This window comes from Rhodococcus sp. FH8, assembly GCF_019266085.1.
Taxonomy (GTDB): domain Bacteria; phylum Actinomycetota; class Actinomycetes; order Mycobacteriales; family Mycobacteriaceae; genus Rhodococcus_F; species Rhodococcus_F qingshengii.
On sequence record NZ_LPNQ01000065.1, the window covers coordinates 111,865 to 169,535 of the forward strand.

Genomic DNA, 57,671 nt, shown 5'->3' on the forward strand with positions numbered 1-57,671 from the left:
TCCGCCCTCGGCGTCGTATCGAGTGACGAGTACCGAGATTTCGCCTATTCAATGGGTTTGCAGGCGTCCCGAACCATGACGACCAGGAGTGAGATCGTTGCCCGAATACAATCGTGACCACCCGCGCATCCTGGTCATTCACGCATACAGTGCTCAAAACTCCGGCGACCGGTTGCTGGTGGAGGAAACACTCGAATTGCTGAGATCGGTGTGGCCGGATTCTGTCGTCGACGTGATTGCCACTGATGCCGAATCGTTCCGCCACCATCCGATCGCGAATCATGTCAAGTTTCATCAGTGGACGTCGGCATGGATTCCGAACCCGAAAAAGAAGGCATCCGTACGTGTTTCCATGCTGGCCAGTACCGTCACCGGCGGGCCGGCACCTGTCAGGATACTGTTCGAGCAAGCGGATTTGATAGTCGCTGTCGGGGGCGGATACCTTCGGGGTTCGTCCGTTTCCGAGGCCCTGAAAACTGCGGGGGCGCATTTCGGTCAACTCGATCTTGCCGCACGAAGTCGTGCGCGCAAGATCTATCTGCCGCAGAGTATCGGTCCGTTCCCGAACATTCTCCGTCGGCGTATCGCGAGTTCACTGAAGGCGATGGATCAGGTGCTCGTTCGTGACGATCGATCACGGGAATTGTTCGCCGACCTGACCAATGTCGAACGAATCTCGGATCTGGCGGTTCTCAAGATGGCGGAGGTCCGTACACCTCGTACTATCGAGATCACGCATGGCCCGGTAGTCGTGGCACGTGAGCTGTCCCGCCCTGGATCCTACGAGAACACTCTGTCCGACTTGGCTCGGTCAGATCATGTTGTATGGGCGATTCAGTCCACCGGTGGCGGAAACAATGACACTCCACTCACCGTCAAATACTCCTCGGGAACCCCAAAGCCATTGCAGCACTATCTGGAGAGCGCGGAGAATCGCGTCGTTGTCAGTACACGCCTGCATGGATCGTTGTCTGCATTGCTCGCCGGAAAGCCGAGTGTGCACCTGGGCTACGAACGAAAATCATGGGGAGCATTTCATGATCTGGGGTTGGAACAGTACGTTCTCGATGCCCGACGGACTTCGGCAACTCGCGTTCTCGACGCGGTGGAATCGATACGAGACGATCCAGCCACTTACTGGCGCCTGATCGATTCACGCATCGAGGCCGTCGCGTCCCAGAGGGAACGCCTACTCGGCTCCCTGGCTGTGCCATGCCACCTGCCGACGGCTGGCCAATGACATGAACCTCTCGTTCCTGTTGTTTGCCAGTGTTTTTCTCTTGCTGATCGCACGTGTACGTGGGGTGACGGTGTTGCCAACCCGCCGTCAAACCTCAACAGGTACCAGAAGCGGGCTGATCGGGATCTGGTTTTGGGTATCGGTGGTATGGCCGGTCCTTTTCAAGGCGGTGTTAGGTAGCGTCCTTGCCCTATACCTTCCAGTTTCTGGCTCCGCGGTCTTCGTGATCTCCTACGTGCCTTCGATTGTCATCGGAATCGCGATTTTCATCGCCTCTCTCGGGTCCCGAGATTCATTCCCCTATATCCCCGCGATACTGGTCATGGCGGTGGCGATCATGCCGATCCTCATCTTCGGGGTCGTGGACATCGGTGTCGTCGGAGCGATATTCATGATTGTGCCTACGCTCCTGTGGTGCCGCGCGCTCTCGGTTGACGTACTGAACTGGCCCCGTCTTTGTTACCAGGGTCTGCTTGCGCTTTGTCTGAGCATGGCTGTGGTTTTCGTCGTCTGGCCTGAGGCTGTGGTCGAGACCTGTCGGTTGGACAAGTGCACTGTGGCGGGCCAAGTGCTCACGTCATCGATCACAGGCAATGGCAACTTCCTGGGGCTGTGTGTCGCACTGCTGAGCGTCGTTGCCGTGCATCGGCAACACTGGATCACAGTTGCGGCGGTTGGACTGGCGAGCCTCATCGTGATCGAAATTTCTGGCAGTCGAACAGCGATGATCGGTCTGGTTCTCGGCTACCTCGTAGTCCTCGGTATCGGAAACCGCATGTCGCGGGTTGTGGCTCTGGCAGCTGCGATGGTTGCGTTGGTGATTTCTTTTGTGCCAGTGTTCCGAGTTTACGGGCTCCGCGATTACACCTATCGCGGTGCTTTGTGGATGAGGGCGAAGGAGCTGATTTCGGAGAGTCCGAATGTTGGTCACGGCGCGAACTATTGGACGGAGCATAACGCGTATCGCTTCTCCTCCAACTATGCCGCGCACAACATTTGGTTAGAACTCGGCGTTGCCGTCGGGTTTCTCGGAATTGCCGTGCTTGTCGTCGCTGCGGCCTGGGCGTTGCTGACCACTGACGTGGAAAATCGATACTTGGCATGGGCGCTGATCGTAACTACGGTCGCTGTGGGATTTCTGGAGGCGCCCATCCAACCGTATCGAACCGGTCTGCTTCCCTTCCTGTGCCCTCTCATTCTTCTCTTGTGCTCCTCGGGTATGCGGAAAAGACCAGTTGATACTTCGGAGACGGAAGACCTTGCGATGGAAGATATTCGAAGCTCACATGTTGATGCCGGCCTGACGAGGGATGGTGCGCGATGAAAGTTCTGCATGTCACGGAAGCGCTCGGAGGAGGTGTAAGCACCGCGATCTTGAACTATCAGGCGTTGACGCCAGAAATGCATCACTGCGTGATTGCTCGCGAACGGGCCGGGCAGAGCACATACAATTTCCCCTCCGAACTCAGCGTGACATTGGTACCTGGAAGTTTGGCCGCACTTTTGCTGTCCGCGATTCGTATGGTGCGCCGGGGAGATTTCGATGTTCTCCACCTGCATTCCAGTCTTGCCGGTCTCGCCCGGATCATCCCGGGGCACCGAGCTGGAATCGTATACACCCCACACTGTTACGCATTCGAGCGCACCGACGTCAGTCCCCTGGCGCGGGTACTCTACAAGTCCGTTGAGCGTGGGCTACTCTCGATTCGGCGTCAGTGCGTTGTTGCCGTGAGTGGACGAGAAGCCGAGTTGACTACGGAGTTGTCGAACTCCTCCACCTCCATCGTGGTCGGCAATGTATCCCCGACCGATCACGGCGCATATTTGCGCGCAAGCAGCCCTCGGACAGCGGAAGCATCGGCTGAAAGAAGCCGAGTAGTGATGGTGGGAAGGATATTTCCCCAAAAGGATCCCCAACTGTTCGCCGATATTGCAGCAAGGCTGTCGAGCAGGTTCGAGTTCGTGTGGGTAGGAGACGGCGAAGCCGGGTTGAAAGAAATTCTCGTGGAATCCGGGGTTCGGGTGACGGGCTGGATTCCAGCTGAACAGGTGCTGGATGAAGTGCGCGCCAGTTCGCTGTATCTCCATACTGCGGCCTGGGAGGGCGCTCCGATTTCCGCTGCGGAAGCCGCCGCGGTCGGTGTCTCGGTGATCAGTCGTGACATCAAAAGTATGGTCTCGCTCGGCTATCCAGTCGCTGGCAATACTGCGGAGTCTCTGTCAATGGCCGTCACACATTACTTCGACTGCCTGGACTACCGAACGACTGTTCAAGCCAAGACACAATATTTCAACCGAACAGTGGACGTCATGAGTTCGCGTACAGCACTCATCGACGCCTATGCATTCGCGATAGGGGATTCTCGATGACTTCATCGGTCACCGTCATTACCATCACCAGGAACGATCTTTCGGGGCTGGTCCGCACGATCGAGAGCGTCCGGGCTCAGAGTGCACAGGGAGTCGAACACATCGTGATCGATGGTGGTTCGACGGATGGAACTGTCGAATACCTTGATTCGTTGGGTGATTCGTTAGTGTGGAACACAGGCCTCGACAGCGGTCGCTATGACGCAATGAACATCGGTGCGGAACTGGCGAGTGGCGAGTTGCTGTGGTTCATGCACTCGTCCGACGTGTTCCATTCATGTGACGTTCTGGAGAGAGTCTCTCGAGATCATCAAGGAGGGGGCGTCTCTTGGCGGTGGGGTTACGGGCTGAGCAACATCCACGACTCCGGAAGTTCCATCGGAATCGGTGGCCGCGTCCCGTTCAGTCTGTCCCGATTCGCGCTAGGTGGAAACATCATTCCCCATCAAGCATGTGTGATCGAGAAGTCGCTGCATGTTGAGATCGGCGGTTACGATACCGAATTCGGACTCAGTGCCGACCAACTGTATCTGTTGAAGATGGCGGTCCGATCGCAACCGCGGGTGTGGACCGAGTTCTTCTGTGACTTTGATTCGGCCGGCGCTGGTTCGGTGCGGGGCATGATGGATCATTACCGGGACATGCGGCGATCACGCGCCCTGACCGGAATCACAGTCTTCAGGGCGCAGTGGCTCGATTATGCGGTGTCCTTGGGGGTTGCGCTTCTCGCAAAAACCGACCGTGTTCAAAGACGAGTTCTAGCAGGGGTGACTCCTCGTGTCCGATGACTATTTGGAACCCACAACGCAATCAAGTGCGGAATTCGCAGTTGTCATACCAGCTTTCAACGCGGAAGCCACACTTTTGGCGTCAATCGAGAGCGCGCACAATGCGGGCGCTTCGGAAGTCATCGTGGTGGACGACGGATCCACAGACAGTACCGCCGCGTTATGTCGCGCCCACGATATACGTGTCCTGACGCAGCCAAATGCGGGTGCATACCTCGCGAGACGACGGGGGGCCACGCTCGTCACGGCACCGTACATCGTGTTCCTGGACGCGGATGATCTTCTGGTCGCACCCGGCATTCACGAGTCCTTGGGTATTCTCTCTGCGCAGGCGGACTGCGCAGTCGTCGCTGGACGTGTGATGGCGAGTCTCCCACGTGGGCGTAGTCGGTTGAACAATCAGTCGTACTCCGAGATCAATACTCGAACCCTGTTGACACAAGGGTATGGTCCGTTTCCACCGGGAGCGGCGCTGGTTCGGCGTGCCGATTACGAAGCAGCGATTGCGCTGGACGTACCGGAGATCGTCGAGCGTTACGCCGACGACTACGAAATGTTCATTCGTCTATCCGTCGTCGGCCGAGTCGTTCAACACAACACCGTTTCCCTCGTGTATTCGATGTACGCAGGCAAATCCATTGGTTCTCCTGAGAAATCGCTGTTGTGCAAGGAATCGATCAGGGGGCACTACGCGCGACATCTGGGGATCCCAGTTCGGCTGATGAGCGCATCGGCGGTTGCCGCAGCTGCGAACGCACGCATGGGACGAGCGTCGTTCGCGCAAGGTTTGTACTGGCGGGGTTGCGTGAAGGTAGCAGTTGCCGCGTGCTACAAGGTACTCGCTCGGATCGGCGACAGCGGTCTGAAGCAGTCCACAATCGTGTCTGGCGCTGGAACCTCGGAGACACGAGGGTGAACACAGTGGTCAGCTCATACGTGAGGTCGGCGAAGTCGATCGACCTGGGCGGGACCGGGTTCTTTCGACTGGTAGGTCTGCTGGCCGGCGCTTGCGCGAACTTCGCCGTAATAGCAATTCTGTCTCGGGACTACGGCGTCGAGTACTACGCCTTCTATGCGCTGATGGCGTCCATGTTGAATCTACTTCCCTTCGCGGACTTCGGTATCGGCGCGACCATGGTGAACGCGACAGCAGATTACCGAAGTGGTGCACTCGATCGGATGTCGTTCCAATCCCATTTTCGGCGGGCGAGTCTGGTCACCGTTCTGGTATCCCTCGCTGTCGCAAGCCTCGCGTTCCTGTTCTATCAGATGGGGCTGTGGGTGCCAGTTCTAGGCGCAGTCGGTGAGATGGATCATGCGTCGGCGCTGGCCACAGTAGTGATTGTATCTGCGGCAGTTGGTATTCCATTGGGTTTGGGGTCACGCATCCTGCAGGGTTGCGGAAAGATGCGCGTTGTCGTTACCGCAGCGTTGATCGGTCCGATCATTCAACTGATCGTGATAGGGGTTTGTTGGACTACTCAGGCGCCGGCCTACCTGTTTGTTCTGGCACCGTGCGCAGGCTACCTCGCCGTCGGATTTCTTACCCTTGCTCTCGCGCTTCGATCGATTTCCGGCGATGAGGGTTCGTTGATCGGCTGGCGTCTTACAAGCCCGGTGCGAGTTCGCATAGCTGAAACGGCGGTTCCGTTTTTTCTCATATCGATCGGCATGGTTGTCGGGTTCCAGAGCCATAGGTTGCTGATCTCCACTTTTGGAACGGTCGAAGACGTCGCACAATATTCGGTGGTGGCGCAATTCGCTGGACCCCTGCTGGCTATCTTGGGAGTGATGGGCCAGAACTTGTGGTCAAGATATCGCGAGCGATACCGAATCGGGACACTTCGGGTGCGTGAATTCGCCCAGCATATAGTACTTCTCGGCACTGTGGGCGCCGTATTTGCGCTTGCTCTGGTCGTCATCAGCTATCCGGGAATTCGGTTTGTCTCGGGTGGAAGTCTTGTCGTCCCGCTGGCAACCGTTTTGGCCGGAAGTGTTTACATCCTTGTTGTTTCGGTGCATCAGCCGGCGGCGATGTTCCTCATGGACCCGCGAGGACTATGGTTGCAAGTCCTCTGTGTCTGGCTGAGCGGCCTCGTCGGAATGGTATTGGCAATATCCCTGATTCCTGAACTCGGAGCCGCCGCACTCTACTTGGGACTATCCGCAGGAATGGTTGTACTCCAGGTTATTCCGTGTATCTATATTTCGGTTCGGCGAATTTCAAGCATGGAGAAGGCGGTGGAGGCAGGCGTGACCGTGTGAATAGCTGCCCGAAAATCGTGAAGTCGCACATACATGAAGGAGAGAAATGAAGAAGGCACTGATCACAGGCATCACCGGTCAAGACGGCTCCTATCTCGCGGAGTTGTTGCTGGGCAAGGGATACGAGGTCCACGGACTTATTCGTAGATCGTCCACGTTCAATACAGCTCGAATCGATCACATGTATGTGGATCCCCACACGCCGGATGCAAAACTGTTCCTTCATTACGGAGATCTCAGCGACGGGGCGCGTTTGGTCACTCTTCTCGCACAGATACGCCCGGACGAGGTCTACAACCTCGCAGCGCAGTCCCATGTACGGGTAAGTTTCGACGAGCCCGAACATACCGGTGACACGACGGGAATCGGGTCGATCAGGCTGCTCGAAGCAGTCCGGATGGCTGGTCTCGAATGCAGGTTCTACCAGGCGTCCAGCTCCGAGATGTTCGGTGCGACACCGCCTCCGCAGGACGAGCAGACTCCCTTCTATCCGCGATCGCCGTACGGTGCGGCGAAGGTGTACTCGTACTGGATCACCAAGAACTACCGCGAGGCGTACGGGATCTTTGCCGTGAACGGAATTCTGTTCAACCACGAATCTCCGCGGCGAGGCGAAACATTCGTAACTCGCAAGATCACGCGAGCGGTGGCGCGGATCAAGGCCGGCCTGGAAAACGATTTGTACATGGGTAATCTCGATGCAATCCGCGACTGGGGCTACGCGCCGGAGTACGTGGAGGGAATGTGGAGGATGCTTCAGGCCGACGAGCCGGACGATTACGTGCTCGCGACAGGCGGTAACTACTCGGTCAAGGATTTCCTGACGGTGGCCTTCGAGCACGCGGGTCTGAACTGGGAAGATCATGTGCGCTTCGACGAGCGCTATCTGCGGCCGACGGAAGTAGACGCGTTGATCGGAGATGCAGGTAAGGCGGAGCAGAAGCTCGGCTGGAAGGCGACTGTACATACCCCCGAGCTGGCTCGAATCATGGTCGATGCGGACATCGAGGCTCTGAAGTGTGAGGGCAAGCCCTGGATCGACCGCCCGAACCTGGTGGATTGGGAGCATGCCCGATGACGGGGGAGTACGCGCAGAAGTCCCTCGATCGGAACGATGCGGTGTACGTCGCGGGCCATCGTGGACTCGTGGGTTCAGCGATCTGGCGTCGTTTGGAGGCCGACGGTTTCAATCGCCTTGTCGGTCGCACGTCCGCCGAACTCGATCTTCGCGACCGCGGTGCCGTGTTCGAGTTCTTCGCCGCCGAGAGGCCGAAGAACGTGGTCCTCGCGGCAGCCAAGGTGGGCGGGATACTGGCGAACAGCACACTGCCGGTGGACTTCATCTCCGACAACCTTCGCATCCAGGTGAACGTGATGGACGCGGCGGCCGAGTTCGACGTAGATCGCCTGCTGTTCCTCGGATCATCCTGCATCTACCCGAAATTCGCTCCTCAACCGATTCGCGAAGAATATTTGCTGACCGGTCATTTGGAACCGACGAACGATGCATATGCCATCGCCAAGATCGCGGGAATCCTGCAGGTACAGGCTGTTCGAAAGCAGTTCGGGCGTCCGTGGATCTCCGCGATGCCGACCAATCTCTACGGCCCGGGTGACAACTTCTCTGCCAAGGGCTCTCATGTGCTGCCAGCCCTCATCAGACGCTTCGACGACGCGCGCCGTGATGGAGCTGCTTCAGTCGTGAACTGGGGCAGCGGGACGCCGAGGCGCGAGTTTCTCCACGTCGACGACATGGCGGATGCCTGCCTTCATTTGCTCGACCACTATGACGGAGCAGAACACGTCAATGTTGGTACAGGCGAGGACCAGAGCATCGCGGAGATCTCTGCGATCGTGGCGGACGAGATCGGGTTCGACGGCGAGATCGAATGGGATCATTCGAAACCTGACGGGACGCCGCGGAAGTTGCTTGACATCGGGAAGCTTCGAGATTTGGGGTGGCAGCCCAGGATTGATCTTCGTGCGGGGATCGCATCGACCGTGGAGTGGTATCGACAGAACGTCGATTCGATCAGGACATGAAGTACTACAGCATTATTCGACGTAAACTCGACTTCGACAGGCAGACATCGTTATGACTTCTCGTATTGCGGTATTCGGCACAGGCTACCTCGGGGCGACACACGCAGCTTGCATGGCCGAGTTGGGTCACGAGGTTCTCGGGGTGGATGTTGATCCGAACAAGCTCGCTATGCTCGAAGCTGGGGAGGTTCCTTTCTACGAACCGGGACTCGAGGAAGTACTGCGCCGCAACATAGCCGCGGGACGTCTTCGATTCACGGCTTCCTACGAGGAGGCCGCAGAGTTCGCCGACATCCACTTCCTCGGCGTCGGTACGCCGCAGAAGAAGGGGGAGTTCGCGGCCGACATGCGTTTTGTCGATTCGGTGATCGAGACACTCGCACCCCTCTTGACCAGGCCGACCGTAATCTTCGGGAAATCAACTGTGCCAGTCGGTACAGCAGAGCGATTGGGTGCGCGGGCACGGGAACTGGCGCCTGCCGGACAAGACGTGGAGGTGGCGTGGAACCCGGAATTTCTCCGGGAAGGCTACGCGGTGAAAGACACGCTTCACCCGGACCGGCTTGTGCTCGGGGTCGACCGCAATCGACCCGGACGTGCGGAATCGATTGCGCGTGAAGTGTACGAGCAACTCTTGAACGAAGGTATTCCCTTTGTTGTGACCGACCTTGCGACTTCGGAGTTGGTCAAAGCATCAGCCAATGCATTTCTGGCAACGAAGATCTCGTTCATCAATGCGATCTCGGAGGTGTGCGAGGCTTCAGGTGCGGATGTGACCGTTCTTGCCGATGCCATCGGCCATGACGAGAGAATTGGTAGGCGATTCCTCAACGCCGGAATCGGTTTCGGTGGGGGCTGCTTACCGAAGGACATCCGTGCTTTCATGGCACGTGCTGGTGAGCTGGGAGCAGATCAAGCACTCACATTCCTACGCGAAGTCGACAATATCAACATGCGTCGTCGTACTCGGATGGTCGAACTGGCTCGAGAAGCGTGTGGTTCTCTACTCGGAGCCAATGTGGCGGTTCTCGGTGCAGCCTTCAAGCCTGACTCCGACGACGTGCGCGACTCACCTGCGCTGAACGTTGCCGGGCAGATTCAGCTGCAAGGCGCTGCCGTCAATGTCTATGACCCGAAGGCGATGGGAAACTCGAAGGCGTTGTTCCCCACCCTCACTTACACTTCGAGCGCACTTGAAGCGTGTGCAGGCGCTGATGTCGTCTTGGTTCTGACCGAGTGGGCCGAGTTTCGAAAGTTGTTGCCGTCTGACCTCGAACCTGTCGTCCGCAAGAAGGTCATCATCGACGGACGTAACTGTCTGGAACCGACCACCTGGCGCGACGCAGGGTGGACCTACCGAGGTCTCGGAAGGCCGTAAACCGGTGAAACCTTCACGGAGGGTGGGTGTTGTAGGCATCGAGGGGAAGTGGCCGTGTGCCCGGGACCAAAGTCCGTCAGCGAGCGAGCTGTGGCCGGGGGAGATGCTGGGATAGCCGCTCGTGCATCACAGGGTGAGGGGCATGTTGCCTTGTTCGGTTGGTATGCATCAACTTCCGGCGGCAAGTTGCGTAGTTGGTCGTCGACGGACGTTGGTCCTACGGCCCGCTGTGGTATGTGACCCTTTCATGGTCGGCACAGTCGACTGACGATGTCTAGGAAGTTTCGAGGCTCCGTTGCGGTGGTGAAAAGACCAATGACGCAGTAGAGTTCAGCCTGGCTGCACGTTGTGTCTGCTCTGCGCGATGTGTGAGTGGGCCCGATGTCAGTGTCGCGGGTTTGTCAGTGTCGCGTGTTCGCCACTTCCCGATCATGCATCGGCCAGGAAGTGAGATGTGTGAGATGCCGTGAAGGCCTCTCCCCCTTGGCTGTTTCGGCAAATACCTCGCGCTGTGACGCAGGGACACGCGATAGAAGATTGGCTGCCTCGTTCAGCCTGCATTGAGTGCAGCGGCTCGACAGCGGCTGTCGATTACTACTCGAAGACGTGATACGTGTTCGAGCCGAAGGAGATTCGACGATGGATGTACGGGACTACCTGAAGATTTTGCAGGCACGGTGGAAGATAGTCGCTGTCGTCACTGTGGTCGTGATCTTGGGCGCATTGGGCGCCTCGTTGATTGCCACGCCGATCTACCAGGCTTCCACGCGCCTGTTCGTGTCGACTTCTACCGGAACAACCGTGAACGAGGCTTACCAAGGTAACCAGCTCTCACAGCAGTTGGTCACTTCCTACGCCAAGCTCCTTACCGGCGAGACACTGGCACAGAGAACGATCGATTCAGTCGGGCCCGATCGACTCGGCGGGCTTTCCGCTGCGGAGATTTCGTCCAAGGTGACCGCCACATCGGCGCCGGATACAGTACTGCTCGATTTGAGCGTGCAAGATGCGTCGCCTGAACTGGCACGTGAAATCGCAAATGCGCTCTCGGACGAGTTTGTCGTGATGGTCAAAGATCTGGGTACGCCCGCAAATGGTGGCACAGCACCTGCGCGCGTCGTTGTCGAACAGCGAGCACAAACTCCCGCGGAACCGGTGTCGCCGAAGACTTCGCGGAACGTGGCGCTCGGTGCCGCGATCGGGCTTCTGCTGGGGATCGGGTTGGCTGTGGTGCGTGATCGCCTGGACAACACCGTCAAAGAGCGCAAGGTGGTCGAAGACATCGCCGGCGCGGCGATGGTGGGAACAATTCCGTTCGACAAGGAACGCGAAGTTCATCAAGCGATCAACTTCCACGAGGGCAACTCCGCAAGTGCCGAGGCGTACCGCGAGCTGCGAACCAATCTGCAGTTCCTGGCCGTGGATCGCCCACCGAGTGTCATCGTCGTTACGAGTTCTCTTCCCTCCGAGGGAAAGACCACGACTGCGGTGAACATCGCACTCGTGTTGGCCGAGGCAGGCAAGAAGGTGTGTCTCGTCGAAGGTGACCTCCGTAAGCCTCGCGTTTCGAAGTATCTGGGACTTATCGGAAGCGTTGGTCTGAGCTCGGTCCTGGCCGGGCAAGCAGATCTCGACGACGTACTTCAAGTCACGAGCAATGCTGACCTGACGGTTCTTGCCTCAGGTCCGATTCCCCCGAACCCGAGCGAACTTCTGGGCACTGACACTGCCCATGCGGTCTTTACCGATCTCCGCAGAAGGTTCGACTACGTCATCATCGACGCCTCGCCGTTGCTTCCGGTTACGGATGCTGCAGTTCTTTCAGCGCTGGCGGACGGTGCGCTAGTGATTGCTCGTCACGGCACGACGAAGAGGGAACAGCTGAGCAGGGCGGTCGGCAATCTCCACAGTGTGGGCGCGACGATTCTCGGTACTGTCATCACGATGACCCCGCTGAACGGTCGTGGTGTCTACGAGTACAAGTACTACTACGATTCCGATCCGGTTGTCGCTGACGTGGCCGTGGAAGGTTCCGTGGACAGCAATCCAGTCGGCGAACGAAAGGTCACGTCGACAGTCATCTGACCTGGTCGTACTTTAAAATCCCGACGCCTCATAGGGCCCTCGAGCAATGCTCGGGGGCCCTTCTCTGTGTGGTGAATCGGACGCAATCTCCAGTCGGGTCCTCTGAGTCTGCGACGCGCACTGCCGGAATGCAGGTTCATCGGCCGTCGCAGTAATCGGGTAGGCACGGGCATGCGGGATGTGACGCTGCGGTCTCAGCTGTCCCTGCTTGACCGGTGCCTCTATGACTGTCGATCTGGTTGCGACCGACGAGGCCTTGTGGGCGTCTTGGTTGGAATCGCGTAGCGAGTGTGGCGGACTGCAGGCGGACCAGCCCGATTCGGCCTCGAGAGTTTCGCAACGCCTAGATGTCGATCTGGCATCCCTCGATGGATTTGGACAGCGGGTGCGGGGGTTGTCGGCCAGCTGCGACTCAGCATGAACGAGTTCTTGGCCGATGTCGGTGGCCATATCGGCCACGGGGTCCGTCGGTCGGAGGGCCGGAAAGGGATAGCGTCGACTGCTCTGGGTGAGGTGCTCGCGTATGTCGGCGACCCGGTGGGGCTCAGTCGCGTCCTGGTTACCTGCGACGAAAGGAACCCGGTTTCGCGTAAGGCAATCGAAGCGTGCGGGGGTTTACTCGAGAGCGTGCGCCCAGCTGATCAGTTGTCCCGCAATGTCGGTTGTTCGAGAGACACGCTCCGCTACTGGGTGCGAACGAGCGTGTCGAGCGTCCGTTGACCCTACACGGCCACACACGTTTGCCATGGCCATAGCCATAGCCATCGGTAGCGGTCGCCCCGCTTTGCAGCCGAGCGGCTGCGCAACTCGCATGTCCCTAATTGGGCTGTGCTGCAACTATTTCAGGACATCACCGGCGATCGCTGGCGGTCCACACTCCTCCTTTTGCATGTCTGAATTCTCGGTGTCGCCTGATCGTAGGTTCGCGCAATGCCGGCCAGGAGTAGGTAAGACGCCCAGAGGCGAAGTGTCGAACAATCGTCCAGGGCTGAGTCGACGCTGAGCGCATCAAAGTATGGATTGCAGAGTGTTTACCAACCGCGTGCTGGTTTTCGTCCAAACGCGGAGCCCAAATGGGCTAGGCGATGAAAACTATAGGTACGCAATGGTAATGGTGAGCAATGTTCACTCCTTCTTGTCGGAGGGTGAATAACTGACGTCAATGCTGGCGTCGGGAAGAACTTCGGAAAGCGCTATTGCCACGCTGTCCGGAATGTGGCAAACTCCTCACTGGTACTGACCAGCTAGCCGAAGAGTTGCCAAGATGTGAGTCCTGGCAATATCGAGGCCGGCGACGTCAGCGGGCGAGGAGAAATCGCCGATCGTCCTGTGTTTGGGTTGTTAGTGGACTCTGCATCAATCACGGGGTGTGAGCTGCGGCAATGCCGCAATAATCGACAGTTGGGCCGAGGCCTGACAATAGTCGCCGGGTTAACTGCAAGGCGCACGTAATGCGACCATTCGCACTGAACGCAGCAATGCGGAGCAGTTGCTTCGCTGTCGAAGTTTCGGGAATCGGCAAGGCGGTCCGATGGACCTCGGCCGGTGAACATCTTCAGGCCGAATTCTGTGCATGGGGAAAGGTTTCTGAACACATGACGGTTCTCGAGATGGCCGCGCCCACGAAAGAGCGGCCACAACAACACCGACGAGTAACGCCGGAGAGGGCCGGTGGAGTTTCCGCACGCAGGAAATGGCAATCTGCGTATCTTCGTCGTCTGGCGATCACCGACACGATCATCGTTGCGGCAGTTGTGTTTCTGGCTCAATGGTGGCGATTCGGTAGCGACGCGGATATCGTCGACGGTGAAGCATTCGGCCATTTCAGCTACACCGCACTGTCTTTCGCCCTGATTATCGGCTGGTTTGCCGTACTGAGGGTATTTCGGACCAGATCTCCTCGCGTGATCGGAAGCGGCCCTGAAGAGTACCGATTGATCGCTGTCGGAACGCTCCGCCTGTTCGGACTGATTGCGATCGCCAGCCTTCTCCTTCACCTGGAGATCGCGCGCCTGTACCTTGCCGTGGCGTTTCCGATGGGATTGACCGCCTTGATCGCGAGTCGTTGGATCTGGCGACGGGTGATTGCTCGTGAGCGAGCCCGAGGTGAATTTCGAACTGCCGTACTTGTGGTCGGTGTGCGAGGGGCGGTTGTCGATCTTGCACGCAACCTCGAGCGCGACGATGCCCATGGATACCGAGTTGTCGGAGTCTGCGTACCCGGCTACGGAGGAGACGTGGGCGAAGTTGTCACAGTGAACGGTCGGGACATTCCGGTGCTCGGAGACGAGCACAGTGTCACGAACGCAATCGAACAGGTCGGTGCCGACACGGTGGCAGTGACGGCGTCGGAGCGGTTCGGACCGGAAAGGCTGCGCACGTTGGCCTGGGATCTCGAGCGCGATCATGTGGACCTTGTTGTTGCACCAGGGATTCTGGATGTGTCCGGGCCGAGGCTCTCGATGCGCCCGGTCGCTGGATTTCCGCTGATCCATGTCGAGCGTCCGCGCTATCACGGCGCGCAGAAGTTCACGAAGACGACCTTCGACATCGTCTTCTCAACCGTGGTACTCGCCGTGATCAGTCCGGTGCTACTGGCGGCTGCGATCGCCGTCAAGCTCACGAGCAAGGGGCCGGTTCTGTACAAGTCCGAGCGGATGGGGTTGGACGGTCAGCCGTTCCCCATGCTCAAGTTCCGCTCGATGGTCCAGAATGCGGATTCACAGGTCACGGCGCTGATGAAGGAGAACGAAGGCGCCGGAGTGCTTTTCAAGATGCGAGACGATCCGCGTGTGACGACGGTCGGTCGATTCATGCGCCGATACTCGATCGACGAGTTGCCCCAGTTCGTCAATGTCCTCCGGCGTGAGATGAGCGTTGTAGGCCCGCGGCCACCGCTTCGGCGCGAGGTCGAGATGTACGACGGTGCGGTCAGTCGTCGGCTACTGGTCAAGCCCGGTGTCACCGGCCTGTGGCAGGTCAGCGGACGTTCTGATCTTTCGTGGGAAGACACTGTCCGCCTGGATCTTTCCTACGTCGACAACTGGTCGATGATGGGTGACGTCATGATCGTCGCGAAGACGCTCAAGGCGGTGGTGGGAAGTGATGGCGCCTACTGACAAGAAGGCGGTACCGGCGCCTTGCGAAAATGAGGCACCGAACAATCCGCTGATCTTGCGAACGGCATTGGTGATCGCGGTCATCGGCGCGAGCGGAGCCTTTCAGGCGTACACGCAGAGGACAGCGCTCGGATCGTTGCTCGTACACGGTTCGGCCGTTCTTTCGGCGACACTTGCGTTGGTCTACTTCCTCGACCGGCGATACTCACGCAATACGACGTGGCCTGTCTTCACGCTTATGATCTCGGCCGGCGTCCCGGCAACCAGCTGGTACTGGTCGACACTGCCCCGGAACTCCGCCGTCGCCGGCATCGTCGTCGTGTGCCTGGCGATCACGGGAATCATCGTCGCCCGTGAGTTGACCTTCGCGGTGCGAGTGCGGACTGTTGCCCTCACCTTGCTGGTACTTCTCGTGCTGTCGCTGATGGTCGTGTTCCTCGATCCTTCGACTGGCATCGACGTGGACACCCGCGCCGTTGCTTATCGCGGAATCTTCACGCACAAGAACACTTTGGGACGAATGGCTGCCATCGAAGTTGTACTTGTCGGTGTCATGCTCATGCTTCCCGACGTCAAGCGTATTCCGTGGGTGGCGGCGATGGCTGTCGCCGGCATCGTGTTGTTCGAGGCCCGGAGCCAGACCGGTCTCGTCGCTGCGGGGATTGCGCTGGCGACAATGCTTGCTCTGAGGTGCTTTCGACGGACACCGAACGCTCACCTCGCCTCGACTGTGATCATCGGCCTGTACCTCGGGGTGTCCGGCGCGATGAAGGTGCTCGGACCCGATGTCGCGGCGCTACTCTCGCGAGATGTCACGCTGACCGGCCGGTTACATCTCTGGACGGTATCCGACTACTACGCCGAACAGCGGCCTCTGCTCGGATGGGGCTTCGGCTCGGTGTGGGCGCCGGACAGTGCAGTGGGGCAGATGATTCGGTCAAAGCTGTCCTTTCCGGCGACCAGCGCACACAACGGAATGCTCGACATTCGGCTGCAGATCGGTTGGATCGGATTCCTGCTGCTGTTGGCCGGCTATTACCTGCTTCTGAGCACGGCGCTCGGGCGAGCCCGCAGCAGAACGGAGTACATCGCCGTCGTCGCGATCATGGTTCTCGTCTTCTCGATGGACTTGACGGAGTCGACGCTCTTCTTCGGCGCCATGTGGCTGATCGCATGGGTCTTCCTGGCGCCGTACGGACCCTCGACCCACCGCTCTCACAGTGCGGGCAACGCCGAGTTGTCGATCCGTGGGGTTCGTGCCGACAAGAACGACGCGTACAGGTTCGCTCCGGAGCGAAGAGGAGGTCACTGAGATGTACAAGTCGTTCGATGTAGCGCGTTCGAAGCCTGAAGTGAACCCGACGTCCGCCGGTGGATTCACGCCGCCGAAAGCCTTGATGTTCCATGCGATCTATCGGAATCCGGGTGGTGAGGAGCAGAGCTTCGCCAACGAATCCAAGCTCCTGAAATCGATCGGATACGAGACGGTTCAGTGCACCACCGAGAATTCCAAGATCTCCCGGGGACCGTGGGCGGCAGTCACCGCAGTGTTCAGTCCTCGCGTACTCGTCGATGCGTTGCGCATCATCCGTTCGGAGCGCCCCGACGTCATCTACGTGAACAATCTCTGGCCGGCGTTCTCGGCTTCGTTGCTCGTGGCCGCAAGAGCCGCCGCAATTCCTACGTTGCAGGCGGTTCGGAACTATCGCCTCGCCACACCGTCAGCCAAGTTGCGCGCAGATGGCACGTGCACCGAATGCGGTTCCACCAAATACTTCACGAGTTGTGTCCGCAACGGATGCTACGGAAACAGCCGACTGCAGAGCCTTGTCTGCTACCTGAGCGCTACGGCGGTCAAGCTGAGCGTCTTTGGGTGGAAGCAGCACAGGTTCGTCGCAACGAGCGCGATGACAGCACGTCTGGTCGAAGGACGACTGATCAGTTCTGGCCGCGTCGTGGTTCGTCCGAACTTCGGATTCGAAGAAAATGAACCCGAGTTTCGGAGCACTGATTCGGTTGTGTGCGTCAGCCGACTGACACCGGAGAAGGGCGTCCTGGATTTGGTGCGCAACTGGCCGCAGGGCGCTGGAAGTCCCTCGCTCACAGTTCTCGGTGACGGACCGCAGTACGGCGAGATCTCCAGCATAAGCGCAGCTCTCGACAACGTCACGCTGGCCGGATTCACTTCGCACGAAGATGTGATCGAGATACTTCGCGACAGTGCGGCGTCCGTGGTGCCGTCTCAATGGGCAGAACCGTTCGGACGCGTTGCGATCGAATCGATGTCGGTTGGCACCCCGGTCATCTACGCAACCAACGGTGCACTCGCGGACATCGTCGGACCGGGCGGAACGCCTCTCCATACCTTGGAAGAGTCGTCGATACGCGAGGCACTCGATCGAATCTTCGGAGCGGACGATCGATCGGCGATACGCAGATCCGCTTATCGTCACTACTCGAATCGCTTCACATCGCGCAAAGCGGCGACGTCGATGCGTGAGCTCATCGACGAGGTGAGATCGTGAAAGATCGCACTCGGCATGTGACATTCATGGCCGATCAAGGGCTTTCGAGCGTCCTCACTTTTGTCGTTCTCACCTCGGTGGCACGACTCGGTGGTCCGATCGAAGTCGGCCAGGTTGCCGTGATTCAATCGGCGGGTCTGTTGGCACTGGCACTGGGGAGAGCGATCGGCGTCGACGTCTGGCTGTCGCGAGGGGCGGGGTCCGACGAGCGTGGACCGGCGTTGGCGCCCACGATCGTGCTGGCGGCGGTATCGGTGACATCGGTGTGGGCACTGTTCCTGATCGCCGGCTCGGACTCGATGAATCTCACGGTATACGCTTTGGCTGCAGCTGGTTTCGTGGTGTTGGACGTGATACGTACGATGCTGATGCACGACGGTGCGAGTTGGATCTCTGTGTCGATACAGATCGTGACACTCTCGTTCGTCCTTATTGCAGCTTTCCTGGTCGAGAATCTGACACTTGCACTCGTGACCTATACGGTCGGTGTCTTCGTCGCGCTCGCTCTCGGTCACGCATCCATGCGTCTGGTACCGCCGGTACCGTCGATCAGGTACTCGCGCACTCACCGATATAGATCCGTGCCGTTTGCGATCGAGATATTGATGGGATCAGCTGCGCAGCAGGCGATGTTCTTGATACTCACTGTGGTGGCGTCGATCTCGATGATCGGTGAGATCAGAACTGCCCAGACACTGCTCGGTCCGCTGTCCTTGATATTCGCGGGCATCTCGCCAATTCTGATGCGTAAGTTCGGCAGTGGTGTCGAAGCGATGAGCCCGAGCGAGTGCATGGCACTCGGCCGCCGAGTGGGCTTGCAAATCTTCTGGGTTTCGATCATCTGCGTTTCGCTGATCTGTCTCACGCTCGAGATTCGATTCTTGGGAGTGCGATTGATGGATCATCTGGTCGGGTCGCACTTTCCGAACTTGATACCGGTCATTCTGCTGTGCGGGTTGGCGGTGGCGTTCAACGGGATTCTGCTGGGAGTCGGCACGTCGATCCGCGTCGTGGACAAGACGGGAAACCTCAACAGATTTCGCGCCTTGCTGTTACCTCTGCAGTTTCTGATCGTTCTCGGGGCGGGACTGACCGACCGCGCCGTACCCGTCGCAGGAGCATTGGCCGCGTCGGCGTGCGTCAGCGCGAGCGTCGCACTTCTGGTTTCGATGAACCGTGACGCCCGACCGAAAGTTGACCTCTCATGAAGAATCCCAGCGGCGTCGTAGTGGCGATTCTGACCTTCCGTCGTGAATCGGAACTGGCTGTCTGCATCGACAGCGTCCGGGCATCGATCCAGGCTTCCGGTGCCTCCGCCCAGGTCGTAGTAGGCGACAACGATCCGGAATCCACCACGCCGACGTATGTTGCCGACGGGATCGAACGACTGCATCTCGGATTCGGCGGGGTATCTCCGGCGCGACGTGCGCTCGTCGATCTCGCCCGTGCACGAGATCGTCGTTACATCGTCTTCGTCGACGACGACGAGTACGTCGATGTCGACTGGCTGTCGAATCTCCTCACCTGCGCAGCAGATTTCGACGCAGGTGCTGTGGCCGGTCCTGTGATTCCGGTGGGTCTGCCTGCCTCGGAACTTCCATTGCACACTCGCGTTCGCCATTCGACCGGCACCCCGGTTGCGTCTGCAGGCGCAGGAAATCTGTTGTTGGACCTGAAGGCTTTGAACGGCTTGAACTTCAGTGACGACTGGGATCTACCTGGCGGCGAGGACACCGAGTTCACGCTCAGGATGAGCGCCGGCGGTGTCCGGTTGTTGTGGTGCGACGAGGCGCTTGCGTACGAACCCGTAGGCGAGGATCGGCGTCGGGATTCCTGGCTCTTCGCCCGGTATGTCAACAACGGACGAATCCTCGCGGTCTGTCAGGGACAGCTCGACCTGCCACTGTTGGCGGCTCAGAGTGCCAAACGCGCTCTGCTCGTACTCGCGTCGGCGACGTTGATCCCCGCTGCCTTGATCAGTCCACGGATCAAGCGCGTGGTTCTCGACAACGGTGCACGCAACATCGGTTGGTTCTCAGAGCGATTCAGCCGCAGCGATTCTCGGACGCCGCGCGCACAGAGGCTGGTGGTAGCGCGATGACACGGTTGTTGATGACGGCATACGCCTGCGATCCGAATCAGGGGAGTGAATCCGGTGCGGGTTGGGCGCTTCTCTCGGCGGCTTCCGAACTGTGTGAGTCGATCACGGTGGTGACTCGCTCCGGTGAGGCTCCCGCATTGGAATCAGAGTGTGAACAGCTCGGTTGCGAGGTTCGTGTCGTGCGAATAGCGACTTTGCCCGCGGAAGAAGCCGGATCGTACGGTCGATACCTCCGATGGCTCTGGCACACTTCACTGTTCGTTCGGCGTGAAGCGGCAAACTTCGACGTCCTGCATCATGCAACGTTCGCCTCCGACTGGTTGCCCCCACCGGTGCTGTTCGGTGGAGCCGGCGGAGTACGACTGGTATGGGGGCCTGCCGGGGGCAACACCTACCCGCCGATGCCGCTCGCCAGGCGCATCGGTATGCGGTACCTGGCAACCACGGCAGTTCGGACCTGCTCCACGAAAGCCGTTCGGTCACTGACACACATCTTCATGTCCGGACGAGTCGACACTTTCATCGCGATGAACTCCGACAGCGGACGAGGCGCACCGCGGGCACGCAATGTCGTCGTCCAACCCAATTGTGTTCTGGACTACGACGGAATCGAGAAGCAAGCGGTACCCAGACCGAAACGAAGACTCTTGTTCGTAGGAAGACTGTTGCAATACAAAGGAATCGACCTGATTCTGGATGCGCTCGAGCAGCTGGGCACCGATTGGTCCATGACCTTTGTCGGGGAGGGACCCGCCCGCGGGCGGATCGAGAAGTCGCTTCCGTATCGGCGCGGTCAGGTCACGCTTCGCGGATGGCGCGACAGATCGGAAGTGGTAAGCGAGATGGGGGCCTCCTCCGCTCTGCTCTTCCCGAGCATGCACGATTCGGGCGGCTGGGTGGCGGCCGAAGCGGCTGCGGTGGGCCTGCCGGTGGTCTGTTTGGATCTCGGCGGTGTGCCGACACTGGCAGGTAGGAACGCCGTGACGATCCAGGTTGCTCCGGCGTCGACTCTCGCCTCTCGTATCGCTCGATCGATTGTCGAGACAGAGCTTTCTTTCTTTGAACCGCAGCGTGATTGGACTCGATCTCGGTTGACATCAGTCTTGTCACGCAGCTACGGCCAGTGCAATGAACGTCGACAAACGAACTCGAAGAAGTGGTGAGACAGATGAGCAGTCCGTTCGAGGTCATCGAGGTGGGTGGCATTCCGTTTGCCGCGACCAATCTCGAGGGAGCTACCGATTGGGTAGTCAACGACAGACGAGAGGGAGCCGGAACCGGAGTCTCCGTGAGGTTGTCGAATTCCTACTGCGTGTCGGCGGCGCACAGTGATCGCGACTACTCCGCGGTTTTGAAGGGTCCCGGTGTGAACTTCGCAGACGGAACCCCGGTCAGCTGGGTGATGCGCCTGATCGGCGGCACCGCCGATCACGTCGGTGTTCGACCAGTCCGGGGTCCGTCGTTCTTCGAGGCCACCCTGGACAAGGGACGCCGCTACAGCCTTCGTCACCATTTTGTCGGCACGACAGAAGAGACGTTGAATCTCTTGACGGATCGAGTCGAGGAGTTATACCCGGGAATCAAGGTGGCCGGCACATATGCCCCGCCGTTTGCCGCGTTCAGCGAGGAGTTCGTCGACGACATCATCACGAAGGTCGATCCGACGTCACCGGACATCGTGTGGGTCGGTCTGGGTGCGCCGAAGCAGGACTTTGTCACGAAGGCGATAGCGGATCGAACCGACTACGTGGCCGTCGGTGTCGGCGCGGCCTTCGACTTCTTGGCCGGAACTGTTTCGGAGGCGCCATCTTTCGTCCAGAACTCGGGTTTCGAGTGGTTGTATCGACTTGTATCCGAACCCAAACGTCTGTGGCGGCGCTACCTGTTCGGTAACTCGACATTCGTACGGCTGGCATCACGTGACATACGAAAAGTCTTCGGCCGTTTGGGGGGACGCGCATGAGCGAGATCAAGACTACCGAGCGATTCGGAGGACTACGGACCACAACCGTGGTTTCGCAACTATCAGGCGGGCTGTCCCGCAACGGAAGGAACGCAGGATGAAACGCGCACTGATTACCGGAATCACGGGGCAGGACGGCTCTTACCTTGCCGAGTTGCTGCTCTCCAAAGGCTACGAGGTTCACGGACTGATCCGTCGATCCTCGACGTTCAACACTTCGAGGATAAACCACATCTACGTTGACCCGCACGATGCGGATGCCCGACTTTTTCTTCACTACGGTGACCTCAGTGACGGAGCGCGCCTGGTGACACTACTCGCGCAGATCAATCCGGACGAGGTGTACAACCTCGCTGCGCAGTCTCACGTCAGGGTCAGCTTCGACGAACCCGAACACACCGGGAACACCACTGGCGTCGGGTCGATCCGACTACTCGAAGCGGTTCGGATGGCCGGACTCGACTGCCGGTTCTACCAGGCGTCGAGTTCCGAGATGTTCGGTGCCACACCGCCACCGCAGAACGAGGAGACACCGTTCTACCCACGTTCGCCCTACGGTGCGGCGAAGGTGTACTCGTACTGGATCACCAAGAACTATCGTGAGGCATACGGGATCTTCGCTGTGAACGGAATTCTGTTCAATCACGAGTCCCCTAGGCGTGGTGAGACATTCGTGACGCGGAAGATCACGCGCGCGGTCGCACGCATCCAGGCAGGTATCGAGGATCATCTGTACATGGGCAATCTCGATGCGATTCGCGACTGGGGATATGCGCCGGAGTACGTGGAGGGAATGTGGCGCATGCTGCAGGTCGACGAGCCTGAGGATTTTGTGCTCGCCACCGGTGGCAACTACTCGGTGCGCGACTTCCTGACCGTCGCGTTCGAACATGCAGGTCTGAACTGGGAAAACCACGTTCGATTCGACGAACGGTATCTTCGGCCGACCGAGGTGGACGCACTGATCGGGGATCCGAGTCATGCCGAGCGCAAACTCGGTTGGAAGGCCGGCGTGCACACACCCGAACTGGCCCGGATCATGGTCGAGGCAGACATCGAAGCGCTCGAACACGAAGGGCGGCCGTGGATCGACACTCCGGCACTTCCCGACTGGTCGGCGACGCGATGAGTGATTCATTCGCAGCGCGACCACTCGATCGAGGCGCACCGTTCTACGTGGCCGGCCACCGAGGTCTGGTCGGCTCTTCGGTGTGGCGACACCTGGAATCTGCGGGCTTCACGAGGTTGCTCGGAAAGACCTCGGCCGAACTCGATCTACGTGACCGGGAAGCTGCTTTCGATTTCTTCGCCCGCGAAAAGCCGACCAACGTGATCCTCGCAGCAGCAAAAGTTGGTGGGATTGCGGCGAACAGCACTTTCCTCGTCGACTTCCTGTCGGAGAATCTGCGCATCCAGGTGAACGTGCTCGACGCTGCCCTCGCACACGGCGTCGAGCGTCTCCTGTTCCTCGGATCATCTTGCATCTACCCGAAATTGGCACCGCAACCGATCAAGGAGGAATACCTGCTCACCGGGCATCTCGAGCCGACCAACGACGCCTATGCAATAGCAAAGATCGCGGGAATACTCCATGTTCAAGCTGCCAGGCGGCAGTATGGTCGCCCCTGGATCTCAGCTATGCCCACCAACCTGTACGGCCCGGGAGACAATTTTTCGCCGCACGGATCGCACGTACTTCCCGCACTCGTTCGGCGTTACGACGAGGCGCAGTCGTCGGCAGTCCAGTCGGTTGTCAACTGGGGGAGTGGCAATCCGCGACGTGAATTCCTGCATGTCGACGACTTGGCGTCGGCGTGTCTGCATCTGCTCGACAACTACGACGGTGCATCGCATGTCAACGTCGGAACCGGCGAAGACCACACAATTCGCGAGATCGCTTCGATGGTCGCCGACGAGGTCGGATACACCGGCGAGACGCAGTGGGACACCTCGAAGCCTGACGGAACGATGCAGAAACTGCTGGACGTGAGCATGATTCGTGAACTCGGATGGCGGCCGACAATCGGATTGCGCGAAGGAATCGCGTCGACGATCTCGTGGTACCGCGACAACATCGGTGCCGTACGCACCTGAATCACTTTTCCCATCAACACACTTCGCACACTCTCGAGAAAGCAGATCGAGCAACATGAGCACTCGCATAGCAGTATTCGGCACGGGATACCTGGGCGCGACACACGCGGCCTGTATGGCCGAACTCGGTCACGAGGTCCTCGGAGTGGATGTCGATGCGGCAAAGCTGGAGAAACTGGCAGCAGGTGAAGTTCCGTTCTACGAGCCAGGGTTGGGCGAGGTCCTACGAAACAACATCGATCGAGGGCGACTGAAGTTCACGTCGTCGTACGAGGAAGCCGCAGAATTTGCGGTCGTGTTCTTCCTCGGGGTCGGTACGCCGCAGAAGAAGGGTGAGTTCGCCGCGGACATGGTCTACGTGGATGCCGTGATCGAGACTTTGGCGCCGCTGCTCACCAAGCCCTCGGTCATCTTCGGCAAGTCCACAGTACCGGTGGGCACCGCGGAACGGCTCGGCAAACGCGCGCGGGAACTGGCACCGATCGGTGACGGCGTCGAAGTCGCGTGGAATCCCGAGTTTCTCCGTGAAGGATTTGCCGTCCAGGACACGTTGCACCCGGACCGACTTGTGCTCGGAGTCGATCGAAATGTCCGCGGTCGAGCGGAATCTGTTGCGCGCGAGGTTTATGCAGAGCTCCTCGATGAGGAGATTCCGTTTCTCGTCACGGACCTTGCGACGGCGGAGTTGGTGAAAGCGTCAGCGAACGCTTTCCTGGCCACCAAGATCTCGTTCATCAACGCCATCTCCGAAGTGTGCGAGGCCGCGGGCGCCGACGTCACAGTACTCGCCGACGCGATCGGGCACGACGTTCGGATCGGACGTCGATTCCTCAACGCGGGAATTGGTTTCGGCGGAGGGTGTTTGCCGAAGGACATCCGCGCCTTCATGGCTCGCGCCGGTGAACTCGGTGCCGACCAAGCACTGACGTTCCTGCGCGAAGTCGACAACATCAATATGCGCAGACGTACACGCATGGTCGAACTGGCGCGGGAGGCATGCGGATCGCTTCTCGGTGCGAGAGTCGCAGTTCTGGGTGCCGCGTTCAAACCGGACTCGGACGACGTTCGTGATTCGCCGGCGCTCAACGTCGCGGGTCAGATTCAGCTCCAAGGTGCTGCAGTGAACGTGTACGACCCAAAGGCCATGGACAATTCGCGCGCGCTGTTCCCGACGCTGACCTACTCGGCAAATGCATTGGAGGCCTGCGAAGGTGCCGACGTCGTCCTGGTATTGACCGAGTGGCTCGAATTCTTGAAGTTGCAGCCGTCCGATCTCGATTCGGTGGTTCGCAACAAAGTGATCGTCGACGGGCGCAATTGCCTTTCCCCCGACGACTGGCGAGGCGCAGGTTGGAACTACCGCGGACTGGGACGCCCGTGAGCACAGGACGTCTCGTCCGTCGCAGCTGATCTATATCGAAATTGATAAAGCCCGGTTCGCCCTCGCGGTCCGACCGGCAAAGACCGCTCAGACCCGCAGTGGACATGCGTGAGCCGAAGGAGACATCAAGATGGAAATTGTCGACTACCTGAAGATATTGCAAGCCAGATGGCGAATCGTCGCTGCTGTAACCGTGCTCGGAATCCTCGGAGCCCTTGGCGCTTCTCTTCTTTCGACGCCCGTTTACCAGGCCTCGACGAGGCTGTTCGTTTCGACGTCGGCGGGTACCTCGGTCAACGAGGCACTACAGGGCAGTCAACTTTCACAGCAGCGAGTTCTGTCCTATACAAAACTCCTGACCGGCCGAACACTCGCACAGCGGACGATCGACGAACTGGGACGGAGGGTGGTCGGCGGGATGTCGGCTGACGAGTTGGCCTCCAAGGTCACTGCGACGTCGGCGCCCGACACTGTGTTGATCGACCTCGCAGTCAAGGACGCGTCACCGGAACTCGCACGCGAGATCGCAAACACTCTCTCATCCGAATTCGTGGCATTGGCAAAGGAACTGGAGACACCCGAGAACGGCGGAACACCGCCTGCACGTGTGGTCGTCGAACAGCAGGCTCAACAGCCGACTGTTCCGGTGTCACCCAAGACTTCGCGCAACCTCGCGCTCGGCGCGGTGGCGGGACTGGTTGTGGGGATCGCGCTTGCGTTGATTCGTGATCGACTCGACAACACGGTGAAAGATCGTCGAACTGTAGAAGAGATCGCGGGTTCGGCGATGGTGGGCACGATCCCGTTCGACAAGGACGTCGAAGTCAATCACGCGATCGCTTTCAGTGACGGAAGTTCCGTGAGTGCCGAAGCCTTCCGTGAGTTGCGCACCAACCTTCAGTTCCTCGAGGTGGACCATCCACCGCGTGTCATCGTCGTCACGAGTTCGCTTCCCTCCGAAGGTAAGACGACCACGGCCGTGAACATCGCTCTCGTCTTGGCGGAGGCCGGCAAATCAGTGTGCCTGATGGAAGGCGACCTCCGGAAGCCGCGAGTATCGAAGTATTTGGGATTGCTCGGAAGTGTCGGCGTCAGTTCGGTGCTCTCCGGTCAAGCGACGCTGGACGATGTGCTTCAGCCGACCGAGTTCGACGGGCTGACAGTGCTCGCCTCCGGACCGATCCCGCCGAACCCGAGCGAACTACTCGGCACGGACACGGCCAAACATGTTCTCGAGGAACTGCGGGCGCGATACGACTACGTCATCATCGACGCCTCGCCGTTGCTACCCGTCACGGATGCCGCGGTCCTGGCCGCGATGTCGGACGGTGCCCTGGTGATCGCCCGACACGGCTCCACGAAGTGCGATCAACTGGCGCGCGCGGTCGGAAACCTACAGAGTGTGGGTGCGCACGTCCTGGGCACTGTCATCACGATGACGCCGTCTCGCGGACGCAATGCGTACGAGTACAGCTACTACTATGAGTCGGACAAGTCGCTACCGCAGTTGACCGCGGTGCCCGCGCTCAACGCTCACCGAAGCGAAGTCGGCTGAGCAGCGGGCCGAGGAGATCGGCGATCTCAAGTCCGATCTCGTGAAACACGTTCTCTTCCTTACCCATCGGATCCATGACGTCCTCGGGTTCGGTGGCACGAAATCGGGGTCTGGCGGCGGCGAGGTCCTCGACAGTTCCTGCATCTGCGAGCGAGCCCAACCGTGCGGCTTCTCGAAGTGTGAACGTGCGCTTGAGCCGCGCCGGAGCCATCGCCAGGACCTTGTCTCGCTGACTTTCGGTCATCGTGAGAATGAGGTCGGCGTCCGAGGCCAGCGCTGTTGTCATGCGTCGGGCTTGAAACTCCGTGGGGTCGCCGCCGAGCCCCGCGAGAACCCTCGCAGCAGTTGGCTCGATCGGGTGTCCGACCATCGCCCGGGTTCCGGCACTCGAGGCGGTGAATCCGGTGACCCCGGCTTCGGCGGCATAAGCACGTGCAAGGCGTTCGCCCGTGGGTGATCGGCAGATGTTTCCCGTACAAACGAAGAGAACGTGCATGGCAGAAGCATAGGTTGCACACGCGACGCACTCGTCGTACGCCCGATGTTGGTTTCGCGCCCACCTGGCGTACGCGTTTCGGAAAGTTCGGACGCATACCAACAACACATGAAGATGACCGTGTTCGGAACGGGATACCTGGGGGCGACCCACGCAGTGTGTATGGCCGAACTTGGCCACGACGTGCTGGGAGTCGACATCGACCAGTCCAAGGTCGACAAGTTGTCTCGTGGGGAGGTCCCGTTCTTCGAGCCGGGTCTGACCGACATGCTGGAGAAGAATCTGGCGTCGGGTCGGCTGCAGTTCACGACTTCCTACTCCGATGCCGCGGATTTTGCGGACATCCATTTCGTCGGTGTGGGGACGCCTCAGAAGAAGGGGGAGTACGCCGCAGATCTGAGTCATGTTCATTCGGTGATCGACATGTTGGCGCCGTTGTTGCGAAAGCCTTCGCTGATAGTCGGGAAGTCGACGGTGCCGGTAGGCACGGCAGCGGCTCTCGGCGAGCGGCTCCGAGCGACTGCGCCGGCGGGTGGCTCGGTAGAGGTGGCCTGGAATCCGGAGTTCCTGCGTGAAGGACACGCGATCGCGGACACCTTGAGCCCTGACCGGTTGGTTCTGGGGATCGATCGTGACCGGCCGGGAAACGCCGAAGGCGTTCTTCGCGAGGTGTATGCCGAGATACTGGACGCGGGGGTGCCCTTCCTCGTGACCGATCTGGCGACGTCCGAGTTGGTCAAAGGATCTGCGAATGCGTTTCTCGCGACCAAGGTGTCCTTCATCAATGCGATTGCGGAGGTGTGCGAGGCGACCGGCGCCGACGTCACGATGTTGGCCGACGCTCTCGGGTACGACGCTCGGATCGGTAGACGATTCCTCAATGCGGGCTTGGGGTTCGGCGGTGGTTGCCTGCCGAAGGACATTCGGGCGTTCATGGCACGCGCCGGGGAGTTGGGTGTCGACCAGGCGCTGTACTTCCTCCGCGAGGTCGACAGCATCAACATGCGACGACGGACAAAAGCTGTGGAACTGGTGACGGCAGCCTGCGATGGCAGTTTGCTGGGAGCTAACGTGTCGGTGCTGGGAGCCGCGTTCAAGCCCGAATCCGACGATGTACGCGATTCGCCTGCGCTCAACGTTGCAGGAATGATGCAGTTGCACGGGGCGGCGGTCACCGTTTTCGATCCGAAGGCAATGGATAATTCTCGCCGACTGTTTCCCACCCTTCACTACGCAACCTCCACGTCAGAAGCTTGCAGGAATGCTGATGTGGTCTTGATCGCCACTGAATGGGACGAGTTCGCCTCATTGATGCCCGCCGATTTGGAACCACTCGTTCGGCGGCGGGTGATCGTTGACGCCAGAAATTGCCTCGATCCGGACCTGTGGCGCTCCGCCGGTTGGAACTATCGCGGATTGGGGCGGTAGGTCGAACGTCCAGGTAGCGAAAAAATAGCTGCGAGAAGGCCTTAGGTGAGATGCGCGAACCTCGCAGACCATGCCCAGTGGGTAGACTTCCGGCCGGGGAATGACGGGGTCTGGTGACGGAACCCGTCGACGGTCGACGAAGGTGGATCATGAACTTGGTTTTGGGTGTGACGGTGGGAGCCAGCGCTGTGCGTTTGGCGCGCCCGGGGACGCCCGACCACAGTGGTCCGGTGTTCCGATCCAGAGCGGTCGATCGAGGCCGCGAGATTCCCGAGGAAGTCGCAGCGGAGGCAACCGGCGTGGCCTTGACCGAGAATGCCGACCTCGGCAGCAATACGGTCGTCGCTTACCGGGATCAAGCGCAGGCCGGAGCACTCCAAACAGCGTTCGAACAGAAAGGCATCGACAACTTCGAGCTGGTTCCCGAAGTAGTCGCGACGCTTCGAATGCTCGAGGAGTCCGGTGCGTTGACCGACCAGAGCACACTCGTCGTCGTCGACATCGGTAGTTCTGGATCGACGATCAGCATTGTGGACAGGCAGATGCGGTCTACCGTCGTCACCGCCCGGTCGACGCGGGTCAGTGGAGATCACTTCGACGAGCTCGTCTACTCGGATCAGACCGTGCGTCGCCGTATAGCTACGCCGGCCGACCCGGGCGGCGATGCCGAACTGCAGGCGCGATGCCGACTCGCGAAGGAACAGCTGTCCTCACGAAGTGCGGTGTGCCTGCCCGGCCCCGGCGGGCTTCTCCTGCTGTCGCGGGAAGTTTTCGATTCGTTGGTCGTCACGTCGGTGGAGGCCTTCGCACGCGAGATACGAGAGGTCATCGCAACGTCCGGCCGTAACCCCGACGCGATTCTCCTGATCGGTGGCGGTGCACGCATTCCGATCGTGCGGGCGACCCTCGCCGCGTGGCTGGAGTGCCCCCTCGTCGCGCCCGAGCAGCCGGAACTCGTGACTGCTCAAGGCGCTGCGCTGATCGCGGAGTCGTCGATGACGCCATCGGCGCGCGCGGTATCTGCCCCGGTTCAAGTTCCGGCTGTAGCGCCGATCTTTGCGCCGTATCCGATCCACACCCCGGCGGAGGTACCCGTTCCGGTTCAGGCGTTCAGCCACGGAGGGGTCGCAACGCTCGCGGAATCGGAGCGGCCGAATGCGTTGTCCGAAGTCACTTCCGGCACGAAGTCCGTTCCGCAAGAACAGGTGCCGAGCCCTTACGCGGCGGAACTGCCTCAGCCGCGACCGAACCGGCACGAGCAACGATTCGATCCGGCCGCAGATCTCGTGGTCGCCGACAGCGACCAGGCCACGGACGGATTCAGCACAGAACGTGACGCAGACACCGAGGCCGTGATGGTTGACGCCCAGGCGTACTCGGCGATGTACGAAGGCGAGGGACCCGGGGCAGGAACCGCACACCCGTCCTGGCTCGCCGGGACACAACCCGTTGAATCGACATCCAAAGAGCCGAGAAACCCGCTACGGTTCGCGGGCCTCGGCGCCGGTGTGATCGCGGCGATCGTGATCGTGGGGCTGGGATTGGGCTACGGAGGAAAGGTCTTCGATTCCGAGGACGCCGGACCCGTGGCAACCGAGGTGACCACGACGGCACCGACGACCACGACTACTCCGCCGCCGACGACCACAACGACCGCGCCCCCGACGACGACGGAGGAAGCCCCTCCGGTCGTCGAGGCTCCGCCAGTCGTGCAGGACACTTACGTGCCTCCCGCGCCCGCGCCCGCGCCGCCACCGCCGGCGATCTACATCCCGGGGCTTCCGCCGATTCTGTTGCCGGTTCTCCCACCGATTCCCGGACTCTGAGGCTCGCTTTCAGCGTTTGGAGTGTCGGCCACCTGACGTGGGGCCGGCCTTGACCGCGCTACCGGGCGGACGGGCGAGAATCACGGCGATGGCAGTGGTGAGTGGAACCGAAAGCGCCAGGGCTATTCCGCCGACAGCGGACCTTACGATCTCGATTGCGACGGCGTCACCGACCAGGACGTCCTGAAGAGGGCGCCCGCTGACGCTGAAGAGCAGTAGCAGTGGCAGCGCCCCACCCGCGTACGCGAGAACCAAGGTGTAGACCGTGCTGGCGATGTGATCACGTCCGACCCGCATCGCACCGCCGAAGACTTTTCGACGGGACGCATGCTTGTCGAGTTCGGCCAACTCGAATGCCGAGGATGCCTGGGTGATGGTGACGTCGTTGAGAACGCCGAGCGAGCCGATGATGAAGCCCGCCAGCAGCAGGCCGGTGATGTCTATGTGCTCGATATAGGTCTGAACATTGGTGTTCTGCTCTTCAGACAAACCGGTGAGGTGTGTCAGTTCAATGCAGAGGTAGGAGAGAACCGCGGCGAGCACCATGGCGGCAAGGGTGCCGAGCAAAGCAGAACTGGTCTTGAGTGAGACCCCGTGCGCCAGATAGAGAACCGCGTACAAGATCACCGCCCCGGCGACCAGCGCAACCGGTATCGCAGGCTTGCCGTCGAGCAGAGCGGGTAGGAGAAACCCGACGACTACGCCGAAGGCGATCACCAGGCCGACGAGTGCGCGCAGCCCTCTCCACCGTGCGACTGCGATGATGACGACGGCGAACGCGATGACGATCAACGCCAGCGGGAGCCCACGCGAATAGTCTTCGAAGGAGTACTGCGTGTTTCCGTTCGGGTCGGTCTGACGCACCAGCCGAATGTGGTCACCCACGCGAAGGTCCGGCTGACCGGCGCCCGGAATGACCTCGAGCAATGTCTTCGTTCCGGCATTCGGCCCGGATTCGATATCGACGATACTTCGCTGGCACTGGTAGGCGGAGGTAGGCGGCGGTTGCGGGGCACCGACGAATACCCTTCCGGCAGAGGAACTTCCGCAGTCGCCGAGATCCTGCATCGTGACGGTGCCCGCCTCGGTTTCCACCGAGCTGCCGTCGGCATTCTGGAAGGGGAGTGGGACGGGAATGGTGTTCTTGTCCGGCCACAGTGCGACAGCTGCCGCGACGACGACCATGCCGATGACGACGAGCAACCCGATGACGACGCGTGATGCGGTGGGGCCGATCTGAATGGGGCCACCGTGGCCATGGCCGTGACTCATCGGAAACTGAGTGTCGGACTGGGGATTTGCACCGGTGCAATGTTATCGGCTCCGAAGCGAATGGTCAGCTTCTGACGGCAGTGTCGGTGAAAGGCAGTGTCGCTGCAAGGCAGAGTCGGCGAAAACCGGTGCTACCGATGAGGGGTTGTGAAACTGGGATTGGTCGAGCTGGGTGGCGGGGAACAGGGGGGGTTGTCCCCGCCACCAACCTGGTATCCACAGGGGGGGGAGGGATACCAGGTGCTCGCGGCACCGAAGTGCTGCTAACTAATGTACCCAATTTCAAACCGATTTGGCGCGTTGTCCAACTACCAATTTCACAACGAATCACGTACCGGTTGGACCGTTTTCACATCGGGGCAGGTCACTAAATAGTTAAAGAGTCAATCAAACCGCCTGGTTTGCGAAAAATGTGACCAAGGTCGCACAAATGCCCCGCAGTTTTACGTTTACGGGGCATTTGTACAACGAATTGTTTACTCGATTTCGGCCGGATTCAGCGTGAGAATCTACTGTTTGTAACTGGTGAGGAAGTTGCCGAATCGCTCGATGGCCACGGCGAGATCTCGGGCCCACGGAAGGGTGACGATCCGAAGGTGATCGTGATTCGGCCAATTGAACCCGGTGCCTTGAACCATCAGGATCTTCTCCTGGAGAAGCAGGTCCTGAACCAATTTCTCGTCGTCGTGGATCTCGTAGACGTTCGGATCCAGACGAGGGAACGCGTAGAGCGCGCCGCGAGGCTTCACACACGAAACGCCCGGAATCATGTTCAATCGCTCCCAAGCGACGTCGCGCTGCTCGAGCAGGCGGCCGCCGGGCAGGATCAGGTCTTCGATGCTCTGGTGACCGCCGAGGGCGACCTGAATGGCGTGCTGTCCGGGGACGTTGGGGCACAGACGGGTCGACGCCAAGAGATCGAGTCCCTCGAGGAAGCCGGCCGCGTGATCCTTCGGGCCCGTGATCGCCACCCAGCCGGAGCGGTAGCCGGCGACGCGGTAGGCCTTCGAGAGGCCGTTGAACGTCAGGCACAGCAGATCAGGGGCAAGCGTTGCCAGCGAGATGTGCTTGGCGTCGTCGTAGAGGATCTTGTCGTAGATCTCGTCGGCGAGCAGCAGAAGCTGATGCTTGCGTGCCAGATCGACCAACTGCTGCAGAACCTCCATCGAGTACACCGCACCCGTGGGGTTGTTCGGGTTGATGACGAGGAGAGCCTTGGTCTTGTCGGTGATCTTGGATTCGATATCGGCGATATCGGGATTCCAGTCGTTGGCCTCGTCGCAGAGATAGTGGACGGGCGTGCCTCCGGACAAGCTCGTCATCGCAGTCCACAGGGGATAGTCCGGTGCTGGGATCAGAACCTCGTCGCCGTTGTTGAGGAGGGCCTGCATGGTCATCGTGATCAGCTCGGAAACACCGTTGCCGAGGTAGATGTCGTCGACGTCGAGCTCGGGGAAGCCGGGAACCAGCTCGTAACGCGTCACGATTGCGCGCCGCGCCGACAGAATGCCCTTCGACTCCGAATAGCCCTGTGCATAGGGCAGGGCGGCGATCATGTCCCGCATGATCACATCGGGGGCGTCGAATCCGAACGGTGCCGGGTTGCCGATGTTGAGCTTGAGGATCCGGTGTCCTTCCGCCTCCAACCGGGCGGCATGCGCGTGTACCGGTCCACGGATTTCGTACAGGACGTTCTGGAGCTTCGACGACTGCTCCAGCTCGCGCTGCGGCTGACGGTGGCGGACGGGTTCTGGTGTGCTCACGAGTTACATGATTCCACCACTGTGCAAGTGCATTGTCGGGGACCGTGTCGCACGCCCCGTTGGCTATTGTCGAGCGATGACCCCCAGCGAGCAGATTGCAGCCCCGTACGGATCGTGGACTTCTCCGATCGGAGCAGCTGATCTGGCTGCAGGTGGGCATCCTGTCGAGGGTGGACGATACGTCGGTGACGAGATCTGGTGGGCTGAACTTCGTCCGACCGAGGGTGGTCGGACCTCGATCCGTCGATCTGGTCTCGACAACCAACCCGTCGACATCCTCCCCGCGCCGTGGAACGCGCGAACCAGGGTTCACGAGTACGGCGGTGGCGCCTGGACGGTCACCGAGTCCGGAAAACTGGTCTTCAGTGAATTCTCCGATCAACGGGTGTACATCCTCGAAGGAGTCACTCCACGGGCTCTGACGCCCGAACCGGCGTCGCCGGCCGCGTGGCGATACGCAGACCTGCAGATCGTGAACGGCGAGGTGTGGGCGGTTCGGGAAGCGCACGCGGAGGACGGGGCGATCACTCGCGATATCTGCGCGATTCCGCTGGACGGTTCCGGCAACATCCGCTCGATCGTCGGCGGCTCGGACTTCCTCTCGTCACCGAGGCTTTCGCCGAGTGGAACCAAGATCGCCTGGATCGCATGGAACCATCCGCAAATGCCCTGGGACGGTACCGAACTGCGGGTAGCTCCACTCGTCGACGGCGTCGCTCAGGCGTATTCCGTGCTGATCGGCGGACTTGAAGAGTCCGTCCTGCAGCCGGAGTGGATCACCGACGACGAACTCTACGCAATCAGCGATCGCAGCGGCTGGTGGAACATCTATCGCGTCGGCGGCAAGATCAGCCCGATTTGCCCGGTGAACGCGGATTTCGGTGGCCCGCAGTGGCGCTTCGGTGGGCGCTGGTTCGTCGAACTCGGCAACGGGCACCTTCTCACCGCACGCACCGTCGGAACCGACACGCTGGCGGTACTCGACCCGGCGTCGGGGGAACTGCGCGACATCGCGACCCCGGGTGTCACCAGCATCGGCCTCATGCAAGTTCGCGGCGATCGGTTACTGCTCATCTCGGGAGGCGCGAAACTGGCGGGCGCGCTACGTGAACTGGACCTCGGTACCGGCGAACTCACCGAAATCCGTTCGTCGGTCGAAGAATTGCCCGAGTCTGCCTACCTTCCGGAAGCGCGAGCCGTCGTGGCTCACGGACACGGGCGAGAAGTTCACGCCGTTGCGTATCCGCCGCGCAGTCCGCGATACAAAGGGCTCGACGATGAACGACCGCCGTATGTCGCGTTTGTTCACGGTGGGCCGACGGCGCACGTCGCACCGGCCCTCAACCTCGTCTACGCCTTCTTCACCAGCCGCGGAATCGGCGTCGTCGACGTGAACTACGGCGGGTCGACCGGTTACGGACGTGAGTACCGTAATCGATTGCGTGGTCAGTGGGGTGTCGTCGACGTGCAGGACGTCGTCACCGCCGTCAACGGGTTGGCCGAGCAGGGGCTTGCCGATCCGGCCCGCCTTGCCATCGAAGGCGGATCCGCCGGTGGTTGGACCGTTCTGGCCGCACTGACGACGTCCGACGTGTTCGCTTGTGGTGCTTCCTATTTCGGCGTGGCCGAACTGGACCTGTTCGTGCAGGAAACTCACGATTTCGAATCGCGTTACGTCGACGGTTTGATCGGCCCGCTGCCGGAATCTGCCGACCTGTACGCGGAACGTGCTCCACTCAACAACGTCGACGGGTTGAACTGCCCGGTGTTGCTTCTCCAGGGTCTCGACGATCCGATCGTGCCACCCTCGCAGGCGGAGCGATTCCGGGATGCTCTGGTGGCCAAGGGCATTCCGCACGCGTACCTGGCCTACGAGGGTGAATCTCACGGATTCCGCAAGCAGTCGACCATCATCAGCTCACGCAACGCCGAGCTGTCCTTCTACGGGCAGGTGCTCGGATTCACTCCACCCGGCATTCCGACGCTCGAGCTGTGGAAGCCTGCGATCAGTAGCTGACGGCCCCGTGGCTGCGCGCGAAGGCCGCCAGGATCCGACTTGCCACCAGTGACGGGGTCGACAGGTCGGCCCACGTCCACCTCGCGACCTCCCACCCTGCGTCACGGAGTCGGTCTTCGCGGAGCTTCTCGTTCCAGAGCGCGTCCTCGGGGCTGCGACCGGCGGGCACCAGTCGGCCGTACTTGATGCGGCCGTCGAACTCTCCGATGGTGCGCTGCTCACGCCACAGGAAGTCGACGCGGCCGGCGAACCCTCGAGCGTCGTGGATGTCGACCTGGGGTTCGGGGAGCGGTAAGTGTTCGTGCAGGAACAATGCGAGGCTCCGTGATTCACCGACGCTTTCGATACGGGAGTCCATCGCGGTGAGCGCGTGGAGCGCATGTCGATGGCGCGGATCGTTCGGGCTGAGTGCCAGCGATGCTGCAACCGCGTCCTTGGGCAACCTTGAACGGTGCAACGCTGAATTGCCCACGACGAGAGCCTGTTCGAAAGTGAGTGTCCTCGCGAGATCCGCAACAGTTCGTGCCGGAGTCGTGACGCGCAGCCCATCGACTTCGGTGATCTCGTTGTCCGCCAGCCATGTCGAGTGCACGTGACGTCGAGCGGACTTTCGGCCACCACCTCGCCGGTTCCGGGACAGGTGAACGACCTCGAGCGGAGTGTTCCAGAGTTCGAAACCGTGCAGAACCGCAGCCGAGACGTGGCTGACAGTGGCACCGGGTGAAGCGGCGCAGGCCACGGCCTCTGCCCGTAATCGATGTCGTCCGTATGCGTCGAGGCGGGACAGGTGGCCGCTGTCCACGTACCCACCACGATGGATTCTGGCCCAGGTTCCACTAGCGCAGGCCTGTCGGATCTCGGCATCGGTGCGACCGATCGACAGTTGGTCCGGCCTGCGGATGATATGTGTCTGTTCCCCCATGTCGATCGATCTTGCTGTGCCCGGCGCTGGAAAGGAAGCCGTGACCCCGGGGGTGTGGATAGCCGTGAGTGAACACCACTTGTCCACAGCTCGAACCGGTTTCGCGTCGCTGGAGAGGGTGTTCGGTATGGGGAAACGGTGGCAGGTTCCCGGTGTCGCGCTCTAGGAAACCCTTGCGTCCGGAGCGTTCGCGTGCCAGGCTGTTCAACTATGACTACAGGAAAGGCGGACACCGCCACCGTCGCGTGAGCGCCGCACCGATTCGCTCGTCGGCATCACATCGAGCGACATTGCCCGAGAACTTCAATCTCTTCGATGAAGACAGTCTGGCCCTGGAAAAGATCCGCGACGTGTGGCTGAAACGCGGATTGTGTACTCGTCCTGCTGATCGAAACACCGCAGAAGCCTCTGTCGCGCAACTGTATCGACGCTCCGGGCTCCCGAAACCGGAGTTCGTCTGGGTCCCGTCGCCGTCTGCTGGTTCGGACCTGATCGTCACCGAAGGACTGTCGACCAAGATGTCATTGGACGGCACCGGCCTCGACTGCGCTTCCGGGTATATCGCGAGCATGTTTGCGGCATCGCGCCGACGCATGGACGCGCGAATCGAATGTCGGAGAACTGGCTGGCAGATGGAACGCCGGCAGGGGGAGCGCCTGATCAGGGCGTCCATTTGGGAATCGTTGCACACCACGCTGTTCGACGGCGTCGCAGCTGCGATACGAACGATGTTGACCCCGGTGGCCGGGGAAGTGACCTGGTACGGGCAGCAGGACGCACATCGAATCGCGTACTACGACACATGCCATCGATTCGGTCTTGCGACCTTCCGCTCGGAAGACCGTGAACTCCTCGACGTGCAGACCGCACTGGCTGACTCGACCGGGTGGTGGTGGGCGTTCGACGACGTGTGCATCATGGCGGAACGACCCACTGCCTTACATGCCGAACCGATTCCGGGCAGCGCGCAGGGGGCACGGCGCTTGCATCATTCTGATTCCCCCGCAATCGAATTCATAGACGGTACAAAGGCGTTCGTTCTACACGGAGCGATCGTTCCAGACTGGGTGGTGCTCGACCCCACCGCCGAACGCATCGCACACGAGCGCAATGTAGAGATCCGTCGATGTGCAATCGAGCGGATCGGGTGGGATTCCTACATCGAGCTGGCGGGCCTGACACTGGTCGACCAAACCGACGATCCCGGTAACGCCGGTTGCCTGCTGCAGCTCTACGCGTCGCCGGAGGGCTGGGGTCGAAGTGGACGGATTCTCCTCGCGGTCAACGGTTCTCTCGAACGCGACGGGCATCGGCGTCGATACGGCCTTCACGTACCCGGATGGTTTACCTCCGCGTTGGATGCCGCCGGATGGACTTACGGCATCACCGGTACCGACTATTCCCGTCTCGTTCGTCGAACCTGAATCTCGAACCCTCTACCCTCAATCCTCAAACCTTGGGTGATACTTATGAACTCGAACATGACCTTGTCCGCTCTCACCAGCCTCACCGGCCTCGATGTCTTCGACTACCTGGACCAGGAAGTGTCCATTCCTGTGATCGACGGACTTCAGGCGCAAGGCGATCTCATCGTGATCCCGTTTTCGCTGCTCGCAAATATCGTGGCGCCTCTGCCATGGACACGCTCTGTGAGAGTGCCGCTCTCCGGCGTGGAACTGCTGCGAAGTGCGGCGGGAGGGAACCCCCACAGTCTGGTTGCAGACGAAGGGGAGTGCACGTGGTCGACGCCGGTGAAAGATGCTCGGGGCCTTGCACTCGGCATGCTCGACACCCGGGTGACCGCGTACCTGATCCATCCGGAGCACGGCGCGACCGGAATCGCTCCGGGGCGATACGTCATCGGCCGGCAGCAGGAAAGGGGCGTCGGGCGTGCGCGCGGTGCGGTGATGCTTGTCGCCGACTGACACGCCGGCCTCGAGTTGGCGGGGAGTGGGCACCACTTGCATAGGGCGAGCACCGGTTTCCGTGTGCTGGACGGTGTGTTGGGTCGAGGGAAAGGGTGCTCGGTCGGCAAAGGCTCCCGCACAAACACGAATGCCCTCACCGTGACGGTGAGGGCATTCGCGTGTGGTGCGCTTACTTCTTGCGGCCAGGAGCCTTCGCGCCGGCCTTGAATCCGAGTCCGCCTGCCTTGGGGGCGGGCGGCGCGGCAGCAGGCGCCGGAGCTTCCGCGGGTGCGGACGCCTCAGCAGGCGCTTCGGCGGGTTCTGCCTTCACCGGTTCGGCCTCGGGAGCCGGGGCCTCTGCAGCCGGCGCCGGGGCCGCAGCGGGAGCTGCCTTCCGGGCACCGGGAGCCTTTGCGCCCGACTTGAATCCGAGTCCGCCGGCCTTGGCAGCAGGCGGAGCCTTCGGGGCTTCCGCCTCGGCGGCCGGAGCCTCTGCCGGTGCAGCCGGAGCCTCTGCCAGAGCCTCTGCCGGAGCAGCAGCAGGTGCTTCAGAAGCAGGAGCAGCCTTTGCACCAGGAGCCTTGGCCCCACCCTTCATCTGCAGTCCCTTGCCGCCGGGTGCCTTGGCGCCGGACGCCAGGCCCAGACCCTTCGGCTTGGCGACGGGTGCAGCAGCTTCGGGTGCACCAGCCTCAGCAGCCTCAGCTGCCGGAGCAGCAGCAGGTGCTTCAGAAGCAGGAGCAGCCTTTGCTCCGGGTGCCTTGGCGGCGCCCTTCATCTGCAGTCCCTTGCCGCCGGGAGCCTTGGCCCCGCCTGCCAAGCCGAGACCCTTGGGCTTTGCGACAGGTGCTGCCGGTGCAGCAGCTTCGTCAGCGGGAGCTTCCGCGCTTGCGGCGGGAGCCGCCTTCTTGGCGCCGGGAGCCTTGGCCCCGCCGGCCATTCCGAGCCCCTTGCCGGGTGCCTTGGCACCGGGAGCTTTTGCACCTGGTGCTTTGGCGAGGCCCTTCATGGCCAGACCCTTGCCTGCCGGTGCAGCCTTGGCTTCCGGAGTCGCGGCAGCTTCCTCGACTTCGGCGACCCGATCCTGCTCGACGGTCTCAGCCTTTGCCTCAGCAGCGACCGGTGCCTTCTCGCGCGGGATCACCTTGATGTTCTCGCCGAGCTGGGCGGGATCGAGACGAGTGACGGAGTTCAGCATCAGCTGCGCGACGTCGACGACCTCGACGCCTTCGCCCTGGCCTTGCTCCTGGCGGGCAGTGACGCCGTCGGTGAGCATGACGCGGCAGAACGGGCAACCCGTGGCGATCTTCTTGGGGTTGGTGGAGAGCGCTTCGTCGACGCGGTCGACGTTGATGCGCTTGCCGATGTTCTCTTCCATCCACATGCGAGCACCACCGGCACCACAGCACATGGAACGTTCGCCGTGACGCGGCATTTCGACGAGCTTGGAGCCTGAGGCTTCCATGAGTTCACGGGGAGCGTCGTAAACCTTGTTGTGGCGTCCGAGGAAGCACGGGTCGTGGTAGGTGACGTCTTCGCTCACGGACGCAACCGGGATCAGCTTCTTCTGGCGCACCAGACGGTTGAGCAGCTGAGTGTGGTGCACGACCTCGTAGTCGCCGCCCACCTCCGGGTACTCGTTGCCGAGGGCGTTGAAGCAGTGCGCACAGGTGACGACGATCTTGCGCTTCTTCTGCTCGATACCGTCGAAGACCGAATTGAGCATCTCGATGTTCTGCATCGCGAGCTGCTGGAACAAGAACTCGTTGCCGGCACGACGTGCGGAGTCGCCGGTGCAGGTTTCGTCGGCGCCGAGGACCATGAACTTCACTCCCGCGGTGGCGAGGAGTTCGGCAACGGCCTTGGTGGTCTTCTTGGCACGGTCTTCGTAGGCGCCGGCGCAGCCGACCCAGAAGAGGTACTCGTAGTCCTCGAAGCTGTCGGCGTCCTTGCCGAAGACGGGGATCTCGAAGTCCATCTCGTTGATCCAGTTGAGGCGATCCTTGGAGTTCTGACCCCAGGGATTGCCCTTGTTCTCGAGGTTCTTGAACAGGCCGGCGAGCTCGGAGGGGAACTCCGATTCGATCAGGACCTGGTAGCGACGCATGTCGATGATGTGGTCGACGTGTTCGATGTCGACGGGGCACTGTTCGACGCAGGCGCCGCAGTTGGTGCAGCTCCACAAGGTTTCGGCGTCGATGACCGGGGCCATCTCGCCTTCGACGGTTTCACCGACGAGCTTGCGGTCGGCCTCGAGGCGTGCCGCCTCGGGGATGGCTGCGAGGGCGCCTTCCTTGACATTGCCTTCGCTGTCGACGAGACCGATCTCGTCGCCGCCCATGTCCTTGCGTCCACCAGCGAGCAGGTACGGGGCCTTGGCGTAGCCGTGGTCACGCAGCGACATGATGAGCAGCTTGGGAGAGAGCGGCTTTCCGGTGTTCCACGCGGGGCACTGGGACTGGCAACGACCGCACTCGGTGCAGGTGGTGAAGTCGAGCCAGCCCTTCCAGGAGAAGTCTTCGATGTTTCCGGCGCCGAGAGTGTCGGTGTCGGGGTCGACGTTCTCCATCGTCAGGACTTTGCCCTTGGACATCATGGGCTTTGCCGCGCCGAGGGCGACGGTGCCGTCGTCTTCACGCTTGAAGTAGATGTTGAAGAACGCCGAGAAGCGGTGCCACGCGACGCCCCAGGTGATGTTGCGGCCCACGATCGCGAGCCAGATCATGCCGGTCATCAGCTTCACGAATGCGAACACCGAGATCATGACGGGGCTGGCGGGAAGCAGTTTCGCGACCTGCATGGTGAAGAAGTCGGTCCACGGGTTGGCGTGACCGTAGGTCGCGATCTTGCCTGCCTTGACCATGATCATGCCCAGGCCCTCGAGCAGGACGATGCCTTCGATGACGTAGGCAGCCTTGAAGTTGGAGCCGCCGAAACGGGACAGGCGCGCGGGCAGACGCGGGTGGTTGAGCTGACGGATCACGATCAGCGTGGTGATACCGATGACGGTGCCCAGGCCGAGGATCTCGTCCCACAGGTGCCACGCCCACGTGTTACCGAAGATGGGCCAGTGGAACTCGGGGTTGAACGTCTGGCCGTAGGCCTCGAACCACAGCAGGAACCCACCGAGGAAGCCGACCATGACGAGCCAGTGGGCCCAGCCGACGCTGCGGAACTTGTTCATGCGCGTGTGCGCGATGAACTCGATGATCATCTGCTTGAAGCGAGGGAAGAACGGGCGCCATCGATCGGGTGCCGACTGGCCGATGCGCACGGTGTTGAACATCCTCAGCGCGCCTGAGAGGAAGATGTACCAACACACCAAGCTCAGCAGAGCACCAATCGTGCCCAACGTAATCGTCAGGGCATTCATGTCGCGGCCTTTCGTTTCAGGGCGACGCGTCGGCCACCTCGGGACAGCCCACTGATACTAACCTGCGTTATGTTACCCGCCAGTAACTAGCATTACCAGCCTGTAGGTACCGGCTGGTAACCGCTCGTGGCCTGGAGAGATCAATCTTCTGCGTCGGACGGGCTGGGCCAGACGCAGACATGTCTGGTCGTCACGTTAGGCGGTGCCCGTCAGGTGTCCATCTGTCAGGCAGCCCTAACTCGGGTTCCGAGCAGGTGAGAACAACCGACCGGCTGTTATCGTTACGCCCGTCACGCACAGGGGAAACGGGTGGTGTGAGTCATCGACTGACGCCCGCCCGATCCCGGGGAGGATCAAAAATGTTCATTCGAAAAGCTGCGGCCGTCGCAGCGATGACCATTGCCGCTACGGGCATCGCTGCAGGTACTTCTTACGCAGCTCCGGAGACGTCACCCGACGTTTCGTACACCGCCGAGGTCGTCGACCAGGCCGTTGTCACCACCATCGACGCCGGAGCATTCCGGGTCTCGGGCGACGGAACTCACGTCGACTTGCAGAACAGCCAGGGCGCAACTCTCGTGAGCCTTCCGCTCGCGTTCAACCTCGGCGACGTTCAGTTCCCGTTCGACGAGACCGTCAGTGAGGACGGCAAGACCCTCACCCTCAAGCCGAACCTGGACCCGGCCAGCTCCAAGCCGAAGCCGGTCGCTGCCGAGTTCACCCCGGTTGCTTCGCCTGACGAGGATCAGAAGGCAATCGAGAAGTTCCAGTCACAGCTCGGGCTTGCCACGCAGATCGGTAGCCTCACCGGCACGATCGTCGGGGCGGTCATCGGTTGCATCGTGGGTCTGCCCGGCCTGGTCGTCGGCTGCCTGCCCGGCATGGTCACAGGGGCCGGTATCGGTGGAGTCGCCGGTACCATCCTCGCCGGCGGCGGAACTGCCGTCGTCGCGGGCTTGGACCTGATCAAGGTTCTGAACGCTCCGGCTGGAACAACTCTCTTCCAGTAGAACGTCACGAACGCCGAAACGGGCGCCACACCTTCAGAAGGTGTGGCGCCCGTTTTGCTGTCTCGAGTAATGCGTGTGATCAGTAGTCGCGAACCTTCAGGCCTGGGTTGGCGGCGAGGATGTCGTTGATCGGCGTCGCGTACTGGGTCGGGGCTTCTTGCCCGAACAGTGTCTCTGCCTGAGCGATCTCGCACAGGGGAGAGGTGGCGACGTTGGACGCACTCGTGATGCCCACTGCCAATGTTCCGGAGACGATCGGGCCACCGCTGTCACCCTGCAGGACGCAGATGTTGGTGGTGAAGCCGTTGTCGAGGGTGTGATCCAAAACCTTTGCGACGCGGTTGACGCCGGTGACGACGCCGCAGCTGAAGCCCGTGGTCGATCCTGCCTTGCAGACCGGGGCGCCCACGACAGGATCGGCGGTACCGGTGATGTTGACCGAGCGGTTGAACGGGACCCGCACGCTGTTGTTCTCGAAGCGGTACTTCGCGTTGTCGTCGATGTTGATGATCGAGTAGTCGCGCCCGTCGAAGCTGCTCTTGGCGAAGTACCCGACGCGGGGCCCGGTCTGGTTGTTCACCATCGGGAAGACCTGGCTGGAGTTCGAGGTGCCGGCAGCGGCGCGATTGGGATCACAGTGACCGGCGCTGATGTTGACCGTGCGCCCTGAACCGTCGGTGCCGTTGAAGCCGAACGAACAACGCAGTCCAGTGTTACCGGAGGTTGCGCCGAAGGCGTCTCCGCCCAGTGCGGCGTCGCCGGTTGCGGATCCGGTTGCGGGGATGAGGTCCGCGACGATCGGGGGAACCAGTAGCGGAGCAGCGGTATGGACGACGGTCCGCTTCAGGAACTCAGGCAATTCGATGCCGGCGGCAGGATCGGCGGTGAGGGCGACTCCGTTGCCGACGACGTCGACGGCAATGCCACGCACGAGGTCTGCGACCTCGGCAGGCTGCGAATCGAGCCAGGTGTTGAGTGCCGAGAGTTGACTTTGCAGAGCCTGCTCGCTCTGCGCGACGTCCTTGACCTCGAAACCGGCCTTCTCGGCGGCCTCGCGGGCAGCATCCTTGTCTCGACCGTCAGCGAGAGCGACTACGCCCTTACCGAGGTCGTCGAGCCACACTCCGGCAAAAGAGTCGGGAAACTGGACGCGCGCGATGGCGGCGAACTCCGCGAGCTTCTGCGCGAGTTCGGAACGCGAGACGAACTGGTCGGGCGTCAGCGCCAAGTCGTGCTGTAGGGCTTCGGCGAGTTCGACGGGCAGATGGGCTGCCTGATCGGATACCCCGGATTCGTTCGGTTCTGCGTTCGCGACCGCGGTGATCGGTCCGAGGAGCAGCAGCGCGGCCGAACCGAACACTGCGGCGCGACGTGCGATGGAGCTTCGCATGTGGGCCTTTCCACTTCGTTGACCGCGTACCACCCCCCTGGGAGCACACGGATACGGCTCACGGACTTGTGGTGAGCCGATCACAGTCGACCATGACTATATGGGTTCGAACGCGCTATTCCCACCCGTTACATGAGCAGACAGCGCTGACCCCGACCGACAACAGCACTGTGCCCGCCGATCGCGAAACGGATCGGCGGGCACAGTGCGTGAATCAGTGGTTGGTCAACCTGCAGTGCGGACGCGGATTCCGGCACCGACACCGCCACCGGAAGCGCGATCCGCCGCGTCGAGGATGTCTCCGACCGGAATACCCAGATTCGAGGTTCCACCGGAGGTCGCCAGTACCAGGTTCGCTTCGTTGCAACTGGGTGCTCCGCTGCTGTTGGAGCCGCTGGTGATGCCCAGAGCCAAGGTTCCGGAGACGATGGCGCCGCCGCTGTCCCCGGCGAGGGTGCACGCGGTACCGGCGAATCCGCGAACGGTTCGTGAATCACCGTCCGCCATGACCAGTTGAGTTTCGACGCGATCGGCTGCCACGACACCACAGGTGAAGGACGACGTCTGGCCGGACTTGCAGATGGGAGCGCCGATCACGGGACGTGCTGTTCCCGTGATCGCGAGGGTGGTCCCGTTGGCACCGCGGACGGCAGCACGGTCGAGGCCCGCGTCGATGCCGGACTGGTCGAACTTGATGACCGAGTAATCGAGATCGCCGGCGTTGTTGCCGACGGAAGACTGTGAGAATGCTCCGATCAACTGACTGTCGTCGACGTTCGCGTGATTCGGCAGGTAGACGGGCGACTTCGAACCCTCGGCCGGATTGCAGTGTCCGGCACTGATATTGAGAGCATTGTTCTGATCGTCGACGGCGTTGAACCCGAACGAGCAGACCGAGATGTTCTCGGTCGGTGTCTCGCGAATGGGGCCTGTCGACGTGATGTAGGTGTCGCCGCCGAGTGCTCCGGGATCAACCGATCCGCCACCGTCCGGGCTGAGAACGATCTTGGTGTTCTCGAGCAGGGTCGGAAGATTGAGCGCCTGCCCGACGGGGCTGTTCGCGACGTCGATGACGACCTGGTTGTTCAGGACGTCGATAGTCGCCGAATTGACTGCGCGTGAGATTTCCTTGGGCAGCCCGGCAATCCATCCGTTGACGTCGGCCAGCGTCTTCTCGAGAGTGTCGGCGGAGACGGGGGCGACGTGCGTGCGGTAACCGTCGTCGGCCGCGATGCGTGCAGCTTCGGTGGTGGTGACGGCTACGACGGGTTGACCGTCGAGTCCCATCCACGAGCCGGCGTAGTCGCCAGGGCGCTCGGACTTGAATTCCTGGGCGTATGCACCGAGTTCCTGAGCTTTGGCAGCGCGGTCCAGATACTCCTGTGGGGAGATCTTCAGATCGCGTGTGATCGCCTCGACCAGCTCAGCCGGAAGCTGATCTGCCCCGAGCTGTTCGACATGCGTGTCGGAGGCGGGCTCTGCCGATGCCGTCGTGGTGAATGGAGCTGCGAGCAGTAGTGCCGAGGCGCCGACCACAGCGGTGCGGATCGCCAACGAGTTACGCATGAAATCCCTTCAAGTCCCCGGCACCGAGCCGGTAGGTACCGCACCCACCATAGGGGAAAGTTTCGACGAGGAATATGTGCCTGTTGTCGGCAAGTCGAATTATTCTGTCTAACTTGGCATTCCGGGTCTCGGGGCCAATGGCATGACGGGCATGTCGGGATTCGGAACCACCGGATCGGTTGTGTCGGTCGGGTTGGACGGCTGCGTCGGCGTTGTCTGTGTATCAGTGGGGTCGGTCACGGCGGGAGTGTCCGGGGTATCCGGATCGACCGGATCCAGCGGTCCGACGACCGGCGGCAGGTTCTCGATCCGAAGGGGATCGATCTGGATGGTGATCGGCGATCCCTGTTGCGCGGGGACGTTCGCCGTAGTGGATTTCTCTGTACCAGTGCCCGGACTCACCGGGATGGGCTGGGATTCGGATGAGGTCGATTCCGCTTCGGATGCCCACGACTGCGCCGTCGGCTGCGCGCCGAGAGCGGGTACTTCCGGTGGAGGTGAGGTCGCTGATTGCGTGCCTGTCCCGGATGAACTCGTCGGGGTGGCAGCTGTGTCCGTCCCGGGGGACAGGGAAGACTGTGCGTCGAGAATCCTGGGTGCTGAAATGGTCGGAGTGTGTCCGATGATGACCGCGGCCGCGCAACCCGACACCGTCAGAAAGACTGCGGCGGCTGCTGCGGCGATGATCGGTCGGCGCTCCCACCGCCACTGGCGATTCAGCCAACCGTCGATGCTCGGTTCTTTCGTGACCGGTGCCTCCACGCCGGATTCCGGCTCCGGTTCGATCAGAACGAACGGCGGAAACTCTTCGGGGGTGTCCTCTGGCTCGGCAAAATCGGTTGGCTGGGGTTCGGGACAGGTAGAGGTGATCGAGAAGGGTGCGGCCAACGCTGCGGCTCCGCGAGCAGCACGGTCGTCGGCGTCAGGATCCGCGAGCCAAGCCGCAGAGGCTTCATCTTCTGAAATCAGTTCGACGCCGTCGAGATTCATGCTGTCGAGTGCGCCGCGCAGTACGTCGACGGAATCGCTCGACCAACCCGCGGGGATCACCGCAGAGATGTTCAGGTCCTGATCGGTGAGTGTCCGGACTTCCTTGACCAGGCAATACATCGCTGTCGCTACCAGTTCCTCCCCTCGCGTCATGTGCTCGGAGAAGTTGTCGGTATCGTCGGTGCCGACCCTGTCGAGGAACCCGCGCAACCCGGTGGACCCCGCCGCGGTTCCGCCTAGCTGCACGGTGCCGTCGGGGGCGTGGTGCAGAACCGATTCGCGTTCGAGGGTCACCAGCTCCGAGTCAGGTCTCGCGATCGCAGCAATGCTTCGTTTGTTGCCGACGGCGAGTCCGACTCCCCACTTCATAGCGATCCCCGTTTCACAGTTACCGAACTTTGCTCGGCAGGCATGTCCTGATTCCTGTGAAAACTATCACTTAAACGGATATACGCAACCCTCTGGACAATATGCAGCTAACTACTTGTTCGGCGGTGTCATGCTGCGAAGGATGGTGAGCAGTTCCGAACGAGACTGCGCCCCGACGCGCCGCTTGATCCGTGCGACATGGTGCTCGACGGTTTTAGCGGAGATGTAGAGGCGTTCGCCGATTTCCCGATACGTCAGTCCGACGACGACGAGTTCGGCAACTTCTTGTTCGCGCTCGGTCAACACCGACGGTGGCGCCGCACTTGTGGCGGTATCGGTTGCACTCGTCTCGGCCGTCGACGTTGTGCGTAGCGAGCGCGCAACGTGGAGCAGTGCCGTGGCCGATTTGGTGTCCGGGGTGCGCAGCGCTGCTTCGCCGGCGAGGCGAGCGGCGTCCCACGGGAGTCCGATCCGACCGAGCGTTCGTGCGGCGGCTTCGACATCGTCTGCGTCGACGTTGCCTTGCATGAGTAGGAGCCACTGGCGTCCGGCGGTCGCCAAACCGGCTGCGTAAGTGTGAGTTTTGGCTGATTCGGCGAGTGTATGGGCGTGTGGGAGGAGATCGGCCGGCGACTGCGAGAGGATCGACGCCTGGACGCCGTACCAATGCAGCGGCGACGACCACAGCGGCGGCTCGCCGAGCGCGCGGAGGAGGGAGCGCGCGTCGTCGACGAGATGCTCGACCTGCTCGGTCTCCTCGAGCCGTACTGCCGCAAGCCACAGTTCGCCGATGGGAAGCAGATCGAACAGATCAACGCTGCAGGACGAGAGGGTGCCTGCCGCGCCCGACCAAGCTCGACGCAGCTGGGCGAGATCGCCGGAACGCCGAGCAAGACCCACGATCAGAGCATGCAGAAACAGTGCGTCACGCTCACGGAGGGGGCCGCGGACTACCTCCTGCGGTAGGTCTTCGAGAATCGCGTCCTGCCCGCGGACCATCGCGATCCAGGCGCCGAGAAGGTGAAGTCGCGCCCACGTGTGGCTGCATGCGTCGTCGGCGGCGATCGCGGCCGTGACGACAGCGGCGGCCCGTTCATGGGCGCCGTTGTGCAGGAGTGCAAGAGCTACCAGCGCCGGGGCGGAATCAGGCTGGAATTCAGATGTGTCGGCTCCGCCGGGGAGCGAGAGTGCGCGCGACATCGTGTTGAGCGCACTCGGCGCGCTCCCGGTGACCGATTGCATCAGTCCGTTGGCCAGTGTGGTAGCGCCGACCGTCGAGCTCGACGGTGATCCGGTGTGCCCGGTGAGCGCCGCGTTCGCGTCATCGACCTTGCCGATGCCGAGGAAAGTGATTGCGGCGAAGGGGGATTCGTTTCCGGTGCGCCCTGGCCCCAGCCAGGTGTAGAGATCTGCAGCGGCGCCGAGTTGGCCGCATGCTGCGGACGAAGCTGCGCGGATTCGCACCGCCGCAGCCAATCTCGCGTCGTCGAGATCGGGTGCGGCGATGACGGAATCGGCCAGACGGCAGGCAGTGTCGAGGTCACCACTGCGAGCCGAGACCTGGGCGTACAGCAGCGTGTCGGCCACGCCGAGAGGCTCGATCGAATTCACGCGGCGAAAGAGATCTGCCGCGACCGCCGGCGTGCTCGCCTCGACGGCGTCTCGTAGTACACCCGTGAGATCGCGGTGGCGGATGCCGGAGTCGAAAAGTCTTCGTGCTGTGTCGATATCGAGGGTTCTCGTGTGTGCGCGTGATTCGACGATTCTGATCAGCTCGCTGCGGATACGCCCGGTGCTCGTCGACTCGGCGAGCACGCTCGCGACGAGTGGTGATCGCGAACCGAACAGTCCGGTCGCCAGTGCCCGGTCGAATGCAGCTGTGAGGCTGAACTTCTCCTGTCCCAGATCGAGCTCGAAGGCGTCGATGTCCGGGACGGCGAGTGAAACTTCGAGGATCTCGCGCTCGATCGGATGCAGAGCGGTGACCTGGTGGAGGATGTGTGTGCGTATGGCGTTCGGCATTTCCGGGCGGCCTGCCGAGGCGGCGGCGAAGTACGCTTCGATCGCCCCGAAGGAACCACCGGACAGATCCTCGAGCGCCACCACGGCGCGGTCGTCGAGCGGGACTCTTCGCTCGGCCGCGATCTTCCGAATATCGTTTCGGTTCAACGGGTTCAGATGCAACACGGTGCCGAAACTCGAGATGTTCGAGTAGATCGGTGCGAGTGGTGGATCGATCCGATCGGAGGCTACGACAACTCCGAGGTCGTCACGTTGGACAAGCTCTTTCAGGGCACGGATTTCATCGGAGGTCAGAGCTTGCGCGTCCGCGATCACCACAATCGCGTCGGCGGGGACGTCATGCGTGACTGCGGTGACCACGGGCTTAGCACCCGATTCGATTCGCTTCCGTACAACCCTCGTCACTTGGGGCCGAGCGCTGGCATCGGTCCCGGTGACGAACAGGCGCAGTGGCGATGCAGTCAGGTCGACGTCGCGCAAAAGTCCTGCGATGAACGACGATTCGGTGCCGTTGTCACGGTTCATCGAAAGACCGCCGGTCAGCGGATCGGTGCGGTGACGCCGCCGACGACACCACCGACCACGTTTCCGACACCACCGACGACGTTACCGAGACCTCCGACCACGCCGCCGACTCCGTTGCCGACACCGTCGACCAGACCGCCGACTCCGTTTCCGATGCCGGTCGCAGCGTCACCGACACCGGTCCCGACGCCGGCTCCAGGCGCAGGTGCGGGCGCTGGTGCCGGGGCGGGAGCAGGTGCGGGCGCCGGGGCGCCGGGTGCGGCAGGTGCAGGCGCCGACTGAGCGGTCTCGCCCGGTGCGGGCGAGGATCCCGCCGGTGCGCCGGCAACCGGAACTGCCCCCGGCGCCGTCGTCGAGCCGCCTGCGGCAGCAGGAGAACCGGGCTGATTGCTTCGAGTGCCGTTGTTCGCAGTCGTGGATCCGGTGCCTGCCGCTTCCGCTGCCGTGGTGCTGCCGGGAGTAGAGCCCGCGGTGGTCGATGCGGTCGAGGAGGTGGACTCGCTGGTGGTGTTCGCCGAACTGGACGGAACGTTGATCTTGTCCATGGCAGTTCCGATTCCGAGCCCGCCTGCGGCGAGCACGATGAATGCTCCCACCACTGCAGCAACGACGCCGACCCTCGACGAGCGTCGAGTCGCCGTGTTCTCTTCGTCGGTCGGCTCGGCAAGCAACGGAGTGGAGAAGGCGGGAACTGGTGCGGGCTTGCGAGACGGCTCGGCGGGAATCACTGTAGTGGCGGCGGCCGGTACTTGCGAGTCTCTGGCGTCGAGTGCGAGGGCCGCGGCGCCGGACGCCGCGCACGACGCTGGATCGGCGTCGGCGATCACCGGGACACGAAGCTCCGCCGACAGTAGTTCGGCGACAAGGGGAATGGACGAGCTTCCGCCGGCCAGGACAACCTGATTGACGTCACTGGACTCGACGCCGGCAGATCGCAGGCTTTCGCGAACCAATGCCACCGATTCGGTGAGGGCGGGCCGGATCAGATCTTCGAGTTCGGAACGAACGAGTCGAACGTCGCTGACGGCACCGGGAAGCGCCACGCGGGCAACGGTTTCCGTTTCGGTGGAAAGTTCCTCCTTGGCTGCGCGGGCATGCTCGCGCAGAGTTTCCAGCGCTGCAATCGTCTCGGGTGCAAAGGGATCAAGGGTTGCGAACTGGTCGGAAACCGCATCGAGCAGGTGAACGGTGACGAGGTGATCGAATTCGTCGCCGCCGATGTCCTCGCTGCGCAGCGGCTTACCGAATATCTCGCTTCGTCCGTCGGTCGTGGACATCATCGTGACGTCGAGCGAGCGAGCACCGAGGTCGTAGACGACGGTCAGACCGTCGCTGACGACAGTTCCGGAAGCGGCGAGCCACGCCATGACGGCTGCGGGTTCGGCGACGAGAGTCGCCCCGTGAACCCCGGCGTCGTCCAGAGCGGACTCCATGGTGCGTGCTGTGTGGCGGTTCCACCCCACCGGGTGAGCCAGGACGACAGTTGGCCCTTCGTTACCGCCTGCCTGGTCTACCAGTGCGCCGACCGCTGTCGCCGCGAGAGCCTCGCCGCGGTACTCGGTACCGTCGGCGGCAAGTATCGGAATCGGGTCTCCGACGCGCTCGACAAATCCGGTGATGACGGATCCGTCGTCCAATTGCAGCGCACTGGGTAAGCGGACCTGTTGCGTTTCACCGGTCGAGCCGTCGGTGACAGCTACGAGAGTGGCCGAACCGATGCTGATGCCGAGCCCTGCCGCCATGAACGAACTCCCCTGGTCGTGGGCGACAGAAGGACTGTCGCGGTTGTCTGCGATGTCGGTTTCAGGACCTAGATCGTTACCGGATCGGAGGCGTCGCGACGAAGTAGGGGACCGATCCCCTAATCGGGGCAAATCCCCTATTCCGACCGGGCGTAGCCCAATGGGGGGGCTTCCCCACCTGTCCCTGGAGAAGAGGGGGGTGCTCCCCGTTGGCCCCAGTCGCAAAAGTTCTTAGCGTTGATTCCACTCGCTACCTCTGGCAGCGCACCAGTTTCCGGACCACCGGCAACTACCCACCGGCAACAACCCGGTCAACGAACTTCAGGAGAACCCGCCATGGCAACGAACGCCGTACTCGAATTCATCCTCGGGCTACTTCGTGACGACGAGGCAGCTGCCAACTACTGCGCCAACCCGACCGCGGCACTCGATGCTGCCGGTCTGTGCGACGTCAGCCCCGCCGACATCGTCGCGGTCGCTCCGCTGGTCGCCGAGTCCGGACTCTTTGCCGGTGGCGGCGCCGACCTGTCCGCGATCGTCAACGCCGGTGCGTCCGCTGCCGGTGCAATCGGCGGCGGTCTCGGACTCGGCGGTGGTCTCGGTGGTGGACTCACCGGTGGTCTCGGTGGTGGCCTCGGCGGCAGCCTGGGTCTCGGCGCCGGTGCAGGAATCGGAGTCGGAGGCGCCCTCGGCGGCCAGTTCGACCTGGTCGGCGACTTCGCAGCAGCCCTCAGCGCTGCGCTTGCCATCGGTGGCGAGATCAGTGCCGAACTCGGCGCAGCCTTCGGCGCTGTGATCGAAGCCGGTTTCGGTTTGGGCGGCGCACTCGATCTCGAAGGAGCTCTCGATCTGGGCGCACAGCTCAGCGCGGCTCTGGGCGGCGCCCTCGGTGTGACCGGCGGCCTGACTGCGGAGCTGGGAGCAGCCCTCGACGCCGCGATCGGCGCAGTCGGCGGACTCGACCTGACGGCAGGGCTCAGCGGAGCTCTCGCACCCGTATTCGCCATCGGTGGTGACCTCGGAGCCGATCTCGGCCTGGCTCTCGGTGGACTCCTCGGCGGCGCAGCAGACCTCAGCGGTCTCCTTGACATCGGCGGCGAACTGGGCGCGAGCCTGACCGGCGCACTGGAATCCGCTCTTGCACTCGGCGGCGGCCTGGATCTTGCCGGCGCTCTGACAGGCGACCTCAGCACGGCATTGTCCGGCGCGCTCTCGGGCGTCCTGGGAGCCGGCGGCACGATCGGCGCCGATCTGGGTGCATCGCTCGGCGGCGTCCTCGGCGCGATCACGGATGTCAGCGTTCTCACCGATATCGCGGGCGGCCTCGATCTCGGTGCTGCCCTGAGTGGCGCCCTCGGCGGAGCACTCGGCGTCGGCGGCGGTCTGGAAACTGCATTGGGCGGCGCACTCGACGCAGCACTGGGTCTCGGCGGCGGACTCGACCTCGACGCCGTACTCGGCGGCGGCGCAGACCTCGGCGCGCAGCTCAGCGCGGCACTCTCCGGCGCCCTCGGTGCCGGCGGAACGGTCGGAGCCGACCTGGGTGGCGCACTCGGTGGACTGCTCGGGGGAGCACTCGACCTCGAAGGTGGTCTCGGCGCAGACCTCGCGGCAGCTCTGGGCGGAGGCGCGAATCTGTCGACGGCCCTCGAGGGTGTTCTCGGTTCGGCACTCGGCGTCGATGCCGGGCTCGCGGGCGGTCTCGGCGGCGCTCTCGACGCAGCGCTGGGCGCAGGCGGACTTACCGGAATCGACCTCGGTGGTGCACTCGGTCTGGGCGGTGAAGCAGGCTTGGCAGCCGGTGTCGCTGCGGCTCTCGAAACCGCCCTCGCAGGTGCAGGCGGCTTGGGTGCTGTCGGTTCCGTGGGCACGGACCTGACCGGCGCGCTGGACGGTGCGCTGGGCGCGGGCCTCGGGCTGGGGGGCTCTCTCGACAGCGTTCTCGGTGCCGAAGGTGCACTCGGTGGAGCGCTGGACACGGCACTGAACCTCGGCGGAATCGACACCGGTTCGATCGGTGCCGACTTGCCCTCCGTCGACCTCGGCGCTGTGAACCTCGGCCCGATCTCCGCTGAACTGCCATCCGTCGATCTCGGAAGCATCGCGGCGGACGGCCTGAACCTCGGCGCTGTGACCGGTGATCTCGGAGCAACTGTGGGCGGTGCTCTGGACGCAACAGCAGGTCTCGACGCAACAGCAGGTCTCGACGCGGCCACGAACGCTGCGGCTGGTTTGGGTGGGTCGCTCGGCGGCGCACTGAACGGCGTCACCGATCTCGGTGGATCGCTCGGCGGGGCTGTCGGAGCAGTCACCGACGTGACGGGTTCGATCGGTGCCGACGCAGCCGCAGCTGCCGGTGGCACAGTCGACGGCGGCGGTACCGTTGGCGGCGGCGGAGTCGCTGACCTGGGCGGATCCCTCGGTGGAGCAGTGAGCGGAGTGTCCGACCTGACGAGTTCGTTGACCGGTGCGCTGAACCCGTGGTCGTCGATCGATGCGACCGATGCTTTCGGTTCGGGTTCCACTTCGGGTCTGAGCGCCGATACCGAACACTCGCTCTTCGCCGAGGATTCGGTTGCAGCGCCGGTCGATCACATCGACCCGGTTGCGGTTGTCGATCACCTGCATCCCTGATCTGCTGACGTAGGAACTGAAATCGGTCAAAATGACCTGATGTAACAAATCCGGCCCTGCGTGCGCTATGCGTTCGCAGGGCCGGATATTCGAGTCGGGAAGAATTGCGGGTCAACGTAGCTCATGAGTGATTCAGCGAGTCAGGTAAGCAGCCGGAAGGCGCGCGTCGCGTCGTCGACGGCGTCGTTGCTCGAACGAACAGCCGTCGTGGCGAAGGATTTCGGGCGCACGGATCTGGTGCGCCGACTCGAGAACGCTCAGGTGAGAGTCAACGACCCGCGTATTCGCATCGTGGTGGTCGGACCCCTCAAGCAGGGCAAGAGCCAGTTCGTCAATTCTCTGCTAGGCATCGACGTGTGCTCGGTCGGTGACGACGAGACCACGGCCGTGGCGACGGTAGTTCAGTACGCGGAGACCGCGGTCGCCGAACTGATTCTCGCCGATCCGGGTGCGGCGCCCATTCGGGTGCCCCTCCCGCTCGAGGAACTGATGGGGATCACCCCGGCCACGCCTCGCGCCGAAGGGCGTGAGGTTCTGCGTGTGGAAGTGGGTGTTCCCAGTCCGCTGTTGGCCGACGGTTTGGTTCTGATCGACACCCCTGGTGTCGGCGGTCATGGAAATCCTCATGCTGCAGGAACATTGGGATTGATCACTGCGGCCGATGCAGTGTTGGTTCTGTCGGACTCCAGCCAGGAGTTCACCGAACCGGAGCTGGGATTCATCCGCCAGGTCGTCAATCTGTGTCCTGCGGTAGCCGGGCTGATCAGCAAGACCGATCTGTACCCGCACTGGCGGCAGATCCTCGACGCCGATCGCGGACATCTCCAGCGTGCCGGGTTGGATCTGCCGCTCATTCCGATCTCCTCGGTACTGCGCTCGCACGCGCTGAGGCTGGGGGACAAGGAACTCGAAGCGGAATCCGGATTTTTGGACCTCTATCAGTTCTTGCGGGACAACGTCGTTGCGCGTGCCGAATCGAATACTCGACGCGCAGTTGCGATGGATGTGCGTTCTGCGGCAGCGCATCTGACGTTGGAGATGGGCAGTGAGCTTGCGGCGCTGAAGGATCCGTCGACCGCTCAGGCAGCGGTCGCGGGACTGCAGCGTGCCCGGGCAGCGGCCGAGGAACTGCACAAGAAGACCTCACTGTGGCAGCAGAGCCTCGGTGACGGCATCGCAGACCTCGCCGCCGACATCGATCACGACCTCCGGGACCGGTTGCGCCGGGTGACCCGCCAGGCCGAGGAGACGGTCGACGAAGGCGATCCCGGTAAGGACTGGGACGTCGTGGGGGAGTGGCTCGAACAGGAGATCGCCACCGCGATCGGTGACAACTTCGTGTGGGCGCATGATCGCGCACAGTGGCTGGCAGAAGTTGTGGCGCAGCACTTTGCGGAGACCGGTGACGTCGCGCTCCCGCATCTCGACGTCGCCGACACCGACGGTTTCCTGGAACCGGTCGGTGCATTGGCGGACCTCGAATCCGGCCGAATCGGCATCACTCAGAAAGTCCTGGTCGGCATGCGCGGCTCGTACGGCGGCGTGCTCATGTTCGGCTTGATCACCACGATGATGGGCATGGCTCTGGTCAACCCGATCTCCATCGGCGCCGGGGTTCTGCTGGGCACCAAGGCTTATCGTGAAGACAAGCAGGCTCAGGTGCTCAAGCGTCGCGCTGAGGCGAAAGCGGCCATCCGACGGTTTGCCGACGACGTCAGCTTCCAGGTGGGCAAGGAGTCGAAGGATCGCCTACGCCTGGTGCAGCGGCTGTTGCGTGATCACTTCACCGACATCGCCGAGCAGGCGCTGCGCTCGATCAACGAATCCCTCCGCGCCACTCAGGAAGCCGCGCAGTTGGAGTCGAGTGAACATGCCGCTCGGATCAAGCGTCTGGAGACCGACATGCGCGTCGTCGCGGAGCTCGACGCCGTTGCCGGAACGCTGATCGGCGAAACTCCCGCTCCTGCCTCGGCAAAGGTGACCAACGCATGAATGCCACGACCACCGTGACCGCAGTGGAGTCGGCACACGCCCTGATCGACCACGCCAGACGTGCCTACGCCGATCAGCCGCAGACGCGCGCCCAGTTGGAAGAATGTGCGGCCAGGCTCGACGAGCCACTCCGGGTGGCGCTCGCCGGCTCCCTCAAAGCGGGTAAGTCGACGCTGCTCAATTCGCTTGTCGGACAGGATATAGCGCCTACCGACGCGACGGAATGCACACGCGTCGTCACCTGGTATCGGAACGGGACGACGCCGCAGGTGACCGCGACGGCCGAGAACGGTGCCAAGTTCAACGTGCCGGTGACGCGCCGCGACGGCAGGCTCACGTTCGATCTGGGCGAGTACACCGCAGACTCGGTGGACCGCATCGACGTCGACTGGCCGTCTTCGGCATTGGCTCGTACGACGATCATCGACACACCGGGCACCTCGTCGCTCTCGACCGAGGTCTCGGCCCGCACCTGGGACATGCTCGTTCCCGACGGTGAGGCACCGGGCGCGGATGCAGTGGTCTACCTCCTGCGGGCTCTCAACGCCAGTGACATGCAGTTCCTCGGGAAGATCGCGGATCACGTGGGCGGAGAATCCGGGCCACTCGGAGTGATCGGAGTTCTCTCGCGTGCCGATGAGGTCGGCGCAGGCAGGCTCGACGCGTTGTCTTCGGCGAAGGACGTCGCGGCGCGATTTGCCGAGGAGTTGGAGCGAACCGGCCTGTGCCAGTCGGTGGTTCCGGTGGCAGGTCTGCTCGCGCTCGCTGCTCGGACGATGAGGCAGAGCGAGTTCGCGGCCTTCTCGGCGCTCGCGCAGGTTCCGGCCGAGGATCTGAGCCTTGCGCTCCTCTCCGCGGATCGCTTTGCCAGGCAGGACAGTCCGCTGCCGGTCGATGCGGCCATGCGGGCGCAATTGGCCGATCGGTTCGGGCTCTTCGGAATTCGCCTCGCCGTGACGTCGATCAAGTTGGGGGCCACTGATTCACCGTCCCTGGCGGCCGAATTGTTGGAGCGCAGCGGCCTGGACGAACTGCGTCAGGTGATCGACGTTCAATTCGGGCAGCGGGCAGATCAGCTCAAATCGCACACGGCGCTGGTGACGCTGGGAAGAATCCTCGAAGCCGATCCGAGCGAGGAAGGCGATCAGATCGCGGCGGAGGCGCAACGGTTGCTTGCCGATGTTCACGGCTTTCACGAACTTCGCCTGCTCGGGCGTCTTCGTTCGGTACACACGGATCTGCCACCCGACGACCTGGCGCAACTGCAAAGACTGATCGGCGGCTACGGAATCCGGGCCAGTGACCGGTTGGGCTGCGAACCGGAAGAATCGCCGGAGGTGCAGCGTGCGCGGGCCACGGCGGCTGTCCGCAGATGGCGCGAGTTGTCCAGACATCCGCTCTTCGACAGGTTCACCTCGCGCGCCTGCCTGGTCGCCGCCCGCAGCGCCGAGGGCGTCCTGGCTGAAATTGTGCCCGAATAGGGACCCGTTCACTATGCGAGCGCCGGACGAGGGTTCTAT

42 protein-coding genes and 1 pseudogene (1 of these 43 running past the window's edge) are annotated in these 57,671 nt (G+C 61.9%); 33 read left to right on the plus strand and 10 right to left on the minus strand.

All coding sequences use genetic code 11. The features are described from left to right. From ATN38_RS14900 to ATN38_RS15010, 24 genes and pseudogenes are all read left to right on the plus strand, one after another. Positions 1-117, plus strand: partial view of a glycosyltransferase gene (locus ATN38_RS14900; protein WP_218748290.1) — the end only. 981 nt of this gene lie to the left of the window's left edge; 117 of the gene's 1,098 nt are visible here — the last part of the coding sequence; the start codon falls outside the window, past its left edge; the stop codon is at positions 115-117. Then, the gene (locus ATN38_RS14905; protein WP_231916139.1) at positions 89-1,240 is read left to right on the plus strand and encodes a polysaccharide pyruvyl transferase family protein; all 1,152 of its coding nucleotides are present in this window, start codon (positions 89-91) and stop codon (positions 1,238-1,240) included. Before ATN38_RS14900 ends, ATN38_RS14905 begins: the two co-directional genes overlap by 29 nt. Before the next feature lies 1 nt (position 1,241). Next, entirely contained in the window at positions 1,242-2,564 is a 1,323-nt protein-coding gene (locus tag ATN38_RS14910; RefSeq protein WP_218748174.1) for an O-antigen ligase, read from the plus strand. 77 nt (positions 2,565-2,641) lie between these two features. Beyond that, positions 2,642-3,610: a glycosyltransferase gene (locus tag ATN38_RS14915; RefSeq protein WP_256931899.1), complete on the plus strand. Its 969-nt coding sequence runs from the start codon at positions 2,642-2,644 to the stop codon at positions 3,608-3,610. After that, a pseudogene (locus tag ATN38_RS33200) lies at positions 3,607-3,897 on the plus strand (glycosyltransferase); the annotation flags it as partial. The gene ATN38_RS14915 and the pseudogene ATN38_RS33200, both read left to right, overlap by 4 nt. Before the next feature lie 168 nt (positions 3,898-4,065). Beyond that, positions 4,066-4,398, plus strand: a complete 333-nt coding sequence (locus ATN38_RS33205; RefSeq protein WP_228232624.1) for a hypothetical protein — start codon at positions 4,066-4,068, stop codon at positions 4,396-4,398. After that, the gene (locus tag ATN38_RS14925) at positions 4,388-5,314 is read left to right on the plus strand and encodes a glycosyltransferase family 2 protein (protein WP_065456019.1); all 927 of its coding nucleotides are present in this window, start codon (positions 4,388-4,390) and stop codon (positions 5,312-5,314) included. The genes ATN38_RS33205 and ATN38_RS14925 overlap by 11 nt, the downstream gene beginning before the upstream one ends. A 164-nt stretch (positions 5,315-5,478) precedes the next feature. Then, positions 5,479-6,663, plus strand: a complete 1,185-nt coding sequence (locus tag ATN38_RS14930; RefSeq protein ID WP_228401970.1) for a polysaccharide biosynthesis protein — start codon at positions 5,479-5,481, stop codon at positions 6,661-6,663. A 46-nt stretch (positions 6,664-6,709) separates the two neighbouring features. Beyond that, positions 6,710-7,741 carry a GDP-mannose 4,6-dehydratase gene (gene gmd / locus ATN38_RS14935; protein ID WP_003943737.1) on the plus strand — a complete coding sequence of 344 codons (1,032 nt, stop codon included), beginning with the start codon at positions 6,710-6,712 and terminating at the stop codon, positions 7,739-7,741. Then, on the plus strand, positions 7,738-8,706 hold the full coding sequence (locus ATN38_RS14940; RefSeq protein WP_007726619.1) for a GDP-L-fucose synthase: 969 nt from the start codon (positions 7,738-7,740) through the stop codon (positions 8,704-8,706). Before gmd (ATN38_RS14935) ends, ATN38_RS14940 begins: the two co-directional genes overlap by 4 nt. Before the next feature lie 52 nt (positions 8,707-8,758). Further along, complete coding sequence (locus tag ATN38_RS14945) at positions 8,759-10,084, plus strand: UDP-glucose/GDP-mannose dehydrogenase family protein (RefSeq protein ID WP_007726621.1); 1,326 nt, start codon at positions 8,759-8,761, stop codon at positions 10,082-10,084. A 639-nt stretch (positions 10,085-10,723) separates the two neighbouring features. Next, a complete protein-coding gene (locus ATN38_RS14950; protein WP_007726623.1) occupies positions 10,724-12,169 on the plus strand; it encodes a polysaccharide biosynthesis tyrosine autokinase in 1,446 nt (481 codons plus the stop codon). 417 nt (positions 12,170-12,586) lie between these two features. Beyond that, complete coding sequence (locus tag ATN38_RS32785) at positions 12,587-12,889, plus strand: GNAT family N-acetyltransferase (RefSeq protein WP_232508989.1); 303 nt, start codon at positions 12,587-12,589, stop codon at positions 12,887-12,889. A gap of 875 nt (positions 12,890-13,764) precedes the next feature. Continuing rightward, positions 13,765-15,288, plus strand: coding sequence for a sugar transferase (locus ATN38_RS14960; protein ID WP_218748176.1), 1,524 nt, complete (start codon positions 13,765-13,767; stop codon positions 15,286-15,288). After that, a complete protein-coding gene (locus ATN38_RS14965; protein WP_218748177.1) occupies positions 15,275-16,600 on the plus strand; it encodes an O-antigen ligase in 1,326 nt (441 codons plus the stop codon). The genes ATN38_RS14960 and ATN38_RS14965 overlap by 14 nt, the downstream gene beginning before the upstream one ends. A 1-nt stretch (position 16,601) precedes the next feature. After that, the gene (locus tag ATN38_RS14970; protein ID WP_054825804.1) at positions 16,602-17,813 is read left to right on the plus strand and encodes a glycosyltransferase family 4 protein; all 1,212 of its coding nucleotides are present in this window, start codon (positions 16,602-16,604) and stop codon (positions 17,811-17,813) included. Next, on the plus strand, positions 17,810-19,021 hold the full coding sequence (locus ATN38_RS14975) for a hypothetical protein (protein WP_218748178.1): 1,212 nt from the start codon (positions 17,810-17,812) through the stop codon (positions 19,019-19,021). Before ATN38_RS14970 ends, ATN38_RS14975 begins: the two co-directional genes overlap by 4 nt. Next, positions 19,018-19,914, plus strand: coding sequence for a glycosyltransferase family 2 protein (locus ATN38_RS14980; RefSeq protein ID WP_218748179.1), 897 nt, complete (start codon positions 19,018-19,020; stop codon positions 19,912-19,914). The genes ATN38_RS14975 and ATN38_RS14980 overlap by 4 nt, the downstream gene beginning before the upstream one ends. After that, a complete protein-coding gene (locus ATN38_RS14985) occupies positions 19,911-21,077 on the plus strand; it encodes a glycosyltransferase family 4 protein (RefSeq protein WP_218748180.1) in 1,167 nt (388 codons plus the stop codon). Before ATN38_RS14980 ends, ATN38_RS14985 begins: the two co-directional genes overlap by 4 nt. A gap of 5 nt (positions 21,078-21,082) precedes the next feature. Next, on the plus strand, positions 21,083-21,877 hold the full coding sequence (locus ATN38_RS14990; protein WP_054831299.1) for a WecB/TagA/CpsF family glycosyltransferase: 795 nt from the start codon (positions 21,083-21,085) through the stop codon (positions 21,875-21,877). A 97-nt stretch (positions 21,878-21,974) separates the two neighbouring features. Beyond that, positions 21,975-23,006, plus strand: coding sequence for a GDP-mannose 4,6-dehydratase (gmd, locus tag ATN38_RS14995; protein WP_003943655.1), 1,032 nt, complete (start codon positions 21,975-21,977; stop codon positions 23,004-23,006). Further along, complete coding sequence (locus tag ATN38_RS15000) at positions 23,003-23,971, plus strand: GDP-L-fucose synthase (RefSeq protein WP_218748181.1); 969 nt, start codon at positions 23,003-23,005, stop codon at positions 23,969-23,971. Before gmd (ATN38_RS14995) ends, ATN38_RS15000 begins: the two co-directional genes overlap by 4 nt. Positions 23,972-24,026: 55 nt before the next feature. After that, positions 24,027-25,352 (plus strand): UDP-glucose/GDP-mannose dehydrogenase family protein, encoded by a 1,326-nt coding sequence (locus tag ATN38_RS15005; protein ID WP_165639189.1) that lies wholly within the window; start codon positions 24,027-24,029, stop codon positions 25,350-25,352. A 130-nt stretch (positions 25,353-25,482) separates the two neighbouring features. Continuing rightward, positions 25,483-26,907 (plus strand): polysaccharide biosynthesis tyrosine autokinase, encoded by a 1,425-nt coding sequence (locus tag ATN38_RS15010; RefSeq protein WP_218748182.1) that lies wholly within the window; start codon positions 25,483-25,485, stop codon positions 26,905-26,907. Here ATN38_RS15010 and ATN38_RS15015 read toward each other — a convergent pair. Continuing rightward, entirely contained in the window at positions 26,879-27,403 is a 525-nt protein-coding gene (locus tag ATN38_RS15015) for a protein-tyrosine-phosphatase (protein WP_058038968.1), read from the minus strand. The two genes, ATN38_RS15010 and ATN38_RS15015, sit on opposite strands and share 29 nt — an antisense overlap. Before the next feature lie 108 nt (positions 27,404-27,511). On the opposite strand from ATN38_RS15015, the gene ATN38_RS15020 reads away from it, so the two are divergent. Both ATN38_RS15020 and ATN38_RS15025 read left to right on the plus strand, forming a co-directional pair. Beyond that, on the plus strand, positions 27,512-28,831 hold the full coding sequence (locus ATN38_RS15020) for a UDP-glucose/GDP-mannose dehydrogenase family protein (protein WP_218748183.1): 1,320 nt from the start codon (positions 27,512-27,514) through the stop codon (positions 28,829-28,831). Positions 28,832-28,980: 149 nt separating this feature from the next. Further along, on the plus strand, positions 28,981-30,657 hold the full coding sequence (locus tag ATN38_RS15025; RefSeq protein WP_256931839.1) for an Hsp70 family protein: 1,677 nt from the start codon (positions 28,981-28,983) through the stop codon (positions 30,655-30,657). Positions 30,658-30,666: 9 nt separating this feature from the next. On the opposite strand, the gene ATN38_RS15030 is transcribed toward ATN38_RS15025, so the two are convergent. Further along, positions 30,667-31,929 carry a YibE/F family protein gene (locus ATN38_RS15030; RefSeq protein WP_003943628.1) on the minus strand — a complete coding sequence of 421 codons (1,263 nt, stop codon included), beginning with the start codon at positions 31,927-31,929 and terminating at the stop codon, positions 30,667-30,669. A 509-nt stretch (positions 31,930-32,438) separates the two neighbouring features. Continuing rightward, entirely contained in the window at positions 32,439-33,692 is a 1,254-nt protein-coding gene (locus tag ATN38_RS15035) for a pyridoxal phosphate-dependent aminotransferase (RefSeq protein ID WP_003943683.1), read from the minus strand. Positions 33,693-33,768: 76 nt separating this feature from the next. On the opposite strand from ATN38_RS15035, the gene ATN38_RS15040 reads away from it, so the two are divergent. Beyond that, positions 33,769-35,709, plus strand: coding sequence for a prolyl oligopeptidase family serine peptidase (locus ATN38_RS15040; RefSeq protein ID WP_042452248.1), 1,941 nt, complete (start codon positions 33,769-33,771; stop codon positions 35,707-35,709). Here ATN38_RS15040 and ATN38_RS15045 read toward each other — a convergent pair. Beyond that, on the minus strand, positions 35,699-36,631 hold the full coding sequence (locus ATN38_RS15045; RefSeq protein ID WP_218748185.1) for a hypothetical protein: 933 nt from the start codon (positions 36,629-36,631) through the stop codon (positions 35,699-35,701). The genes ATN38_RS15040 and ATN38_RS15045 overlap by 11 nt on opposite strands. 245 nt (positions 36,632-36,876) lie before the next feature. Here ATN38_RS15045 and ATN38_RS15050 point away from each other — a divergent pair, with 245 nt between their 5' ends. Next, complete coding sequence (locus tag ATN38_RS15050; protein ID WP_218748186.1) at positions 36,877-38,055, plus strand: DUF6745 domain-containing protein; 1,179 nt, start codon at positions 36,877-36,879, stop codon at positions 38,053-38,055. Positions 38,056-38,100: 45 nt separating this feature from the next. Next, positions 38,101-38,556: a hypothetical protein gene (locus tag ATN38_RS15055; RefSeq protein WP_003943690.1), complete on the plus strand. Its 456-nt coding sequence runs from the start codon at positions 38,101-38,103 to the stop codon at positions 38,554-38,556. 172 nt (positions 38,557-38,728) lie between these two features. Here the strand turns inward: ATN38_RS15055 and ATN38_RS15060 are convergent, their stop codons facing one another. After that, entirely contained in the window at positions 38,729-41,911 is a 3,183-nt protein-coding gene (locus tag ATN38_RS15060) for a (Fe-S)-binding protein (protein WP_218748187.1), read from the minus strand. 359 nt (positions 41,912-42,270) lie between these two features. Between ATN38_RS15060 and ATN38_RS15065 the strand changes: the two genes are divergently transcribed. Then, entirely contained in the window at positions 42,271-42,921 is a 651-nt protein-coding gene (locus ATN38_RS15065) for a glycine zipper family protein (protein ID WP_003943407.1), read from the plus strand. A 79-nt stretch (positions 42,922-43,000) separates the two neighbouring features. Here the strand turns inward: ATN38_RS15065 and ATN38_RS15070 are convergent, their stop codons facing one another. From ATN38_RS15070 to ATN38_RS15090, 5 genes are all read right to left on the minus strand, one after another. Continuing rightward, a complete protein-coding gene (locus ATN38_RS15070; RefSeq protein ID WP_007726683.1) occupies positions 43,001-44,311 on the minus strand; it encodes a S1 family peptidase in 1,311 nt (436 codons plus the stop codon). Positions 44,312-44,536: 225 nt separating this feature from the next. After that, positions 44,537-45,877 carry a S1 family peptidase gene (locus tag ATN38_RS15075; protein WP_042452237.1) on the minus strand — a complete coding sequence of 447 codons (1,341 nt, stop codon included), beginning with the start codon at positions 45,875-45,877 and terminating at the stop codon, positions 44,537-44,539. Positions 45,878-45,985: 108 nt separating this feature from the next. Further along, positions 45,986-47,236, minus strand: a complete 1,251-nt coding sequence (locus tag ATN38_RS15080; protein ID WP_218748188.1) for a hypothetical protein — start codon at positions 47,234-47,236, stop codon at positions 45,986-45,988. Positions 47,237-47,347: 111 nt separating this feature from the next. Beyond that, entirely contained in the window at positions 47,348-49,783 is a 2,436-nt protein-coding gene (locus ATN38_RS15085; RefSeq protein ID WP_218748190.1) for a LuxR C-terminal-related transcriptional regulator, read from the minus strand. A 14-nt stretch (positions 49,784-49,797) separates the two neighbouring features. Next, positions 49,798-51,525, minus strand: coding sequence for an Hsp70 family protein (locus ATN38_RS15090; RefSeq protein ID WP_218748192.1), 1,728 nt, complete (start codon positions 51,523-51,525; stop codon positions 49,798-49,800). 336 nt (positions 51,526-51,861) lie between these two features. Between ATN38_RS15090 and ATN38_RS33090 the strand changes: the two genes are divergently transcribed. The 3 genes from ATN38_RS33090 to ATN38_RS15105 all read left to right on the plus strand — a co-directional run bounded on the left by ATN38_RS33090 (position 51,862) and on the right by ATN38_RS15105 (position 57,632). Beyond that, positions 51,862-54,159 (plus strand): IniB N-terminal domain-containing protein, encoded by a 2,298-nt coding sequence (locus tag ATN38_RS33090; protein ID WP_218748194.1) that lies wholly within the window; start codon positions 51,862-51,864, stop codon positions 54,157-54,159. A 123-nt stretch (positions 54,160-54,282) separates the two neighbouring features. Beyond that, positions 54,283-56,151 carry a dynamin family protein gene (locus ATN38_RS15100; protein WP_007726689.1) on the plus strand — a complete coding sequence of 623 codons (1,869 nt, stop codon included), beginning with the start codon at positions 54,283-54,285 and terminating at the stop codon, positions 56,149-56,151. Then, positions 56,148-57,632, plus strand: coding sequence for a dynamin family protein (locus ATN38_RS15105; RefSeq protein ID WP_054187122.1), 1,485 nt, complete (start codon positions 56,148-56,150; stop codon positions 57,630-57,632). The genes ATN38_RS15100 and ATN38_RS15105 overlap by 4 nt, the downstream gene beginning before the upstream one ends. The last annotated feature ends 39 nt before the right edge of the window (positions 57,633-57,671 follow it).

What these genes read in the sequence shown, in the direction of transcription:
- ATN38_RS14910 (WP_218748174.1), top strand. Translation starts at nt 1,242, where the DNA reads ATGAACCTCTCGTTCCTGTTGTTTGCCAGTGTTTTTCTCTTGCTGATC.
- ATN38_RS14915 (WP_256931899.1), top strand. Translation starts at nt 2,642, where the DNA reads ATGCATCACTGCGTGATTGCTCGCGAACGGGCCGGGCAGAGCACATAC.
- ATN38_RS14930 (WP_228401970.1), top strand. Translation starts at nt 5,479, where the DNA reads ATGGCGTCCATGTTGAATCTACTTCCCTTCGCGGACTTCGGTATCGGC.
- gmd (WP_003943737.1), top strand. Translation starts at nt 6,710, where the DNA reads ATGAAGAAGGCACTGATCACAGGCATCACCGGTCAAGACGGCTCCTAT.
- ATN38_RS14940 (WP_007726619.1), top strand. Translation starts at nt 7,738, where the DNA reads ATGACGGGGGAGTACGCGCAGAAGTCCCTCGATCGGAACGATGCGGTG.
- ATN38_RS14945 (WP_007726621.1), top strand. Translation starts at nt 8,759, where the DNA reads ATGACTTCTCGTATTGCGGTATTCGGCACAGGCTACCTCGGGGCGACA.
- ATN38_RS14950 (WP_007726623.1), top strand. Translation starts at nt 10,724, where the DNA reads ATGGATGTACGGGACTACCTGAAGATTTTGCAGGCACGGTGGAAGATA.
- ATN38_RS32785 (WP_232508989.1), top strand. Translation starts at nt 12,587, where the DNA reads ATGAACGAGTTCTTGGCCGATGTCGGTGGCCATATCGGCCACGGGGTC.
- ATN38_RS14960 (WP_218748176.1), top strand. Translation starts at nt 13,765, where the DNA reads ATGACGGTTCTCGAGATGGCCGCGCCCACGAAAGAGCGGCCACAACAA.
- ATN38_RS14965 (WP_218748177.1), top strand. Translation starts at nt 15,275, where the DNA reads ATGGCGCCTACTGACAAGAAGGCGGTACCGGCGCCTTGCGAAAATGAG.
- ATN38_RS14970 (WP_054825804.1), top strand. Translation starts at nt 16,602, where the DNA reads ATGTACAAGTCGTTCGATGTAGCGCGTTCGAAGCCTGAAGTGAACCCG.
- ATN38_RS14980 (WP_218748179.1), top strand. Translation starts at nt 19,018, where the DNA reads ATGAAGAATCCCAGCGGCGTCGTAGTGGCGATTCTGACCTTCCGTCGT.
- ATN38_RS14985 (WP_218748180.1), top strand. Translation starts at nt 19,911, where the DNA reads ATGACACGGTTGTTGATGACGGCATACGCCTGCGATCCGAATCAGGGG.
- ATN38_RS14990 (WP_054831299.1), top strand. Translation starts at nt 21,083, where the DNA reads ATGAGCAGTCCGTTCGAGGTCATCGAGGTGGGTGGCATTCCGTTTGCC.
- gmd (WP_003943655.1), top strand. Translation starts at nt 21,975, where the DNA reads ATGAAACGCGCACTGATTACCGGAATCACGGGGCAGGACGGCTCTTAC.
- ATN38_RS15000 (WP_218748181.1), top strand. Translation starts at nt 23,003, where the DNA reads ATGAGTGATTCATTCGCAGCGCGACCACTCGATCGAGGCGCACCGTTC.
- ATN38_RS15005 (WP_165639189.1), top strand. Translation starts at nt 24,027, where the DNA reads ATGAGCACTCGCATAGCAGTATTCGGCACGGGATACCTGGGCGCGACA.
- ATN38_RS15010 (WP_218748182.1), top strand. Translation starts at nt 25,483, where the DNA reads ATGGAAATTGTCGACTACCTGAAGATATTGCAAGCCAGATGGCGAATC.
- ATN38_RS15015 (WP_058038968.1), bottom strand. Translation starts at nt 27,403, where the DNA reads ATGCACGTTCTCTTCGTTTGTACGGGAAACATCTGCCGATCACCCACG.
- ATN38_RS15020 (WP_218748183.1), top strand. Translation starts at nt 27,512, where the DNA reads ATGAAGATGACCGTGTTCGGAACGGGATACCTGGGGGCGACCCACGCA.
- ATN38_RS15025 (WP_256931839.1), top strand. Translation starts at nt 28,981, where the DNA reads ATGAACTTGGTTTTGGGTGTGACGGTGGGAGCCAGCGCTGTGCGTTTG.
- ATN38_RS15030 (WP_003943628.1), bottom strand. Translation starts at nt 31,929, where the DNA reads ATGAGTCACGGCCATGGCCACGGTGGCCCCATTCAGATCGGCCCCACC.
- ATN38_RS15040 (WP_042452248.1), top strand. Translation starts at nt 33,769, where the DNA reads ATGACCCCCAGCGAGCAGATTGCAGCCCCGTACGGATCGTGGACTTCT.
- ATN38_RS15045 (WP_218748185.1), bottom strand. Translation starts at nt 36,631, where the DNA reads ATGGGGGAACAGACACATATCATCCGCAGGCCGGACCAACTGTCGATC.
- ATN38_RS15055 (WP_003943690.1), top strand. Translation starts at nt 38,101, where the DNA reads ATGAACTCGAACATGACCTTGTCCGCTCTCACCAGCCTCACCGGCCTC.
- ATN38_RS15060 (WP_218748187.1), bottom strand. Translation starts at nt 41,911, where the DNA reads ATGAATGCCCTGACGATTACGTTGGGCACGATTGGTGCTCTGCTGAGC.
- ATN38_RS15065 (WP_003943407.1), top strand. Translation starts at nt 42,271, where the DNA reads ATGTTCATTCGAAAAGCTGCGGCCGTCGCAGCGATGACCATTGCCGCT.
- ATN38_RS15070 (WP_007726683.1), bottom strand. Translation starts at nt 44,311, where the DNA reads ATGCGAAGCTCCATCGCACGTCGCGCCGCAGTGTTCGGTTCGGCCGCG.
- ATN38_RS15075 (WP_042452237.1), bottom strand. Translation starts at nt 45,877, where the DNA reads ATGCGTAACTCGTTGGCGATCCGCACCGCTGTGGTCGGCGCCTCGGCA.
- ATN38_RS15080 (WP_218748188.1), bottom strand. Translation starts at nt 47,236, where the DNA reads ATGAAGTGGGGAGTCGGACTCGCCGTCGGCAACAAACGAAGCATTGCT.
- ATN38_RS15085 (WP_218748190.1), bottom strand. Translation starts at nt 49,783, where the DNA reads ATGAACCGTGACAACGGCACCGAATCGTCGTTCATCGCAGGACTTTTG.
- ATN38_RS15090 (WP_218748192.1), bottom strand. Translation starts at nt 51,525, where the DNA reads ATGGCGGCAGGGCTCGGCATCAGCATCGGTTCGGCCACTCTCGTAGCT.
- ATN38_RS33090 (WP_218748194.1), top strand. Translation starts at nt 51,862, where the DNA reads ATGGCAACGAACGCCGTACTCGAATTCATCCTCGGGCTACTTCGTGAC.
- ATN38_RS15100 (WP_007726689.1), top strand. Translation starts at nt 54,283, where the DNA reads ATGAGTGATTCAGCGAGTCAGGTAAGCAGCCGGAAGGCGCGCGTCGCG.
- ATN38_RS15105 (WP_054187122.1), top strand. Translation starts at nt 56,148, where the DNA reads ATGAATGCCACGACCACCGTGACCGCAGTGGAGTCGGCACACGCCCTG.